The sequence below is a fragment of the Streptomyces sp. NPDC020807 genome, from assembly GCF_040641575.1.
Classification (GTDB): domain Bacteria; phylum Actinomycetota; class Actinomycetes; order Streptomycetales; family Streptomycetaceae; genus Streptomyces.
The window spans coordinates 1-46,988 of record NZ_JBFADU010000039.1 but is presented as its reverse complement, the minus strand read 5'-3'; the positions used below and the strand labels follow the sequence as shown (position 1 = coordinate 46,988).

Here is a 46,988-nt window from a genome sequence, read left to right as displayed (position 1 = left end):
CCCCGCCTCCGCCCCTCCGCCCCGCCCGCGCGCGCCCGGGACGCCGCGCACCCGCCCCCCCGCGCCCCCCCCGCCCCCCCGCCCCCCCGCCCCCCCGTCCGTCCCGCGGCCCCCGGCCCCGTCGGCGCACCGGCGCCTAGCGGAAGCGCCGTACCCCCGGCACGAGCACCGTCGCCAGGCAGCAACCGCCGACGGCCACCGCCGCCGCGAGCAGCGGCACTCCGGGCCCCCAGGCGGCCGCCGCCAGTGGGGCCAGGGCGTAGCCCACGGGCATGGCCGCCAGCGAGAGCAGCCAGTCGTACGAGGTGACCCGCGCCAGCGCGTGCCCGGGCACCGCCCGCTGGACGGCCGTCTGCCAGACGGGCGACAGGAACCCGAGCCCCGCCTGTGCGAGCCCGTAGGCCGCGACGGTCAGTGGCGCGGGTGCGGCGACCGCCAGCAGCGCCAGCGGCAGCGCGTACGTCGCGAGCCCCAGGTTCGCCGTCAGGACGGGTCGCCGGGGCCGGGCCCGGTCGGCGAGCAGCGCCCCGAGCAGGTAGCCGACCGCGCCGACCTGGAGCAGGACGACCCAGGTCCCGCCCCCGCCGAGCCGCTCCACGGCGACCGCGGGTCCCAGTGTCATCAGGACCGCCGCGGCCCCGTTCCAGGCGCTGTGGCCGATCAGGCTCGTCCAGTACCAGTCGCGGGAGCGGACCTCCCGCCAGCCCTCCACGAGATCGGCCCGGAGGGAGCGGTGCGGGATGGGCACCCGCGCCACCCGCACCGCCGCGAGGAGGGCGGCGCTCACCGCGAACGTGACCGCGTCGAGCACGAACGCCCACCCCGGCCCCACCGTCAGCACCAGTGACCCCGCGAGCGCCGGCCCGGCGAGCCGCCCGGCACTCGACGCCACCCCCATCGCCGCGTTGGCGCGGTCCAGGGCCTCGGTCGCGACCACGCCCTTCACCAGCGGCGACCCGGTCGGCATCGCGAAGGCACCGGCCGCGCCGCCGACCGCCGAGGCCGCCGCGAGCACGACCAGGCTCGGGCTGCCGCCGAGCAGCTGCACGGCGACGAGCAACTGCGTGGCGCACCGCACGAGGTCGGTGGTGAGGGCGACGGCGCGGGCGTCGAACCGGTCGCCCACGACCCCGCCCAGCGGCAGCAGGAGCAGTTTGGGCACCATCGCGCAGCCGAGGACCAGGGCGAGCGCCCCGCTGGAGCCGGTGGCCGCGAGGACGGCGAGGGCGAGCGCGGCCGGGATCGCCGCGTCGCCCACGAGGGAGAGGGCCTGGCCCGCGAAGAGCAGCCGGAAGGCGCGGGTGCGCAGGGGGTGGGGGACGGGGCTGGGCGCGGGAGCCTCGTGCGTGGGGGCGGGGGATCGCATGGACCGCAGGGTATTTCGGCATCGAATAATTCGTCAACGAAATACTTTCGGGGGGCGCGCCGGGGCTCCCGACGTACGATCAGCTCATGGCGCACCCCGAGGACCCGCAGGCCCCCCGCGACTGGACCGACGACCACGTCGCCCGCTGGCAGCCCGTCCTGCCCGACCTCGACCCCGTCATCGAGGGCGCCGTCACCCGGATGAAGAAGCTCTCCGTCCACCTCCGTCGCGTCAGGGAGCAGTCCCTCCTCGACTTCGACCTCGAACGCCACGAGTTCGACACCCTCCACAAGCTCGCCGGCCGCGGCGGCAGCGCCGCGCCCTCCGAGCTCGCCGAGGACCTCGACCTCGCCCCCGCCTCCGTCTCCGGCCGCCTCGACGCCCTGGAGAAGCGCGGCTTCGTCCGCCGCACCCCCTCCACGACCGACCGGCGCCGGGTCGTCGTCGAACTCACCGAGGCCGGTCACCAGACCTGGCTCGGCGCCATGGACGTCCTCGGCCACGAGGAGTACCGCCTCCTCGGCGTCCTCGCCCCCGAGGAGCGGAACCTGCTCAACGACCTGCTCCGCCGGATCATGATCCGGGCGGAGTCGACGGAGGACCCCGTCAGCTCCCCCGGACACCCCTGAAGGCCGCGCCCGCCATCGCCTTCACCCGGGCCGTCTCCCCGTCCGCGTCCCGCCCCGTCGTCAGCGTCGAGTAGACGAGGACCCGCCCCAGGCCGCGCGTGGCGAACACGCCGCTCGTCCAGCCGCGGTTCGACCCCGTCTTGCCCCAGAGCACCGGCCCGCCGTCGGGCAGCGCGAACCGCATCAGCCCCCCGTAGCTGAAGTCGGCCCCCGGTATCCCGGGCGTCGTGAACAGCAGCTCCCGCTCGGCCGGCCGCAGCAGCCCGCCCCGCGTCAGCGCGGTGAAGAACCGCTCCAGGTCGGACGCGCGGGACACGATCCCGCCCTCCGCCCACGCCCAGTCGTCCGCCGGCAGCGAGGTGTGGCGCAGCCCCAGCGGCCGCACGACCCGGTCGCGGAGCTCCTCCCCGTACGACCGCCCGGTCACCTTCTCGATCACGAGCCCGGCGAGGAAGTAGTTGATCCCGTTGTAGCGCACGGCCGTGCCCGGAGCCGTCGGCGTCCCGCAGGAGACCGCCGAGGTGACGACCTCCACCGGAGTGCCCGGACGGGCGCAACGGGGCTTCTGGAGGCCACTGGAGTGGCTCAGGAGCTGCCCGACGGTGATCGGCTCGTACGCGTCGGGGAGCAACCCCGGGAGGAGGTCCTGGACCGTGTCGTCCAGGGAGAGCCGGCCCTCGCCGACGAGCTGGAGCGCTATCGCTCCCGTGAACAGCTTCGTGACGCTCCCGGCGGCGAACTCCGCGTCCACCGGCGCCGTCCACTCCCCGGCGGTCCCGCTCCACCGCCCCTCTCTGCCCGTGATCCGCACCATCGCGCCCCGCACGGCGTCGTCCGGCATCCCGGCCAGCGCCTCACCCAGCGCGGCGGTGTCGACCCGCCCGTTCTGCGCGGCGGCCACGGCGCTCCCCGCGGGGGCGGGGGCGGGCGCCGAGGCCATCACCGGGGCGACCGCCACACCCGTCACCAACAGGGCCGCCGCCGCGGTGGAAGCCGTCCAACGTGCCGTACGCGTCCAGGAGTTCGTCTTCGTCGTCGTCATGGATCAAGGTTCCCGCCCACCCGACCCTCCCGACCATCGGGGACGACCCTGGACGAACCCCGGCCCGCCCCCGCCCGCGCCCCCTAGGGGGTGTCCTGCCGATCAGGCCGGGCTCGCGGGCCGCGGAAACGCGGAAGGGCCCCGCCTCCCCAGGGGGAGACGGGGCCCTTCCGGGCCGGGAAGAGGATCAGAAGCGACGCGTGATCAGCGCGCGCTTCACTTCCTGGATCGCCTTCGTGACCTCGATGCCACGCGGGCACGCGTCCGTGCAGTTGAACGTCGTGCGGCAACGCCACACGCCGTCCTTGTCGTTCAGGATCTCCAGGCGCTGCTCGCCCGCCTCGTCACGCGAGTCGAAGATGAAGCGGTGCGCGTTGACGATCGCGGCCGGACCGAAGTACTGGCCGTCGTTCCAGAAGACCGGGCAGGACGACGTGCACGCGGCGCACAGGATGCACTTGGTGGTGTCGTCGAACCGCTCGCGGTCCTCGGCGGACTGCAGACGCTCGCGCGTCGGCTCGTTGCCCTTGGTGACCAGGAACGGCATGACGTCCCGGTACGCCTGGAAGAAGGGCTCCATGTCGACCACGAGGTCCTTGAGCACCGTCAGGCCCTTGATGGCCTCGACCGTGATCGGCTTCTCGGGGTTGATGTCCTTGATCAGCGTCTTGCAGGCGAGCCTGTTCTTGCCGTTGATCCGCATCGCGTCCGAGCCGCAGATGCCGTGCGCGCACGAGCGACGGAAGGTCAGCGTGCCGTCGACGTCCCACTTGATCTTGTGGAGGGCGTCGAGGACGCGCTCCTTCGGGTCGATCTCGATCTGGAAGTCCTCCCAGACCGAGGCGTCCGAGATCTCGGGGTTGAAGCGCCGGATGCGCATCGTGACCGTGATGTAGGGGGAGGCGGCGGACTCCGCCTCGACCTTGTCCAGTACGGGGGTAGCCATCAGTACTTACGCTCCATCGGCTGGTAGCGGGTCTGGACGACCGGCTTGTAGTCGAGACGGACGGTCTCGGAGCCGTCCTCGCCGACCTCGCGGTACGCCATGGTGTGGCGCATGAAGTTGACGTCGTCGCGGTTCGGGTAGTCCTCGCGGTAGTGACCGCCGCGGGACTCCTTGCGCGCCAGGGCAGAGACGGCCATGACCTCGGCGAGCTCGAGCAGGTTGCCCAGCTCGATGGCCTCCAGGAGGTCGGTGTTGAAGCGCTTGCCCTTGTCCTGGATGGACACGTTCTCGTAGCGCTCGCGCAGCTCGGCGATCTTCTCGACGGCCGTCTTGATCGTCTGCTCCGTGCGGAACACCATCACGTTGGCGTCCATCGTCTCCTGGAGCTCGCGGCGCAGGTCGGCGACCCGCTCGCTGCCCGTGGAGTTGCGGAGCTTCTCGATCTGGGCGACGACCATCGACTCCGGGTTCTCCGGGAGCTCGACGAAGTCGGACTTGGCGGAGTACTCGGCGGCGGCGATGCCGGAGCGCTTGCCGAAGACGTTGATGTCGAGCAGCGAGTTGGTGCCGAGGCGGTTGGCGCCGTGCACCGACACGCAGGCGACCTCGCCGGCCGCGTACAGGCCCGGGACGACGGTGGTGTTGTCCGAGAGGACCTCACCCTCGACGTTCGTCGGGATGCCGCCCATGGCGTAGTGCGCGGTGGGCTGGATCGGGATCGGGTCCGTGTACGGCTCGATGCCGAGGTACGTACGGGCGAACTCGGTGATGTCCGGGAGCTTGGCGTCGAGCTGCTCCGGCGGGAGGTGCGTCAGGTCCAGGTAGACGTGGTCGCCCTCGGGACCGCAGCCGCGGCCCTCGCGGATCTCCGTGTAGATGGAGCGGGACACGACGTCACGGGACGCGAGGTCCTTCATGACCGGCGCGTACTTCTCCATGAAGCGCTCGCCGTCCTTGTTGCGGAGGATGCCGCCCTCACCGCGGGCGCCCTCCGTCAGCAGGATGCCCATGCGCCAGATGCCCGTCGGGTGGAACTGGAAGAACTCCATGTCCTCCAGCGGCAGACCGCGGCGGTAGCACGCGGCCTGGCCGTCACCGGTCAGGGTGTGGGCGTTGGAGGTCACCTTGAAGAACTTGCCGGTGCCGCCGGACGCGTAGATGACGGCCTTGGCCTGGAAGACGTGGATCTCGCCGGTGGCCAGCTCGTAGGCGACGACGCCCGCGGAGTGCTTCACACCGTCGATCTCGGTGATCAGCTGGTCCAGGACGTAGAACTCGTTGAAGAACTCCACGCCCTCCTTGACGCAGTTCTGGTACAGCGTCTGGAGGATCATGTGGCCGGTGCGGTCCGCGGCGTAGCAGGACCGGCGGACCGGGGCCTCGCCGTGGTTGCGGGAGTGACCGCCGAAGCGGCGCTGGTCGATGGTGCCGTTCGGCGTCCGGTTGAACGGCAGGCCCATCTTCTCCAGGTCGAGGACGGCGTCGATGGCCTCCTTCGCCAGGATCTCGGCGGCGTCCTGGTCGACCAGGTAGTCACCGCCCTTGACCGTGTCGAAGGTGTGCCACTCCCAGTTGTCCTCCTCCACGTTCGCCAGCGCGGCGGCCATGCCGCCCTGCGCCGCGCCCGTGTGGGAGCGGGTGGGGTAGAGCTTCGTCAGGACGGCGGTGCGGCTGCGCTTCGTCGCCTCGATGGCGGCGCGCATGCCGGCGCCACCGGCGCCGACGATGACGGTGTCGTACTTGTGGATCTTCATGACGTGGATTACCTCAGCCCCGTGCCTAGCGGATGTTCGGGTCGAAGGTGAAGATCACCAGCGTGCCCAGAAGGATGGTGAACACCGTGGCGGTGTACAGCAGGCCCTTGAGCCACAGGCGCGTGTTGGCCCGCTCCGCGTAGTCGTTGATGACGGTACGGAGGCCGTTGGCGCCGTGCAGCATGGCGAGCCAGAGCATCAGGAGGTCCCAGACCTGCCAGAACGGGGACGCCCAGCGGCCGGCCACGAAGGCGAAGCCGATCTTGGAGACGCCGCCGTCCAGGAAGAGCTGGATCAGCAGGTGGCCGAGGACCAGGACGACGAGGACCACACCCGAGAGGCGCATGAAGAGCCACGCGGCCATCTCGAAGTTGCCGCGCGTGGCGCGCGGGGTCTTGCCGGTGCGCTTGCGCGGGGCCTCGATGTACGGCGCGGGGTTGTCCACGTCGTAGTGGGCGCCGCCCTCGACGGGGCCGATCGCGGCGGAGGTCGTGTCAGCAGACATGAGTGGCGTCAGCTCCCGAACAGTTCACGTGCGGCGTGGCCGAGGACGGGGTACAGCGAGCCCGCCATCAGCACGACCCAGATGCCCACGACGGTCCAGAGCATCTGCTTCTGGTAGCGCGGGCCCTTGGACCAGAAGTCCACGGCGATGACCCGGAGGCCGTTCAGCGCGTGGAAGAGGATGGCGGCGACGAGGCCGTACTCCAGAAGAGCGACGATCGGCGTCTTGTAGGTCGCGACGACCTCGTCGTACGCCTCGGGGGAGACGCGGACGAGAGCGGTGTCCAGCACGTGTACGAACAGGAAGAAGAAGATGAGGACGCCGGTGACTCGATGAGCCACCCAGCTCCACATTCCTTCCCGGCCGCGGTACAGCGTTCCAGCCGGCACGGAAAAACCCTCCGGGAGCGGGGATCAGGGCCGGCCGGCTTCTCTGTCGGTCTGGCCCGGCCGGGTACGGTCCACCGGCCCCGGTCATCGTAGCGACGACTTGTCGGTTCGCTCGCGCGGGGTCCATAGGTGTGATCAAACAGGCACGGACGGACTATCGCACGACAGTGGACCGCCCCGAAATCGCCCCATTCCGGTCGTAATCACGCCTCGGAGTGTCCTCTTGTGAGCCCTTTCGGTCCTCCGGGGAGTCCTTCCGACAGCCGGAAGGCGAGTCGGGCGCGGGCCAGACGGCGGAGTTCGTCGGCCGCGACGACCCTCTCCTCCTCCGGTTCGTTGCCGAGACGTGACCGGATTCCGACCAGGACCCGGTCGAGACGCTCCCCGGGGCGCACGCCGTCGAGGCTGATCACGAAGGCGTGGCCGAAACTGCTCTCGTACGCGGCGTGGGCGGCCCGCAGCGCCGTCCGGGCGGCCGGTGGGGCGCCGGGCAGCGGCGGGGCCGAGGACTCGGCGGCGAGCGCCTCGTCGAGTTCGGCGCGGGACAGGTCGTATCCGGCCTCGTCGGCGGCGGCGAGCAGGGCGTCCAGGGTCGGGTACGGCCGGTGCGCGGCCACCCGTTCGGCCCAGCGGAGGCTGCGGCAGCAGGACAGGAGCAGGGCCTCGGCCTCGGCGGCGGAGGCCGCGTTGAAGTCGACGAGGCCGTCCAGGTGCCGGGGAGGCGTGTGCTGGGCGGGTATCGCAGGCGTGTCCGTGGAGCCCGGCTTCCGGCAGGGGGCGTGGGTGTCGCGGGTCAGCGTGGGCTCCGGTACTGCGCGGGACGGGCGGTGTGGACGTGACGCAACGTTATCGACGGGATGAGGGAAGTGTCCGACGGATGCGCGATTTTCACCCGGAAGGGAGAGTTTCGGAACAAGTGATGGACGATCCGGTTCCGCGTGGCTGACTGGCCGAGGCGGTGTCCTTGAGGAAGGATTCGGAGTGATGCGTTACTCCATACGGGTCACCCGCCGGGGCCCGGCACTCGTGGCGACCGCGGTGGCACTGGCCACCGTGGCGGCCTGCTCCGGCGGATCCCCGAACGGATCCCCGAACGGATCGCCGACGCCGTTCGGAGCCGTGTCGTCCGGTACGTCGTCGTCCTCCTCCGGTACGTCCACGGGCGCCGCCCCCACGAGCGCGCCGAGTCCGACCCCGACGCCCACCCCGAGCCCCACCCGGACGTACCCGCTCTCCACCGCCCCCCGCACCATCCCCGCCGTCCGCGACCACGAGCCCGCCCGCGGCCCCGGCTGGAAGCCCGCGCCCGCCGCGGGCGTCGTCCTCGCCGCGAACAGCGCGGGCCTCGCCGACGAGGGGCGGCTGCTCGCGGGGGAGCTCGGCATCGCCTACCGGGGCGCCGTCGCGGCCGGCCCCGGGGACGTCGAACTCGCGCTGGGCCGGGCCGGCGCCCCCGAGTCGTACACCCTGACCGTCAAGGACGGCCGGGTCCGGATCGCGGGCCCCGACGAGGCCGGGGTCTTCTACGGCACCCGCACGCTCAAGCAGTCGGTGAACGCCACGGGCGCGATGCCCGAGGGCACCGTCACGGACCGCCCGGCGAAGCCGCAGCGCGGCCTCATGGTCGACATCGCGCGCAAGCACTTCACGGCGGCCTGGCTGGAGGACCGCGTCCGCGAGATGGGCGACCTCAAGCTCAACCAGCTCGGGCTGCACTTCTCCGACGACCAGGGCTTCCGGATCGAGTCCGACAGCCACCCCGAGGTCGTCTCCGCCCAGCACCTCACCAAGGCCGAGGTCCGGCGGATCATCGCGCTCGCCGCGAGCCGCCACATCACCGTCGTCCCGGAGATCGACTCGCCGGGACACCTCGGCGCCGTCATCGCCGCCCACCCCGACCTCCAGCTCGTCAGCGCGGGCGGCCGGGCCCCGCGCGGGGCCGTCGACATCTCCGACCCCGACTCCGCCCGGATCGTCGACGACCTGCTGCGCGAGTACACGGCGCTCTTCCCCGGGGCGTACTGGCACCTCGGCGCCGACGAGTACGTGGCCCTGATGGTGAAGAACCCCGAGGCGACCTACCCGCAGCTGGCCCGCGCCGCGACGGCGAAGTACGGACCGTCGGCGCGCGTCCAGGACCTGGCGACCGGCTGGCTCAACGACCGGGCGGCCGTCGTCCGGCCCACCGGCAAGACCCTCAAGGCGTGGAACGACGGGTTCTTCCCCGGTGGCGTGGTCAGCGCCGCGAAGGACATCGAGGTCGAGTACTGGACGGGCAAGGAGATCGGCGCGCGGCAGCCCGTCGCGTACCTGAGCGCGGGCCGGAAGCTGGTCAACCTCAACGACCTGTACCTCTACTACGTGCTCGGCCAGCCCAACCAGTTCACGTACCCGACCGGCCGCCGGATCTACCAGGAGTGGACCCCGCTCGTCGTCCGGGGCACGAACCCGGTGCCCGCGCGGTACGACTCCCAGATCCTGGGCGCGCGGTTCGCGGTCTGGTGCGACCTGTCGAAGGCCCAGACGCAGGCGCAGGTCGCGGACGGCATCCGGATGCCGCTGACGGCCCTCGCGCAGAAGGTCTGGAACCCGGAGAAACCGCCCCTGACCTGGGAACAGTTCAAGGCGCTCGCGGCGAAGGTGCGCTGACGCAACTTGACGTACGCCGTGGACGCGGGCCGTCCGCGTCCCGTACGTTCCCCCGGCGGCGGCCGCCCGGCCCCGCGTGCTCCTGGGGGACCGCACACCATGCTCCGCAATCCGAACGACATCGCGTTCGCCGTCATGTTCCTGCTCGTCGCCACGATCGGCGCCGACCTCTACGCCCTGTACGCCGACTACGAGCTCCTCGTGGCCGCTCGGGACCACGCCGGGGACGCGTCCTGGCTCGAATTCGCCGTGGCGAACATGACCGCGGCCGGAGGCATCCAGCTGCTCGCGCTCCTTTCGACGGGGGTCACCTTCCTCGTCTGGTTCCGCCGCTGCCGCGCGAACGCGGAGGTCTGGGCGGGAGACCTTCAGCGCCGCTCGCCCGGCTGGGCCCTCGGTGGCTGGTTCATCCCGGTCGGCAACCTCTGGATTCCGCGCGGCATCGCGGTCGACATCTGGCGGGCCAGCCGCCGCGATCCTTCCAGCGCCGACCGCCCGTTCGAGTTCCTGCTGCTCAACGTCTGGTGGACGTTCTTCCTCGTGGACACGACCATGTCGCAGCTGGTGGCGAACGACATCCGCGTCGCCGACACCTCCGCCCAGTGGGCCTCCGTGGCCAAGTCGCTGCTCATCAGCGACGGCCTCGACGTCGTCGCCGCCGTCCTCGCGATCCTCTTCGTCCGAAGGCTGACCGCGATGCAAAACGCCAAGGCCACCGGCGTCATGGTTCCGGCCGCCCAGTGACGAAAAACCGCCCCCCGGCGCAGTAAGGGAAAACTGCGTCCATTCGGGTGACGAGGAGGCGTCCATGACGTCGACGGCCGCGCTGAGCGCGTCGGGCAGGAGTCTGCGGGAACTGGTCGACGCGGCCGACGAGCGCGGGCTCGCCGCCGCCGGGCTCGCCTGCCTGGACCGGTGCCTCCCGCTCCTCGCCCCGGACGGCGGCGACGCCCTGCGGCCCGTGTGGGCCGCCGTCGCGCGCGGGGACGCCGGAGCCTGGGGCGAGGCCGTCGCCAAGGCGCGCGTGGAACTCGGTGCGGAGGCCGGTGCCGGTACGGGGGAGGCCGCCGGAGCCGTACGGGAGATGCTGGCGCAGGCCCCGGCCGACTGGACCGCCGAGGCCCTGCGGACCTGGGCCGCCGGCTGCTCGGCCCGCGCCCTCGCCCTGCACGGCGGCTTCGACGCCGCCGGCGTCGCCGACGGGCTGGTCGAACGCTGCCTGGCCGGGGACGCGGCCGGCGCGGGACCGCTGCTCGCCGGGGAGCTCCGGCGGCAGCACGCCGTCCTCGAAGCGGCCGCCCACGGACCGACCGGTCTGCGCCGGGCCCGCGAGCTCTCCGTCGAGGGTGGCCGGGTCCTGCGCGCGGTCGTCTCGCGCAGGGCCCGTACCGCCTGAACCCCTATTCCGCTTCGGGTTCCTGGACCATGACCGACGCGACCGCCGCCGCGATCTCCTGCTCCGCCGTCGCCTTGTCGAGGCCGAGGCCGCTGAGCACGCCCTCGCCGTCCTCGTGCTCCAGGAGCGCGAGCAGGATGTGCTCGGTGCCGACGTAGTTGTGCCCGAGGCGCAGGGCCTCGCGGAACGTCAGCTCCAGGACCTTCTTCGCCGCCGCGTCGTACGGGACGAGCGTGGGCGGCTCCTCGACTGCCGGCGGCAGGGTCGCCGCGACCGCTTCGCGGATCTGTTCGAGCGTCACGCCCCGCGAGGTGATCCACATCGCCGCGAGCCCCTCGGGCTCCGCGAGCAGGCCGAGGGCGAGGTGCGCGGGGACGGTCTCGCCGTTGCGAGCGGCGGTGGCCTCGTTCTGAGCGGCCATGATCACGTTCCGGGCCCGCGGGGTGAAGCGGCTGAACCCCGCGTTCGGGTCCATCTTCTCCGCGTCCGGCTCCTTGGGGACGAAACGCTTCTGTGCCGCCTGGCGGGTGACGCCCATGCTGCGGCCGATGTCGGTCCAGGACGCGCCGGAGCGACGGGCCTGGTCCACGAAGTGGCCGATGAGGTGGTCGGCGACGTCGCCGAGGTGGTCGGCGGCGAGGACCGCGCCGGAGAGCTGCTCCAGGGCGTCGGGGTGGACCTTCTTGATCGCTTCGATGAGTTCGTCGAGACGGACGGGGATCTTCGGAACGATGGGATTCGTCATGAGGCAACCGTAGGTTGACAGTCGATGACTGTCAACGGTCGGTTGACAGTGAAACGGGCATGACGGATCCCGGGTCGAGGAGAGGGAGAAGGAGGAGGGAGGGGGCGGGGAGAGGGAGGAAGAGGGGGAAAGGGAGACGACCGGGGTCGCCACCCCCCACAGGAGAGACCCCGGTCGTCGTCCACGGAACCGCAGCACGGCTCCGTACCTGTTACTGCGCCACAGTCGCGGTTTCTGTCACACCGACATGCGGACAGCCGGAGGTTGCAGGTTGTACAAAGTCCCCCGTAGTACGTGGACGTACCACCGGACCACCACGTAGCGTGCAGCTTCGCGACGGGCGAGGCGGCGATGACCAGCCGACACGCCGTGACGACGCGACCGACGAACAGGGTTTGGGGAGTGCTGGGGGACGACGCGGAGCTGACGGCCGCGGTGCTCGCTGCACAGGACGGGGACGAGGACGCCTTCCGTACTGTGTACCGCGCCGTGCAACCTCGATTGCTCGGCTACATACGCACACTGGTCGGCGACGGCGACGCGGAGGACGTCGCCTCGGAGTCCTGGCTCCAGATCGCGCGCGACCTCGACCGGTTCGACGGCGACGCGGACCGCTTCCGCGGCTGGGCCGCCAGGATCGCGCGCAACCGCGCGCTCGACCACATCCGGATGCGCGGCCGCAGGCCCGCCGCGGGGGCCGACGAGACCGAGCTCGCCGACAAGCCCGCCGAGTCCGACACCGTGGCCGAGGCGATGGAAGCCCTGTCCACCAGCGACACCATGCACCTCATCTCCCGGCTCCCGCAGGACCAGGCCGAGGCCGTCGTCCTGCGCGTGGTCGTCGGTCTGGACGCCAAGAGCGCCGCCGACACCCTGGGCAAGCGCCCCGGAGCCGTACGGACCGCCGCGCACCGGGGGCTGAAGAAGCTCGCCGAACTGCTCGGCGCGGACGGGCCGCCGGCGGACGGCCAAGGGCTCGTCCCCCTGGACGGAGTCCCTCCGCAACGCGGGCGCGGGCCGGGCTCCCCGGACCCCGGCGGTGTGACGCATTCACGTTCGCGTACGCAGAAGGACATGTGATGGCCGACGAGCGCTACCAGTGGCTCGACCAGGAGGCCGCGGAGCGGCTGCTCCGCGGCGAACCGGTCGACGCCCTCGACGAACCCGCGCGATCCGAGGCCCGGCGCCTCGCGGAGGCCCTCGGCTCGGCCCGTGACGCGGTCCGTCCGCCTGCCCTCGCCGACGCGCGCGCCGAGCTGCCCGGCGAGGCGGCCGCGCTCGCCGCGTTCCGCGAGGCCACCGCGGCCCGCGCCGCTGCCGCCGGTCCCGCTGCCGGTGCCCCGGCCGCCCCGGTCGCCGCCCCGGCCGAGATCAGCCCGGTCGTACGGCTCGCCGCCCCCGTCGCCGCACCCGTACGCCGCTGGGGACGCTCCGTCCGGTTCGGGCTGGCCGCCGCGGTGGCCGCCGTCACGGTCGGCGGCGTCGCCGTCGCCGCGGGCACCGGCGTCCTGCCGCTCATCGGCCCCGAGCCCGCCGCCTCCGTCACGGCGGTCGAGACCCCGGAGCCGGTCGTCTCGACCTCCCGGGGCCTCCGCGAGAACCCCGGCACGCCCTCGCCGGTCCCGGACGGGACCGGGCACGCGCACGGCTCGTCGCCCCCGCCCGCCACGGCCGGAACCGGTTCGACCCCTTCGGACGGACCTCCTTCGGACGGCTCTCCGGGCGGATCCACCTCCGGCGGCTCCTCGTCGGGCGGTTCCTCGGCCACCGCCCCGCCCCGGACCCGCACCACCCCGGGCCCCGGCGCGACGGCGACGGGCGCGAAGGACCCGAAGGAGGCGAAGGACGCGGGGGAGAGGGCCCTCCAGGCCTGCCGCGACTACCTGGCCGGCCGGCTCGACGAGTCCGGCCGGCGCGAGCTCACGGATCTGCTGCGCGCCGACGAGACCCTGAGCCGGTTCTGCGAGGCCGCCGTCTCGGGTGCCGGGGGCGGAGCGTCCCCCGCACCCTCGCTCACCCCCACGCCCGCGTCCCCGGAGAAGGACAAGGACGGCGGTGACCACCGCGACGACGACGGGCCCAGGCGGGACGGGAAGAACGGCGGCGCCGAGGCGGACAGCCTGGCCGTCGCCCCGCGTGACGCCGGGAGCGACAGCGGGAGCAAGGGCGGGAGCGACGACGGGAGCGACAGCGGCGGCGCCGTCGGTGACGGCGCGCGCGGCGGTGCGCAGAAGAAGGACAAGGCGCGCCGCTGAACCCGCTCCACCCCAGGTGTGACACTTTTCGACCCGTCGGCGCAGTACAGAGTGAGCCGACTGGTCATCGGCCGCGCGTGAGCCGGGGTTCCCCCCGTACCTACGGCTCCGCGCACCCGGCGCGGGTGGGACACGTTCCCCCGGTCCCACCCGCGCCCTCTCTCCCACTCACCAGTGGACGACGACCTTGTCGCCGACCTTCACCTGGTCGAAGAGGGCCGCGAGCTTCGCCCGGTCCCGGACGTTGACGCAGCCGTGCGAGGCGCCGTTGTAGCCGCGGGCCGCGAAGTCCGCCGAGTAGTGCACGGCCTGGCCCCGGCTGAAGAACATCGAGTACGGCATGGGCGTGTGGTACAGCGTCGACACCCAGTCCCTGGCCTTCCGGTCCACCTTGAAGAGGCCCTCGCGGGTCGGCGTGTTCTCCGAGCCGAAGCGGACGTCGAAGGACGAGACGACCTTGCCGTCGATCATCCAGGCGAGCGTCCGGCTCTCCTTGCTGATGCACAGCACCCGGCCGGTCATGCAGCGCGGATCGGGCGTGTCCAGCTTGTTCGTGGTCGAGGGCTTGAGCTCGTCGGCGGTCGGCTTCCGCGTCATCCCCAGCAGCCGCTGCCAGGTCGTCTCGTCCACCGAACCCGTCTGCGGCAGCCCCCGCTTCGTCTGGAAGGCCGTGACCGCGCCCGCCGTCATCTTCCCGTAGAAGCCGGTCGGCGCCCGGTCGAAGTAGCCGGCCTGGCGCAGCCGCGCCTGGAGCTCGCGCACCTGCTCGTTCTCGTCGCCGTCGCCCATGAGGGGTTTGGCGCCCGGGGTGGCGGACGAGGCAGGGGACGTGGAGGCGGACGGGGCGGCGGACGAGGACGGGGACGGCGGCTTGCCGTCCGTCGCCGAAGGCGCGGGATCCGAGGAACCAGAGGAACCAGAGGAACCAGAGGAACCAGAGGAACCAGAGGAACCAGAGGAACCAGAGGAAGCGGAGGGAGTGGAGGCGGCCGACGTCGTCGGTGCCGGCTTCGTCCCCACCGGAGTCTTCGGCGCCTGCGCCGTACACCCCGCCGCGAGCGCCACCGCCGCCCCCGCCAGTACCGCTCTCCGTATGACGGACGTGGTCCGCTTCATGGTGTCCCCCGAGTGGAATCGTGCGTATGTACCCGTAGGGATGCTTCCCAGCCCCACACGGTTGCGCACGCTGTGAGGAAGGTCCCAGCGTGCTGCCCTCCACCGGCCGCACGCCCGCCGCTACAGTCCGTCGCGAGGGTCGGTACCGCCGAGTCGGTGCCGCTGAGCAGCAGGTCTGCAGGGTCTATCGGGAGGCACAACACATGGCGCGCGAGACGGAGTCGGGTCTCCCGATCGAACCGGTCTACGGACCGGAGTCCCAGGAGGGCTGGGACCCGGCGGAGAAGCTGGGCGAGCCCGGCAAGTACCCGTTCACGCGGGGCGTGTACCCGTCGATGTACACGGGTCGTCCGTGGACGATGCGGCAGTACGCCGGTTTCGGTACGGCGACGGAGTCGAACGCCCGCTACAAGCAGCTCATCGCCAACGGCACGATGGGCCTCTCCGTGGCCTTCGACCTGCCGACGCAGATGGGCCACGACAGCGACGCCCCGATCTCGTCCGGCGAGGTCGGCAAGGTCGGCGTGGCGATCGACTCGATCGACGACATGCGGGTCCTGTTCGACGGGATCCCGCTGGACAAGGTCTCGACGTCGATGACGATCAACGCCCCCGGTTCCCTCCTGCTCCTCCTCTACCAGCTCGTCGGCGAGGAGCAGGGCGTCCCGGCGGACCAGCTCACGGGCACGATCCAGAACGACGTCCTGAAGGAGTACATCGCGCGGGGCACGTACATCTTCCCGCCGAAGCCCTCCCTGCGCCTGATCGCGGACATCTTCAAGTACTGCAAGGCCGAGATCCCGAAGTGGAACACGATCTCGATCTCCGGCTACCACATGGCCGAGGCGGGGGCGTCGCCCGCGCAGGAGATCGCGTTCACGCTCGCGGACGGCATCGAGTACGTCCGCACGGCCGTCGCCGCCGGCATGGACGTCGACGACTTCGCCCCGCGCCTGTCGTTCTTCTTCGTCGCCCGCACGACGATCCTGGAGGAGGTCGCCAAGTTCCGCGCGGCCCGCCGGATCTGGGCGCGGGTGATGAAGGAGGAGTTCGGCGCGAAGAACCCCAAGTCGCTGATGCTCCGGTTCCACACGCAGACCGCCGGCGTGCAGCTGACGGCCCAGCAGCCCGAGGTCAACCTCGTCCGCGTCGCCGTCCAGGGCCTCGCCGCCGTCCTCGGCGGCACGCAGTCGCTCCACACCAACTCCTTCGACGAGGCCATCGCCCTGCCGACGGACAAGTCGGCCCGCCTCGCCCTCCGTACGCAGCAGGTCCTCGCGTACGAGACGGACGTGACGGCCACCGTCGACCCCTTCGCGGGCTCCTACGTCGTCGAGAAGATGACGGACGACGTGGAGGCGGCGGCCCTGGAGCTCATGGCCAAGGTCGAGGAGATGGGCGGCGCGGTCTCGGCCATCGAGCGCGGCTTCCAGAAGGGCGAGATCGAGCGGAGCGCGTACCGCATCGCGCAGGAGACCGACAGCGGCGAGCGGGTCGTCGTCGGCGTCAACCGCTACACGATCGACGTCGAGGAGCCGTACGAGCCGCTGCGCGTCGACCCGGCGATCGAGGCCCAGCAGGCCGAGCGCCTCGCCAAGCTGCGCGCCGAGCGCGACCAGGCGGCGGTGGACGCGGCGCTCGTCGAGCTCAAGAAGGCGGCCGAGGGCACGGACAACGTCCTGTACCCGATGAAGGACGCCCTCCGCGCCCGTGCGACGGTCGGCGAGGTCTGCAACGCGCTGCGAGAGGTCTGGGGCACGTACGTCCCGACCGACGCGTTCTAAGGGCAGGCGAGGCTAAGACCCAGCTCACAGCGGAGTGTCGTACCCATGTGCGACACTCCGCTCCATGCTGGGTGTCATCGATCTGCCGACGTACCTCGCGGGACTCGTCCTCATCATCCTCCTCCCGGGGCCGAACTCGCTCTACGTGCTGTCCGTCGCCGCCCGCAAGGGCACGCGCACCGGATACCGGGCCGCCGCCGGGGTCTTCACCGGCGACGCCGTCCTCATGACGCTCGCCGCCCTCGGCGCCGCCTCGCTGCTCCAGACCACCCCGGTCCTCTTCATGATCGTGAAGTACGCGGGCGCCGGCTACCTGGCCTGGATGGCGTACGGGATGCTGCGCTCCGCCCTCGCGATGTGGCGGAGCCGGGGCGCGGTCGCGGCCGACGACGAGATCCCGGCGCAGGAGACCGGCCAGGTGGAGCGGCCGTACCGGCGCGCCCTGCTGATCAGCCTGTTCAACCCGAAGGCGATCCTCTTCCTGATCTCCTTCTTCGTGCAGTTCGTGGACCCCTCGTACGCCTACCCGGCGCTCTCCTTCCTGGTCCTCGGCAGCCTGCTCCAGCTCGGCAGCTTCCTCTACCTGACGACCCTGATATTCGGCGGGACGCGGCTCGCCGCCGCGTTCCGCAGCCGCCGACGGCTCTCGGCCGGCGCCACCTCGGCCGCGGGCGCCCTCTTCCTCGGCTTCGCGGTGAAGCTCTCCCTCAGCAGCGCGGCCTGACGCCCCCTCCCCACCCCCGCCGCGTGATCGTTTGACCCTGACACCGTGTGAGGCTGTTCCGTAAGGGGCGTCATGTTCATCATCGGAGACTTCGCCCGGCACGGGCGGGTGTCGGTCCGCATGCTGCGTCACTACGACGCCATCGGACTGCTGCGCCCGGCCCGGGTCGACCCGCACACGGGATACCGCTACTACGCGGCCGACCAGCTCGCCCGGCTCAACCGCGTCATCGCGCTCAAGGACCTCGGCTTCACCCTCGAACAGGTGGGGGAGATGCTCGACGAGCGGGTCGACGCGGACGAGCTGCGCGGGATGCTGCGGCTGCGCCAGGCCGAGCTGGAAGAGGCCCTGGAAGCGGCGCGCTCGCGGCTCGCCCAGGTCGGCGAGAGGCTCCGGGCCATCGAAACGGAGGGACGCATGTCCACCCAGGACGTCGTCGTCAAGAAGATCCCCGCCGTGCGCGTGGCCGAGCTGAGCGCGGTCGCCGCGAGCTTCGGCCCCCAGGACATCTCCCCCGTCATCGGACCGCTCTACGACGAGCTGTGCGACCGCCTGGCGGCGGCGGGCGTCACGGGCTTCGGCCCGGGCGTCGCGTACTACGAGGACGCGGGCCGGGGCGACGGCTCGGTCGTCGTGCACGCGGCCATGACCGTCCCCGAGGGGACGGCCGTGGAGGGCGTCGACGTCCGCGTCCTGCCGGGCGTCGAGGAGGCCGCGACCATCGTCCACCGCGGCTCCATGGACGACGTCCTGCCGACCGCGCAGGCGCTGGCCCACTGGATCGGCACCAACGGCTACACCACCAAGGGGTACGCCCGGGAGCTGTACCTGGAGTGCCCGGACGACCGGTCCCGGTGGGTGACGGAGCTCCAGGAGACGATCGAGCGCGTCTGACCTCCCCGGAGACGGGCGTACGGAAGGCCCGGGACCCCCGCACGGGTCCCGGGCCGTGGTCTCAGGGGTGGCCCCTACTTGCGGGCCGCGGCCCGCTTCCTGAGCTCCTTCCGCAGCCGCAGCGCGCGCCGCGCCAGGCCCCGCACCTTCGGGTGCCGGGGCACGGGCAGGCCGCCAGGGAGGCTCAGATAGGTCAGGCGGCGGCGGGTGAAGTGGACCCGGGTGAGCTCGGCGTACGGCCCCGACAGGTGCCGCGCCGCCGCCGGCCGCAGGTCGGCCCGTATCTTCGGCTGCATCGCGAAGCCGACGGCCGCCACCAGGTCGTTGAGGCCCGCCGCGTCCGGCGCCGGTCCGCCGGTCCCGTCCTCCTCCAGGGGCGGGACCACCGCGTCGACGACGGTCAGCGGGATCCGGTTGCTGTTCGGGAACGGGGTCAGCCGCTCCAGGAGCGTGCCGGTGCCGACCCGGGCGGTGGGCAGCCCGTAGAAGGAGTGCGCCGTGAGCAGCGCCGTGGAGAAGCAGCCGACGACGAGCGCGGGCCGGGTCTCGCGGTAGAGCACCTCGGCGAGGACGGGCCGGTCCTCGACGGTCAGCTCGGCGCCGAGCCGCTCCGCCTCCTCGGCGAGCGAGCCCGTCCAGCTGTCGGGGGCGGTCGGGTGCGGCTTGAAGACGAGCCTCCGGTGGCCGCGGGCGACGGCGCCCCTGACCATCCGCAGGTGGAGTTCCTCCTCCTCGGCGGCGGTGAGCAGCTTCAGGGCGGCGAGGTACTGCCCGAGGAGCAGCGCGGGGCCGGTCTCCGCGGCCTCGGGTGACGGCCCGGACAGCTCCGCGACGACCTTCGTGAACGCCTCGGCCGGTACGGTCTCGGGCGCGGCCCCGAACTCGCCGAGGAGCAGCGGCCTGAGCCCCGGGACGAGGTCCAGGTGGAGCAGGCGCCGGACCCGCCCGCCGATCATGGTGTCGATCTTGTTCCGGGTCGGCCCGTAGCTCATGAGCCCGTCGGCGTAGACCGTGATCGAGGCCTCGGGCAGCAGCTGGGCGATGGCGAGCGCGGGGGTCACCTGGATCGACTCCAGGGCGAGTTCGACCCGGTCGTCGCCGAGCCGCCACAGGGTGCGCAGGTACCGCTGGAGCATCGGCAGGTCGCTGCCCCGGGGCGTCCAGCCGGCCGGGTGGAGCGGGGAGATCGTCTCGTTCCAGGAGATGACCTCGTCGAAGCGGGCGCGGATCAGGTCGAAGCCGTCGGCCTCGTCGAGCGCCGGCGTCGTCTCGGGCACGGGCGCGTTGTTGGTGACGAGGAGGATCCGCCGGTCCGCCCGGCCGAAGGAGCCGCTGTCGAGCGCGGCGGCCAGGGTGGCCGCCCCGTAGAGGGTGGAGGCGGCGAAGATCTGCGTGGTCCGGCGGGCGCTCATGCCGCCACCTCCGGGGCACCGGCGGCGGAGCCGACGACGGGGGAGGAGGGCCGGGTCACCGTCACGGCGACCGGCGCCGGGTCCGGCGCGGGCGGCGGCGGGGCGGGCCGCTGCTTGCGCAGCTTCCGCAGCATCACCGCGCGCTCCCCGCCCATCGCGGTCAGCGCGCCGTCGAGGACCTTCTGCGGCATGCGGCGCAGCGCGCCCGCGCTCATCGCCGTCAACCGCTCCGCCACCTCGGGCTCGAATCGCTTGATTCCGGCGACGTGATGGGAAATCAGCGCGCAATAGGTGCGCACGGCCTTGGGGAGGAGAAGGTCCGCGTCCCGGTCCGCCGCGGTCTCCTCGATCACCTGGTCGAATGCGCGGATGAAATCCAATTGCCGGACATCGCCGATCTGGGTGAGCGAGGTCGCGACCCCGCGGCGGTAGAACACGCCGAGTTCCCCGATCGCCGCGAACGATTCCGCCTCGCGGTGCAGCCTCCAGATCCAGGGCCGGTCCTCGGCCGTCCGCAGCCCGTGCGGGAAGTGCAGGAGGCCGCGCTCCAGGAGGCGGCGGTGGTAGATCCCGGCCCACGCGTACGGGTAGTCGACGGCGGTCGTGCGGTGGGCGGGCAGTATGGCCTCGCGCGGGTCGAGGACCTCGTCGCGGCGGGGGACCGGCACCCGGCGGACGGAGCGGGCCCGGCCCGTCACGGAGACGTGGTCGGTACGGAGGAAGTCGACGCCCGTCCGGTCCATCGCGGCGACGAGGCGCGCGTAGTAGCCGGCGGCGAGCCAGTCGTCGCCGTCCAGGAAGGTGACGTACTCGCCCCTGGCCCGGTCCAGGCCGGTGTTCCGCGCGGTGGCGAGTCCCTGGTTGGCGGCGTGCCGGAGCAGGACGGCGCCCGGGACGTCGCGCACGGCCCGTTCGAGGATCTCCGGTGTGCCGTCCGACGAGCAGTCGTCGACGAGCAGGAACTCGAAGTCCTCGCGGGCGTTGGCGCGCAGGCTTGTGAGGGTGTCGGAGGCGTATGTCTGCACGTTGAAGAACGGCACGACGACGGAGAGCTTGACCACGCGGCCGACGCTAGGGCCCGACCCGGCATTCCCCCCGACCGGTGGGGGGACGTTTGGTGAACACCAAGCGGCGAGCCGCTTAACCGCCTTTCACAGAAGGGAAATCCAGCCCTCTCCCGGCCGGATTCCGGGTGTTCCCGGGGCCGCTTCAGAATGCGGAGGCGCTCTGTTCACCCGTTGTTGTGGCCCAGTTGGGCCGAAAAGCGGAAGGCCCTTCTAGCGTCCTCGACGTGCCAGCAAGTAGCAGCGAAGCGGTACGGACCGCCGTACTCGCCGATTCCGACACCCGGTGGAAATGGGGCGCCCTCACGGCGCGCCGCATCACCGCGGCGACAGCCGAGCCCACCGGTTTCGTCCTGCGCGGCAGGGCCACTCCCACCGCACGCCAGCTCGCCGAGACCGGGGTCTCCCGGGTCGCCCCGCGCGAGGTGACGGGCGCGGAGTTCCTGCGCGAGGTGCGGGACGCGGAGGAGCGCGGCGAGGGGTACGACGTCCTCGTCCTCGCCCTCGTCGGCGGAACCGTCCGCGCGGTCCTCCAGGGCATCGCCGACCTCGGCCTCGAGCGCCGCCCGGTGATCGTCACCGGATACGTCGGTGTCGTGTACGAGAAGCTCGCCGACGGCCTCCTCCTGCGCCACGGCGCCGACGTCGTCCTCGCCAACTCCCGCCACGACGCCGAGCGTTTCCGCGCGGTGTACGAGGGTGTCGGCGCGGACTCCGAGGGCGTGGGCGCCGAGGCGGACCCGGAGGTGCCCGTCGGCCTCGCCGACCCCGTCGTCGAGGCCGCGCTCCCCTTCCTCGGCGGAGCCCCGTACGCCCCCCTGGCGGGCCGCGACACCCTCGTCTTCGCCGCACAGCCCTCCGTGCCCGTCAGCCGGGCCGAACGCGCTTACCTGCTGCGCCGGTTGACCGAGCACGCCCGGCTCCACCCCGGCCGCGAGGTCCTCCTCAAGCTCCGCTCGAAGCCGGGCGAACACACCACGCACCTGGAGGAGTTCCCGTACCAGAAGCTGGTCCGCGAGCTCGACGCGCCCGCCAACTTCCGCCTCGTGTACGGAAACATGGGCGAGGTCCTGGACCGCACCGACCTCCTGGTCACCGTCTCCTCCACGGCCGCCCTCGAAGCGCTCCACCGCCGGATCCCCACCGCGGTCCTCACCGACTTCGGCATCCGCGAGGCCCTCGGCAACCACCACTTCGTCGGCTCCGGCCTCCTGACCTCCTTCGACCGGCTCGACAAGGGACGCGTCCCCGTGCCGGACGAGGAGTGGCTCGCCCGGCAGGGCGTCGCCTCCGACAGCCCGTACGAGTCGGCCTTCGACGCGGCCCGCGACCGCGTCGCCGCGCTCCTCGCACTCCCCGCCCTGCCCCCGCTCCGCCCCTACTACACCGCGGAGACGGCCCCCGGCTACCTGCCGGGGATCCTCGCCCGCCACCGCCTGGACGTCACCGCGCCGGAGCCCCGTGAGAGCGGCCTGCGCCGGGTCGTGCGGGAGGCCGCGCGGGGCGCGTACCGCCACGGCGTGCAGCGCGTGGCCCCCGTCATCCGCCGCCTGGGAGACCTGTGATGCCGACGAACGAGCACGAGAGCACGACGCCCACGGTCCTCGCCGTGATCCCCGCCCGGGGCGGCTCCAAGGGCGTCCCCGCCAAGAACCTCGCCCCCGTCGCAGGGGTCCCGCTGGTGGCCCGCGCCGTCCACGCCTGCCTCGGCGCCCGCACGGTGACGCACGTCGTCGTCTCCACCGACGACGAGGCCATCGCGGCGGCGGCCCGTACCGCCGGAGCCGAGGTCGTGCGCCGCCCCGCCGACATCGCCGGGGACACCGCGAGCAGCGAGGCCGCCGTCCTGCACGCCGTGGACGCCTTCGAGGCGGTCCACGGCCGCACGGCAGACGTCGTCCTCCTCGTCCAGTGCACGAGCCCCTTCCTCACCTCCGCCGAGGTCGCCGAGACCGCCGACCGGGTCGCGTCCGGCGCCGCCGACACCGCCTTCACGGCCGCCCCCAGCCACGGCTTCCTGTGGCGCGATTCCGGCGCGGGCGGCGCCGAGGGCGTCAACCACGACAAGGCCCACCGCCCCCGCCGCCAGGACCGCGAGCCCGAGTACCTGGAGACCGGCGCCGTCTACGCGATGGACGCACCCGGCTTCCGTACCCACGGACACCGCTTCTTCGGCCGCACCTCGATCGTCGTCACCGACCCCGCCCGGGTCCTGGAGATCGACGACCCGCACGACCTCGCCCGCGCGAAGGCCCTCGCACCGCTCCTCGGCGCGCCCGCCACCCCCGGCTTCGCCGACGTGGACGCGGTCGTCCTCGACTTCGACGGCACCCAGACCGACGACCGGGTCCACCTCGACGCCGAGGGACGCGAGTTCGTCTCCGCCCACCGCGGCGACGGCCTCGGCATCGCGGCCCTGCGCCGCGCCGGACTGCCCGTCCTCATCCTCTCCACCGAACAGAACGCCGTCGTCGCCGCCCGCGCCCGCAAGCTCAAGATCCCCGTCCTGCACGGCATCGACCGCAAGGACCGGGCCCTCAAGGAGTGGTGCGACGCCGAGGGCATCGACCCGCAGCGCGTCCTCTACGCCGGCAACGACGTCAACGACCTGCCCTGCTTCCACCTCGTCGGCTGGCCCGTCGCGGTGAGCAGCGCCCACGACTCCGTCCGGGCCGCGGCCCGCGCGGTCACCACCACCCCCGGTGGTTTCGGCGCGATCCGCGAGATCGCCGCCTGGCTCCTCGGGCCCGAACTCACCCCGCCCTCCCCCCGCGTCACCAACTCCTAAGGAACAGCACCATGAGCACCCGTCTGCGCACCTTCGGCTCCAAGACCGCCGGCCCCGGCCGCCCCGTCTACATCACCGGCGAGATCGGCATCAACCACAACGGCGAGCTCGAGAACGCCCTCGCGCTCATCGACGTCGCCGCCGAGGCCGGCTGCGACGCCGTGAAGTTCCAGAAGCGCACCCCGGAGATCTGCACCCCGCGCGACCAGTGGGACATCGAGCGCGACACCCCCTGGGGCCGCATGACGTACATCGACTACCGCCACCGCGTGGAGTTCGGCGAGGACGAGTACCGCGCCATCGACGAGCACTGCAGGAAGCGCGGCATCGACTGGTTCGCCTCCCCGTGGGACACCGAGGCCGTCGCCTTCCTGGAGAAGTTCGACGTCCCGGCCCACAAGGTCGCGTCCGCCTCCCTCACCGACGACGAGCTCCTCCGCGAGCTGCGCGCCACCGGCCGCACGGTCATCCTCTCCACCGGCATGTCGACGCCGAAGCAGATCCGGCACGCCGTCGAGGTCCTCGGCTCGGACAACATCCTGCTCTGCCACGCCACCTCGACCTACCCGGCCAAGGCCGAGGAGCTCAACCTCCGCGTGATCAACACGCTGAAGGAGGAGTACCCGAACGTCCCGATCGGCTACTCCGGCCACGAGACCGGCCTCCAGACCACCCTCGCCGCCGTCGCCCTCGGCGCCACCTTCGTCGAGCGCCACATCACCCTCGACCGCGCCATGTGGGGCTCCGACCAGGCCGCCTCCGTCGAACCGCAGGGCCTCCAGCGCCTCGTCCGCGACATCCGCACCATCGAGACCGCCCTCGGTGACGGGGTCAAGAAGGTGTACGAGTCGGAGCTCGGCCCGATGAAGAAGCTCCGCCGGGTCCAGGGGCTCGTCGCCGCATGACCGGGCAGCTGGCGTTCGTCGAGAGCCCGGTCCAGCTCCTCAACGTCCTGGAATGGGCGCACACGCAGGCGCCCGACCGGGCCCCCGGCGAGCCGCCCGCGCCCGCCCTCACGGTCGTCGTCCTGTCGCCGACCGACCCCATGTCGCGGGGCCAGCTGCGCCGCATGGCCCAGCTGGCCCGCGACGACGGGCTCACCGTCCTCTGGCAGGAGGCCCGCGCCGGCCGCGGCGCCCTCGCCCGCACCCTGCGGGGGCTCGCCGGGCCGCTGCGCTCGGCCGAGCGGGTCGTCATCGGCGACCCGTTCTCCCGCTACGTCCAGCTCCTCCTGACGCTCTTCGCCCCGCGCCGCCTCACCGTGGTCGACGACGGGACGGCGACGATGGAGTTCGCCGCCCAGCTCGGCCGCGGCGAGCGCCTGGTCCGCTGGCACCGCAAGGGCAGCCTCGGCCCGCGCGAGCTGGTCCTCGCCCCCGTCACCTCGATGGCCAGGCGGCGCCTCGCCCCCGCCCGCGGCCGTACGGTCGAGATCTTCACCTCCCTGCCCGTCGAGGCGCCGGAGGGCGTGGAGGTCACGAGGAACGCCTACGCCTGGACCCGGGACCGCTTCGGGCCCCCGTCCCTCACCGGCGGCGCGGACCTGGTGGGCACCTCGCTCGTCGAGACCGGGGTCGTCGACTCCGCCCACTACCTGCGGGTCGTCGGCGAGCTGGCCCGCACGCACGGGGCGACCCGCTACTTCGCGCACCGGCGGGAGAGCTCCGAGAAGCTGCACGCCGTCGCCGTCGAGACCGGTCTCCAGATCGTCCGGCCCGACCTGCCCCTGGAGCTCATCGCCCGCCGCGGACCCATCGGCCGCACGGTCGTGAGCTTCCCGTCCACGGTCGTCCACACCCTGCCGCTGGCCCTCGTCGGTACGGGCGTGAAGGTCGCCGTCGTCGAGGTCGCGCCCGAGTGGCTCCGGGCCACCGCCTCGCCGCGGGCCCAGGGCTTCCTGTCCGGGATCGCGGGCACGGCGGCCCACGAGGTCGACCGGCTCACCCACCCGACCCGACTCGAGTTCGGCTAGAGAATCAGGCGACCGTACCCACATCGAGGGGCCTTCATGCACGGCAAACCGAGATTCTTTCCCCTATCGGGCTGAACTTTTCGTGATCAACGGGCAGTTGATCTCCGAAGGGGCCTACCCTTCAAAAGGTGAACCAGTTGAAGTCCCGTGAGCCAGGCTCCACCACCCTGCCCGGAACGCTGTCCGCACCCCTGCGAGCCGAACTGATCGCCTTCCGCAGGGACTTGCACATGCACCCGGAGCTGGGCAACCAGGAGTTCCGTACGACCGCCGCGCTCAAGGCCCGCCTGGAGGCGGCCGGCCTCGCGCCGAAGGTCCTTCCTGGTGGCACGGGACTCATCTGTGACATCGGGACTCCGGACCGCAAGCGGCCGATGCTCGCCGTGAGGGCCGACCTCGACGGGCTGCCCATCCCGGACGTGAAGACCGTCGCGTACCGCTCCACCGTGGCCAACCGCGCCCACGCCTGCGGACACGACGTCCACACCACCACGGTCCTCGGCGCCGGACTCGTCCTCGCCGAGCTCGCCCGTCAGGGCCGCCTGCCCGCCCCCGTCCGGCTCCTCTTCCAGCCCGCGGAGGAGGTCCTGCCGGGCGGCGCCGCCGACGCCGTCCAGGCCGGGGTGCTCGACGGCGTCGGCCGGATCATCGCCGTCCACTGCGACCCCAAGGTCGACGTCGGGAAGATCGGGCTGCGGGTCGGCCCCATCACCTCCGCCTGCGACCGGCTCGAAGTCACCCTCGACGGCCCCGGCGGCCACACCGCGCGCCCGCACCTGACGACCGACCTCGTCACCGCCGCCGCCCGCGTCGCCACCGACGTCCCCGCCGTCCTCGCCCGCCGCGTCGACGCCCGCTCGGGCCTCTCCGTCACCTGGGGCCGCATCGAGTCCGGGCACGCGCCCAACGTCATCCCGCAGCACGCCGAGCTCTCCGGCACCGTCCGCTGCCTCGACCTGCCCACCTGGCGCGCCGCGCCCGACCTGGTCCACGCGGCCGTCGACGAGATCGCGACCCTGCACCGGGCCAAGTCGACGGTGAACTACGTCCGGGGCGTCCCCCCGGTCGTCAACGACGCGGCCGTCGCCGAGCTCCTCGCCGACGCCATGACCGCCCGCAGGGGCGCGCACGCCATCGAGGACACCGAGCAGAGCCTCGGCGGCGAGGACTTCTCCTGGTACCTGGAGCACGTCCCCGGCGCCATGGCCCGCCTCGGCGTCCGCACCCCCGGCGACGCGCGGGTCCGCGACCTCCACGCGGGCGACTTCGACGTCGACGAGCGCTGCGTCGAGTCGGCGGTCGAACTCTTCACCGCCGCCGCCCTGATCGACGCGGACGTACGCCGCTGACCCCCTCGACGGCACCCGGAAACGGGGAGGGGTGATCAATCCCACGCAGGCCCGCTCAGATGAGCGCGAAAGGTCCTCCTCAGCCGTCCGGCCCACCGCCCGGCGTGTCCCAATTCGCGCTCTGGCCAAGGCTCGTACCTGCCTGTATAACCGGCGGTACCTGGTCGAACGCTGCCCGTGGCCCCCTCCCGGGGCCTTGCGACGATCCGATAACGACTCATGAACGGGTCTTTAACTGACATCTACGCGCGTTACGATCGCCGCGAAACCAGCGCCGGAAGAGGCGCTTTCGGTCAGTCTTGAAGGGACCCTCCTCTTGCGCCGGATCACCAGGATCACGACCGTGGGCATCGCCTCCGCGGCGCTCGCGCTGTCCGCCACCGCCTGTGGCAAGTCGTCCAACGACTCGGGCAGCAGCACCGACTCGAAGGCCGGCAAGGCCGCCATCGCGTACGACATCGGTGGCCGCGGCGACCAGTCGTTCAACGACGCCGCCTACGCGGGCCTGAAGAAGGCCGAGGACGAGCTCGGCGTCAAGGGCGCCGAGGCCGAGCCGTCGGCCGGCGAGGGCGACGCCGACAAGGTGCAGCGCCTCACCGCGCTCGCCCGCGCCGGCAACAACCCGGTCATCGGTGTCGGCTTCGCCTACGCCCCGGCGATCGAGAAGGTCGCGAAGGCGTACCCGAAGACCACCTTCGGCATCATCGACGACACCTCGAAGACCGGCGCCAACATCGCCAACCTGGTCTTCAACGAGGAGCAGGGCTCCTACCTGGCCGGCGTCGCCGCCGCCAAGGCGTCCAAGTCCGGCACGGTCGGCTTCATCGGCGGTGTCGAGGTTCCGCTGATCAAGAAGTTCGAGGCGGGCTTCGCGCAGGGCGTCAAGGACACCAACCCCAAGGCGAAGGTGCTCGTCCAGTACCTGACCCAGCCGCCGAACTTCGACGGTTTCGCCAAGCCCGACCTGGGCAAGGCCGCCGCGCAGGGCCAGCTCGACAAGGGCGCCGACGTGATCTACGCCGCCGCCGGTCTCGCCGGCTCCGGCGCGATCGAGGCCGCCTCCACCGCGGGCAAGTGGGCCATCGGCGTCGACTCCGACCAGTACAACCAGGCGGGTCTGGCCAAGTACAAGAACCAGATCCTGACCTCGGTCACCAAGGACGTCTCGGACTCCGTCTTCAACCTGATCAAGTCGGTCAAGGACGGCAAGCCGCAGTCCGGTGAGGTCCGCTACGGCCTCGCGACCGACGGCGTCGGCCTGGCCGAGTCGAACCCGGCCTACACCAAGATGACCGACGTCACCGAGGCTGTCGCCAAGGCGAAGAAGGACATCGTCGACGGCAAGATCACGGTCAAGACCGCTCCGTAAGGACGCAGGTCACGACCTGATTCCCGGGCCCGGCGTCCGGTGGCACCGCCCACCGGACCCGGGCCTGGGTCCCATTCCCGTACGGGTTTTCATTTTTCGGCAGCGCTACGCGTGTAGATGTCTCACTGGCACGATAACTTCGCCCCGCCCTGCCTCCCCGCTCCCACTCCTTCCGGCCAAGGAGAGTGCGTCATCAACGCGTCCAGCCCCCCTGCCGTAGAACTTCACGGCATCACCAAGCGGTTCCCCGGCGTCGTCGCCAACAAGGACATCGCGATCACGGTCCGCAAGGGCACCGTGCACGCCCTCATCGGCGAGAACGGTGCCGGCAAGTCGACCCTCATGAAGATCCTCTACGGCATGCAGAAGCCGGACGAGGGCACCATCGCCATCGACGGTGAGCAGGTCACCTTCTCCAGCCCCGGTGACGCCATCGCGCGCGGCATCGGCATGGTGCACCAGCACTTCATGCTCGCCGACAACCTCACCGTCCTGGAGAACGTCGTCCTCGGCGGCGAGAAGCTCTACGGCATCGGCGCCAAGGCGCGGAAGAAGATCCTGGAGATCTCCGACCAGTACGGCCTCGGGGTCCGCCCCGACGCCCTCGTCGAGGACCTCGGTGTCGCCGACCGCCAGCGCGTGGAGATCCTCAAGGTCCTCTACCGCGGCGCCCGCATCCTCATCCTCGACGAGCCGACCGCGGTCCTCGTCCCGCAGGAGGTCGACGCGCTCTTCGGCAACCTGCGCGAGCTCAAGTCCGAGGGCCTGACCGTCATCTTCATCTCGCACAAGCTGGGCGAGGTCCTGAAGGTCGCCGACGACATCACCGTCATCCGCCGAGGCACCACCGTCGGCACCGCCGACCCGAAGACCGCCACCACCAAGCAGCTCGCCGAGCTGATGGTCGGCAGCGAGCTGCCCTCGCCGGAGACCCGCGAGTCGACCGTCACCGACGTGCCGATGCTCCAGGTCACGAACCTGACCCTGGTCGAGAGCGGCGCCGGCGGCACCCCGCTGACCACGGCCGCCCCCGCCGACCCGTCGAAGGCCGTCACGGTCCACGAGGAGGTCGCGGTCGGCCGCAAGCTCCTCGACGACATCTCGCTCACCATCCACAAGGGCGAGATCCTCGGCATCGCCGGCGTCGAGGGCAACGGCCAGACCGAGCTCATCGAGGCCCTCATGGGCATGTGCTCGCCCGACGCGGGCGTCATCAGCCTCGACGGCGTCGACATCTCCAAGGTCTCGGTGCGCAAGCGCCGCGAGGGCGGCATCGGCTACATCCCCGAGGACCGCCACCGCCACGGCCTGCTCCTCGAAGCCCCGCTCTGGGAGAACCGCATCCTCGGTCACGTCACCGAGGAGCCCAACTCCAAGCGCGGCATCCTCGACCCGAAGGCCGCCCGCAAGGACACCGAGCGGATCGTCCGCGAGTACGACGTCCGGACCCCCGGCATCGACGTCACCGCGGCCTCCCTCTCCGGCGGCAACCAGCAGAAGCTGATCGTCGGCCGCGAGATGAGCCACGCCCCGAAGTTCCTGATCGCCGCCCACCCCACCCGTGGTGTGGACGTCGGCGCGCAGGCGCAGATCTGGGACGCCATCCGCGACGCCCGCCGCGAGGGCCTGGCGGTCCTGCTGATCTCCGCCGACCTCGACGAGCTGATCGGCCTCTCCGACACCCTCCGGGTCATGTACCGCGGCCAGCTCGTCGCGGACGCCGACCCCGCCACCATCACGCCCGAGGAGCTGGGCTCCGCCATGACCGGCGCGGCCACCGGCCACCTCGAAGGCACCGAGCAGTCCGAAGACGGTGACGCCCGATGATGAAATTCGACAAGGACAAGCTGATCATCGGGGCCGCGGGCCCGGTGCTCGCGCTCGTCACCTCGTTCGTCCTCACCGTCCTGGTGCTGCTCGCGACGGGTCTCGACCCGATCGAGCCGATCCGGCTGATGATCGAGAACGCCGAGTACACGGACATCCAGGTACTGATCGTCAACCAGACGGGCATCTACTACCTGGCCGCCCTGGCCGTCGCCATCGGCTTCCGGATGAACCTCTTCAACATCGGCGTCGACGGCCAGTACCGCCTCGCGGCGATGGTCTCGGCCCTCGTCGGCGCCTCCGTCGAGCTCCCCGGCCCGCTGCACATCCTGCTCATCGTGCTCGTCGCGATGCTCACCGGTGCCTTCTGGTCCGGCATCGCCGGTCTCCTCAAGACCACCCGCGGCGTCTCCGAGGTCGTCTCGACGATCATGCTGAACGCCATCGCGACCTCCCTGGTCGCCTGGCTGATCCTGCCCAAGAACTTCGGCGTCCAGCCCGAGGGCTCGAACAACCTCACCACCGGTGAGATCTCCGAGTCCGGCTGGTTCCCCGGCATCGACATGGGCGAGGGCAACGGGGTCATCTACGGCTTCACGTTCGTCGCGCTCGCCCTCGGCGTCGTCTACTGGTTCGTCCTCAACCGCACCCGGTTCGGCTTCGACCTGCGCGCCACCGGCGCCAGCGAGTCCGCCGCCCAGGCCAGTGGCGTCGACGCCAAGAAGATGATCCTCACCTCGATGCTGCTCTCGGGCGCCCTGGCCGGCCTCTCCGGCATGCCGACGCTGCTCGGCGAGTCCCACACGTACAGCCTCGACTTCCCGGTCGGCGTCGGCTTCACCGCCATCACGATCGCCCTCCTCGGCCGCAACCACCCGGTCGGCATCCTCTTCGCGGCCCTGCTCTTCGCGTTCCTCGACAAGGCGTCCTCGTCGCTGGACACCGCCGGGTACCCGAAGGAAATCACCCAGATCATGCAGGGCATCATCGTGATCGCGGTCGTCGTCTCGTACGAGCTCGTCCGCCGTTACGGCCTCCGCCGCCAGCAGCAGAAGGTCGGCGAGGAGCTCGCCGCCGGCGGCGCCATCAAGACCGAAGCCGACAAGGAGGTCTCGGCATGAGCACCGGCACTGTCACCAAGCCGAGCGCCGCGCCCAAGGGCGGCGGACGCCAGAAGCTCACCCTGCCGTGGATCATGCTGATCGTCGCGGCCGGTCTCGTCCTCTTCTCGCTGGTCCGGGTCGTCTCCGGCGCCAACGACCTCACCTCCGTCGGCCAGGTCTCCGGCGCGCTCCAGCTCGCCGTCCCGATCGGCCTCGCCGGTCTCGGCGGCCTGTGGGCCGAGCGCGCGGGCGTCGTCAACATCGGCCTCGAAGGCATGATGATCCTCGGCACCTGGTTCGGCGCCTGGGCCGGCTACCAGTGGGGCCCCTGGGTGGGCGTCCTGTTCGGCCTGCTCGGCGGCGCGCTCGGCGGCCTGCTGCACGCGATCATCACCGTCACGTTCAACGTGAACCACATCGTCTCCGGTGTGGCGGTCAACATCCTCGCGGTCGGCTTCACGCAGTACCTGTCGAACTTCACCTTCGCCGAGGCCGAGGGCGGCTCCTCGAAGCAGTCCCCGCGCATCGAGGAGATCACCACGATCACGATCCCAGGGCTGTCCGACTGGCTCCAGGACCTCCAGCAGAAGCACTGGTTCCTGATCTCCGACATCGCCGGCATCCTCGGCGGTCTGGTCACCAACCTGTCGCTGCTGACCGTCGTCGCCATCCTGCTCATCCCGGCGACCTGGTGGCTCCTCTGGCGCACCTCCTTCGGTCTGCGCCTGCGCTCCTGCGGTGAGAACCCGGTCGCGGCCGAGTCCCTCGGCGTGAACGTCTACAAGTACAAGTACATCGCCGTCGCCACCTCCGGCGCCCTCGCGGGCCTCGGCGGCGCGTTCCTCGCGATCGTCTCCACCGGCATCTACCAGGAGGGGCAGACCGGCGGCCGCGGCTACATCGGTCTCGCCGCGATGATCTTCGGCAACTGGATGCCCGGCGGCATGGCGCTCGGCGCCGGCCTCTTCGGCTTCACCGACAGCCTCAAGCTGCGCGGCGGCGCCGAGAACGTCCACGCGCTGCTGCTGCTCGTCGCGGTGCTCCTGGTGATCGCCGCCGTCTGGCAGCTGTACAGGAAGAAGTACGTCCCCGGTGTCGTCGCCGCCGCCTTCTCGGCCGTCTTCTTCCTCTGGTACGCCCTGACGGACGAGGTCCCGAGCCAGTTCGTCGACGCGGCCCCGTACATCACCACCCTGCTGGTGCTCGCGCTCTCGGCGCAGCGCCTGCGGATGCCCAAGGCGGACGGCCTGCCGTACCGGAAGGGCCAGGGCAAGTGACGCGGGACTTCCCGGAGGCGTCCCTCCCGGAGTCCGGCTGGGAAGCCCTCCGTACGGAGGCCCGCGCGGCGATGGGCCGCGCGTACGCCCCCTACTCCGGCTTCCCGGTCGGGGCGGCGGCCCTCGTCGACGACGGCCGCACGGTCTCCGGGTGCAACGTCGAGAACGCGTCCTTCGGGCTCGGCCTGTGCGCCGAGTGCGGGCTCGTCTCGCAGCTCCAGGCGACCGGCGGCGGCCGTCTGACGCACTTCGTGTGCGTGGACGGCCGGGGCGAGTCCCTCGTCCCGTGCGGCCGCTGCCGGCAGCTCCTGTACGAGTTCGGCGGCGCCGAGCTCGTCCTGGAGACGCCCGCCGGGTTCCTGACCCTGGGGGAGATGCTCCCGCAGGCGTTCGGCCCCGAGCACCTCGCCAAGTAAGGCCCCGGAGCGACCCTTCGTGCACGATGGAAGGGTCGCTCCCCCCTTTCCCTCCCCTCTATGCGCGTAGAAGTAGAAAGAGGAACCATCACCATGGACGTCATTTCCGTCATCCGTACGAAGCGGGACAAGGGCGAGCTGAGCCCGGAGCAGATCGACTGGGTCATCGACGCCTACACCCGTGGTGCGGTCGCCGACGAGCAGATGTCCTCGCTGGCCATGGCGATCCTGCTCAACGGCATGAACCGCACCGAGATCGCCCGCTGGACCGCCGCGATGATCGCGTCCGGCGAGCGCATGAACTTCGACGCGCTCTCCCGCCCGACCGCCGACAAGCACTCCACCGGCGGCGTCGGCGACAAGATCACCCTGCCGCTCGCCCCGCTCGTCGCCGCCTGCGGCGCGGCCGTCCCGCAGCTCTCCGGCCGCGGCCTCGGCCACACCGGCGGCACGCTCGACAAGCTGGAGTCCATCCCCGGCTGGCGCGCGCTCCTCTCCAACGAGGAGATGCTGCACGTCCTCGACACCACCGGCGCGGTCATCTGCGCGGCGGGCGACGGCCTGGCCCCGGCGGACAAGAAGCTGTACGCGCTCCGCGACGTGACCGGCACCGTCGAGGCGATCCCGCTGATCGCCTCCTCGATCATGTCCAAGAAGATCGCCGAGGGCACCGGCTCCCTGGTCCTGGACGTCAAGGTCGGCACCGGTGCGTTCATGAAGACCATCGAGGACGCCCGCGAGCTCGCCTCCACGATGGTCCAGCTCGGCACCGACAGCGGCGTGAAGACGGTCGCGCTCCTCACCGACATGTCGACCCCGCTCGGCCTCACCGCGGGCAACGCGCTCGAGGTCCGCGAGTCCGTCGAGGTCCTCGCCGGCGGCGGCCCCCAGGACGTCGTCGACCTGACCCTCGCCCTCGCCCGCGAGATGCTCGACGCGGCCGGCGTCAAGGACGCCGACCCGGCGAAGGCCCTCAAGGACGGCTCGGCCATGGACGTCTGGCGCCGGATGATCGCGGCCCAGGGCGGCGACCCGGACGCGACCCTCCCGGTCGCCCGCGAGCAGCACGTCGTCACGGCCCCGTCCTCGGGCGTCCTGACCCGCCTCGACGCCTACGACGTCGGCATCGCCGCCTGGCGCCTGGGCGCGGGCCGCGCCCGCAAGGAGGACCCGGTGCAGGCGGGCGCGGGCGTCGAACTCCACGCCAAGCCCGGCGACACGGTCACCGCGGGCCAGCCCCTGATGACCCTCCACACGGACACCCCGGAGAAGTTCGACTACGCCCTGGGCTCGCTGGAAGGCGCCTGGGACATCGCGGCGGAGGGCACGTCCTTCACGGCGAACCCGATCGTCCTGGACCGCATCGCCTGAGGCCTGAGCCGAGGCATATCCCCCTGACGCCCTCAGGTGAACGGGACCGGTGGACCTCCACCGGTCCCGTTCGGCCCAGTAACGCGAACCACGACAGGGTCCCCGCCCCCTTCGACCTCACCCTGGACACCGCCGAGTTCCCCGTCAGCTGAACAGCAGCCCCGGGAGCTCCCGCATCGCGTCGAAGACCACCGTCCGCGGGCCCATGAGCCGGTCCGCGCGGGTCAGCCCGCCGGCGTAGCCGAAGGCGCGCATCCCGGCCGCACGGGCGGCCTCGACGCCGTACGGGCTGTCCTCGACGACCGCGCAGCGCTCGGGCGGCACGCCCATCGTGGCCGCCGCGTGGAGGAAGAGGTCCGGGGCCGGCTTCGCCCGGGGGACGTCGTGGGCGCTGAACCTGCGGCCCTCGAAGCGGCTCAGGAGTCCCGCCCGGTCCAGGTTCCGGGCCACGGTCGCATGGCTGCCGTTGGACGCCAGGCAGTAGGGGACGGCCAGCGCGTCCAGGACCTCGGTGACGCCCTCCACGGCCGTGAGCTCCGCGTCGAGCGCGTCCTCGTACCGCTGCTTGTACGGGGTCTGCCAGTCCGGCTCCAGCGGCTTGCCCCGGCGCTCCTCGACCAGCGCGGTGAGCATCGCCTTCGAGGAGCCGATGAAGAGCTCGGCCATCTCGGCCTCGGTGAACTCCGCTCCGACGTCGGCGAACACCTCCCGGTCCACCCGGCAGTAGATCCGCTCGCTGTCCACCAGGACACCGTCGCAGTCGAATATCACCAGTTCGACGGGCTCATGAGTCATGATCGCGAGCCTAGCGATGAGTTACGGGCGCGGCGAGGGTCTCCCCTCGCGTGGACCCCTGCCGAGCGCCCCTCGTCCTGACCCTGCCCGCCCGCCCCGCCCGGGACGAGATGGCGGGCCTCTGCGCGCGCCTCGCGCACGCCCCTCCCGGGGACGTGGTCTGTCAGGTGGGGGCCCTGGGCGGCGCCGACCTCGTCGCCGTCGACGCCCTCGCACGCCTCGGACTCGCCGCGAAGCGACACGGCCACCGCATCCGCTTCGAGGGAGCGGGGCCCGAGCTGCGGGCCCTGCTCCTCCTCACCGGACTCGCCGAGACGCTGGAACTCTAGGCCTCCAGCCGCGCCGGCAGCTCGAAGAGCGGGAACCAGCGCTCGGTGTCCAGGAAGAAGTCCATCCCGGCCACCTTCCCGTCCCGCAGCTCCAGGACGATCAGCGCCCACGGGCTGAAGCCGCCCGCCGGGTCCGGGTGGTACTGGGCGAAGGCCGGCGAGCCGTTCGCCACGGTCGGGACCAGCCTGGAGCCCGAGCAGACCTCGCCGACCCCGAGCATCCAGCCCACGATGTCGTCGTGGCCCTGGAGCCAGAGGTCGTACGGCGGCATGGACATCGTCGCGTCCTCGTGGAGCAGCGCCGTCAGCGCCTTCATGTCGTAGCCCTCGAAGGCCACCACGTACCGCTCCAGGAGCGCCTTCTGCTCCTCGTCCAGCGGGTCCGCCGCGTCGGACGCGGCCGGCGCCTGCTCGGCGAGGGTCGCGCGGGCCCGCTGGAGCGCGCTGTTGACCGAGGCGACCGAGGTGTCGAGGAGCTCGGCGACCTCGCTCGCCTTCCAGGCGAGCACCTCGCGCAGGATGAGCACCGCCCGCTGCTTCGGCGGCAGGTGCTGGAGCGCGGCCATGAACGCGAGCCGCACCGACTCCCGGGACAGCGCCGTCTCCGCCGGGTCGCCCGCCGAGGGCAGCACCCGCCCGTCCGGCATCGGCTCCAGCCAGGTGATCTCCGGCTGCTTCACGAGCTGCGCCTGCGCGACGGGGGTCGGGGAGGTCAGGTCCATGGGCCGCGCGCGCTTGTTGCCCGCGCTCAGCGCGTCCAGGCAGACGTTGGTGGCGATCCGGTACAGCCACGACCGCACCGAGGACCGCCCCTCGAAGCTCGCGCTCGCCTTCCAGGCGCGCACCATCGTGTCCTGCACCGCGTCCTCCGCCTCGAAGGAGGATCCGAGCATCCGGTAGCAGTAACCGGTCAGTTCCCTGCGGTAGCTGTCGAGTTCGTCGGTCGTCACGGTCGCGTTCGTCGTGGTCACGCGACCGAAGCTAGCGCAGGGCACTGACAGAGCGGGTCAGGTTCCCGGCTTCCGCCCGTAGACGAAGACGTCGTCGCCGTTGCGCAGCAGGTTCCAGTAAGCCTTCGCGTCCGCCGACCGCATGTTCACGCAGCCGCCCGAACCCGGCGGGTTCCACATGGACTTGGTCGTCGAGTGGAACGCCTGCCCGCCGTCGAAGAACTGCGCGTACGGCATGGAGACGTTGTACAGGGTCGACCAGTGGTTGATGTTCCGCCAGTAGATCTTCTTCGAGCCGGTCCGCGTCTCGGTGCCGTCCTTGCCCGTACGGACCGGCACGGGGCCGTACTTGAGCCGCGAGCCGTCCTGGATCCAGCTCAGCTGACGGGTCAGGTCGACGCAGGCGATCCGGCCCCGGTTGGTCGGGCAGGTGCCCGCGCGGTTCGGGGTGGTGCCGGCGGCCCGCTGCTGGAGCATCGTGTTCATCGTGCGCCAGGTGACCGGGCCCGCGTACCCCATCGTCGGGGTGATGCCGTGCTTGGCCTGGAACGCCTGGATGGCCCGGCAGTCGCCGAGCGACTGCCGCCCGTCGACGGTCCGCCCGAGGAACTTCTCCACCTGCTTCTGGTACGGCCCCGTCGTGACGTTGCAGGACGCGGCCTGTGCCGGGGCCGTGCCCAGCGCGATCGTCATCGGTACGACGAGGGACGTGAGGCCGGCCGTGATGCCCGCTCTCTTCCCCCAACGAGCCATGATTCGGTTCATGATCGTCAACTCCCCCTAGAGTCCTGTCACTTAGGACGCCGGGGGGAGAGGAGCGGTTTCAGGCCGCCGTCACCAGCTGCGGCCGCCGCGCCGCCACCCGCGCGCTGTGGGAGCCGTACAGCGTCACCGACACCACGCCGAGGACCGCGACCAGCCCGATCGCGACCGTGCCCGCCCAGCCGCCCGCGTGGAAGGCGACCGCGCCGAGCGTGCCGCCCGCGCTGCTGCCCAGGTAGTACGCGGACTGGTAGAGCGCCGAGGCCTGCGCGCGGCCCGTCTTCGCCGTGCGGCTCACCGAGGACGAGGCGACCGCGTGGCCCGCGAAGAAGCCGGCCGTGATCAGGACCAGGCCCGCGAGGACCGCCGCGAGGGAGTCGGAGAGGGAGAGGAGGAGGCCCGCCGCCGTCGTCGAGACCGCCAGGTACAGCGCCCCGCGCCGGCCGAGCCGCCCGACGAGCCTTCCGGCGGCGGCGGAGGAGACCGTGCCGACCAGGTAGACGAGGAAGATCGAGCCGATGACGCCCTGGGGGAGGGAGAAGGGCGCCTCGGCGAGCCGGTAGCCGATCACGGTGTAGACCGCGCCGAAGACCGTCATGAACAGCGCGCCGATCACGTACAGGCGGACGAGCAGGGGGTCCGACAGGTGCGTCCTGACGGTCCTCGCGAGCGCCTTCGGGTTCAGCGTGCCCGCAGCGAAGTGCCGCGCCTTCGGGAGCAGTGCGCGGAAGGCGAGCGCGCAGAGCAGCGAGGTCAGGCCGACGGCGGCCAGACCCGCGCGCCAGCCCCACATCTGCGCGACCCAGCCGGTGACCAGGCGGCCGCTCATGCCGCCGATCGAGTTGCCCGCGACGAAGAGGCCGATCGCGGCGATCAGCGCCTTCGGCCTGACCTCCTCGGCGAGGTACGCCATCGCGGAGGCGGGGAGTCCGGCGAGCGCGGCGCCCTGGAGGGCGCGCAGCGCGATCAGGGTCTCCAGGTTCGGCGCGAAGGGCACGAGGAGCGCGACGGCGACGGCGACCGTGAGGGAGGCGGTCATCATCGCGCGCCGGCCGAAGCGCTCCGAGAGGGCGCTGAGCGGGAGGACGCAGAGGGCGAGGGCGCCGGTGGCGGCGGAGACCGTCCACGAGGCGGCGGACGCGGTGGCGCCGAACTCGGCCGAGATGGCCGGGAGGAGGGCCTGCGTGGAGTAGAGGAGGGCGAAGGTGGCCAGGCCGGCGGCGAAGAGCGCGAGGCTCGTCCGGCGGTAGCCGGGGACTCCGGGAGCGAGGCGGGTGTCGGCGGACGCGCTGGTGGCGCCCGCCTTGGTACTGGCGGGAGGCATGTCACGAACGTAGGACGCCCTGTTTCATGCGTCCAATGCACGGAACTGATGTAATCGTTCCCATGGTGCATGAGTACAGGTCACAGCCTCGCCTGTCACCGAACAGTAACGAAGAAGACATGGGCCCGGTACTCGCTCCGCGCCTCGCGTACTTCGCCGCGGTGGCCCGCCACGAGCACGTGACGCGCGCCGCGGCCGAGATGGGCGTCCCGCAGTCGACGCTCTCGCGGGCGATGGTCCGGCTGGAACAGGACCTCGGCGTCTCGCTCTTCGCCCGGCGCGGCCGGACGGTCTCCCTCACCCCGGCGGGCCGCCGCTTCCTCACGGCCGCGGAGAAGGCGCTCGCGGAGGTCGAGCGGGCCGCCGACACCGTACGGGCCGACGCCGACCCGACGGCCGGCCGGGTCGCCTTCGGCTTCCTGCACACCATGGGCTCGGAGACCGTCCCCGCGCTCATCCGGGCCTTCCGCGTCGACCACCCGCGCGTCCGCTTCACCCTCGTCCAGAACTACGGCGAGGCGATGATCGAGCGCCTGCGCGTCGGCGACCTGGACCTCTGCCTGACCTCCCCGGTCCCGGACGCCCCCGACCTCGTCGCCCGGCGCCTCGACGAGCAGCGGCTGCGGCTCGTCGTCCCCGACGACCACCGCCTCGCGGGCCGCCGCCGCGTCCGCCTCGCGGAGGCCGCCGACGAGACCTTCGTGACCCTCGAACCGGGTTACGGGCTCCGCCGCATCACCGACGACCTGTGCGCGCAGGCCGGCTTCACGCCGCGCGTCGCCTTCGAGGGCGAGGAGGCCGAGACCCTGCGCGGCCTGGTCGCCGCCGGCCTCGGCGTGGCCCTGCTGCCGCCGCCCGCGGTCCCGCGCCCCGGCGTCGTCGAGCTGAGCGTCACCGCGCCGCGGGCGGTCCGCGAGATCGGGGTGGCCTGGCTCGACGGGCACCCGGACACGGCCCCGGTGGCCGCCTTCAAGAAGTTCCTCCTGAGCCGGCGCGGCCACCTCCTCCCGGAGCTGCCCACGACGGGCTCGTGAACCCCGCCGCGAGCGGCATCCGCAGCCCCAGCGGCGGGGGAGCGGCCATGGCGTCGGTCACCGGCCGGGCGACGGGCCGGGCGAAGAGGGCGCCGAGGGCGAAGTCGGCGGCGAGGTCGCGGACCTCGTGCGCGTACTGGCGCAGCGCGTGCCCGTCCGAGTGCACCTCGAACCGGCAGGTCTCGCGGTTCGTCTTCTTGGCCCGCTCGGCGAACCGGAACGACAACTCCGGGTCCGTCCGGGCGTCGTTGGTGCCGTGCACGATGAGCACCCGGCGCCCGAGGAGCTGCCGTACGGGCTCAGGTTCGGCGGCCACGTCGTCCTCGGGCAGCCACGGCGCGAGGGCGACGACCGCCCCGACCGCCTCGTGCCCGCCGGCCCGCAGCGCGGCCCGCGCCCCCATCCCATGCCCGACGAGGCAGACCGGCACGTCCCCGTACCGCCGCACGGCCTCGCCGACCGCCCAGGAGGCGTCGGCGGCCTGCTCGGCGTCGGCCCCGTTCCAGCCGCGTCCCCGGTACCGCACGACGTGCGCGACGAGCCCCTCGCTCCGGCCGCCGCGCACGAGCCGCCGCCCGAGCGGCAGCACGGCGGCGTGCGCCCGTGCGGAGGGCCGCCGCCGCGAGGCCTCGTCCCCGTCCGGCAGCAGCAGCACGACACCGCCCACCGCCGGGGGCCGGTTTCCTCCAACGGGCCGACCGAGCCGGGGTCGCCGAGCTCCGGACGGCCCCACGAGTGCGAAGAGCGCCATGACAGAACAGTCTCAGAAGCGGAGGTGTACGCCAGCGGTACGCGCGATCACTGTTACGTATCGAGCCTCGAATGAACGCCCCCATCCCATAAGTCCGTTCGGGTTGCGGTCGCGGGCGGCCGGAGGCGGGCGAGGGAGTTTTCGGCGCGAGAGGGCGCGCTCTACGCGCGTAGGGGCTACAGTGCGGAAATGACGAGCCAGACCCCCCAAGTCCCCACCGCGGACCAGATCCGCCGTGCTCCGAAGGTGCTCCTCCACGACCACCTCGACGGCGGACTGCGCCCCGGCACGATCATCGAACTCGCCCGGGAGCAGGGCTACGGGCAGCTTCCCGAGACCGAGCCCGACAAGCTCGGCATCTGGTTCCGCGAGGCCGCCGACTCCGGTTCCCTGGAACGCTACCTGGAGACCTTCGCGCACACCTGTGCCGTCATGCAGACCCGTGACGCCCTGGTCAGGGTCGCCGCCGAGTGCGCGGTCGACCTCGCCGAGGACGGGGTCGTGTACGCGGAGGTGCGCTACGCCCCCGAGCAGCACCTGGAGGGCGGCCTGACCCTCGAAGAGGTGGTCGAGGCCGTCAACGAGGGCTTCCGCGAGGGCGAGCGGCAGGCCAGGGCCAACGGGCACCGCATCCGCGTCGGCGCGCTGCTCACCGCCATGCGGCACGCCGCCCGCTCCCTGGAGATCGCCGAACTCGCCAACCGCTACCGCGACACCGGCGTCGTCGGCTTCGACATCGCGGGCGCGGAGGCCGGCTTCCCGCCCACCCGCCACCTCGACGCCTTCGAGTACCTGAAGCGGGAGAACAACCACTTCACGATCCACGCGGGCGAGGCCTTCGGTCTGCCCTCCATCTGGCAGGCGCTCCAGTGGTGCGGCGCCGACCGTCTCGGTCACGGCGTCCGGATCATCGACGACATCGAGGTCGACGAGGACGGCTCGGTCCGCCTCGGCCGCCTCGCCGCCTACGTCCGCGACAAGCGGATCCCCCTGGAGATGTGCCCCACCTCCAACCTCCAGACCGGCGCCGCCGCCTCGTACGCCGAGCACCCGATCGGCCTGCTCCGCAAGCTGCATTTCCGTGCCACCGTCAACACGGACAATCGCCTGATGAGCGGAACGAGCATGAGCCGCGAATTCGAGCTGCTGACCGAAGCTTTCGGATACACGCTCGACGACATGGGCTGGTTCACTGTCAATGCGATGAAATCAGCGTTCATTCCTTTCGATGAACGACTCGCCATGATCAATGACGTGATCAAGCCCGGCTATGCCGAGCTCAAGTCCGAATGGCTGTTCCAGCAGACCGCCACGACCAGCGACTCTTCCCGTACGGAAGGCTGATCGCACCCTCGCAAAGGGATTCGAAGCGGCCGGGTGGGCACGACACCCGGCCGCTTTCCGGTGTTTGCGGTGGAGGCGTCCGGTGGTTAGGTTGCAGAGCCGCTCTGCATTCCCGTGTTCCCAGGATTTCCCCCAGCGGCTTTTCCCCGAAGCCCCGGATTCCCCAAGGAAGATTTTCAGATGAAGCAGTCTGCCGCCAAGAAGCTCGGTGTCGCCGCCCTCGGTGCCGCTTTCGCCGTCACCGCCGCCGGCACGGCCTCCGCGTCCGCCCTGCCGCTCGACGCCGACGCGCTGGGCACGGTGACCAGCGCCGTCCCGCTGGGCAGCGACCTCACGGAGCTCCCCGACGGCGCCGGCGAGTCCCTCGGTGCCGGACAGGGCGCCCTCGCCCAGGGCGTCGACCAGGGCGTGAAGACCCTCCCGGCCGCCGCGGGCCCGGCCACCCAGAACCTCCCGCTCGACGCCGCCGCGGGCGGCCTCGGCGCCACCCCGCTCGGCGGCCTCCTCGGCGGCCTGCCGATCGGCGGCCTCACGGGCGGCGGCCTGCCGATCGGCTGACCCGAGCACGGGCCGTGACCCGAGCCCGTACCCGTACACGCCCGAGGGGCGCGCACCCGGAGACCCGGATGCGCGCCCCTCGGGCGTTCCCCCGTGACTACCAGGCGGTCGTCGAGCCCGCGGCCTTCTCGCCCGGCAGGAATATCCACAGACCCAGGTAGATCAGGAACTGCGGCCCCGGCAGCAGGCACGAGACCAGGAAGATCAGGCGCATCGTCGTCGCGGAGGTACCGAAGCGCCGCGCCAGCGCCGCGCACACTCCGCCGATCATGCGTCCGTTACGGGGGCGGACAAGTGCGGCCATGGTGGGCTCCTTCGAAAGCGTCTGCCGGGAGCCGCTCCGTCGGGCTCCCGATGACTCCATGCTGCCCCCGCCACCCGCGTCCGGGCGTCGGCCTACGGGGCGATCGGGACCCTGGAAATCGTCGGGGTCGAACCCTGAGCCTTCTCGTCCTTCGGCAGGGGGGAACCCTGATCCCGCTCCGACCTGCGGCGCAGCCGCGCCCGCCCGGCCGGCACGAACAGGAGGTGCGCGAGCGCCACCCCTGCCGTGTTGAGGAGGACGGAGTCCACGTCGACGACCTGCCCCGGCACGGCGGTCTGGAGCAGTTCGAGGGCGAGCGAGACCAGCGCACCGGCGGCGACCGTCCGGACGAACGAACCCCAGCGGGAGACGCGGAGCCGGCCGTCGGCCATCGGCAGCAGCACCCCGAGCGGGGCCAGGAGCAGCAGCCCCTCGGCGATCAGCCGGGCGGCCTCGGCGCGGCCGAGCGCGAGATCGGCCCGGATGCCGGCGAAGGGGACGGTGTTGGGTGCGGTCACCCAGGCCACGTCCCGCGGGCGGAGGCCGAACCAGGCGACGAGCAGCAGATACGCGAGGAGGAGAGCGAACCCCGCCCCACGGACGACCACGGCGGTGCTTCCGCCCGAACCTTGACGCTGCACGCCTCCCAAGACGCGCGACGCGGCGGAATCGGTTCCGCCGGTACGGAGAAGCCTCAGGTGGCGGGAGTGGACTGCGTCACGCCGGGCGTCACGCCGGGCGTCACTCCGGGCGTCACTCCGGGCGTCGCCCCCGGTGCCGTCGTGGGCGTCGTGGGCGTCGTCCCCGGATCCGTCGCCGGTGCCGGGGCCGTCGGCGGGTTCGACTCAGGGCGCTCCCGCAGGTCCGTCGTGCACTGGTAGCGCTTCGGCTCGTACCAGCCGGGACCGCCCAGCAGCACCGTGTGGTCGCCCGCGCCCGCCGAGCTCTCCGCGAAGGTGCAGACGATCTGCGAGAGCGCGACCGGCGTCAGGTCCTCCGGCTGGCGGCTCAGCCGCAGGGTGCCCGCCGGGTCGCCCGCGCGTCCGCCCTTGACCGCGAGCGGACCCCGTACCGCCGTCGAGAAACCGGCCTGCCGCTCGTCCTCCGACGGCTCGGCGAGCAGCTGCGCCAGCAGCCCGGACGCCGTCCGCACCGGGTCGCCGCCCGCCTTCTCCTCCGGCAGCGGCGAGCGGCGGTCGACGGCCTCCAGCTGCGAGCCGCACACCAGGAAGACCCGGACCGGCACGCCCTGCGCGGCCGTCGCCGACGCCTTCTCCTCGGTGACGCTGCACGGGACCCGGGACGGGGCCGCGCCCGCGTCCACGGGCACGGACGTCGTCCTGATCCCGCACCCGGTCAGCACCAGCGCGACGAGCCCCGCGGCGGCGGCCAGCGCGTACGTACGGCGTCTCACTCGTCCTCCACCTCGCCCCGGCCGCTCCTCGTCCGCACCTCGCGCGTGATCCCCGAGGCGTCCAGCGGCAGCCGCAGCACGAACACCGCGCCGTCCACCGCCCCGTCCTCGCCGACCGAGTTGGAGGCGGTGATGGAGCCGCCGTGGATCAGCGCGTTCTCCATGGCGATCGACAGGCCGAGGCCGCTGCCGTCCGACCGGGGCCGGGAGGCACTCGCCTTGTAGAAGCGGTCGAAGACGTGCGGGAGCACGTCCTCCGGGATGCCCGGGCCGTGGTCGCGGACCGCGATGACGAGTTCCTCCCGCTCCGTCCGCACCGACACCCGCACCGGCGAGCCGCCGTGCTTGAGCGCGTTGCCGATGAGGTTGGCGAGGATGACGTCGAGGCGGCGCGGGTCGAGCGGCACCATGATCCCGCGCTCGGCGTCCAGATCGACCGCGTCGAGCCAGGCCCGGGCGTCGATGCACGCGGTGATCTGGTCGGCGATGTCCACCTCGTCGACGACGAGCCGGGCGGTGCCCGCGTCGAAGCGGGTCACCTCCATCAGGTTCTCCACCAGGTCGTTGAGGCGCCGGGTCTCGCTCACGACGAGCGCGACCGCCGGGGCGATCATCGGGTCGAGCGCGTCCTGCTCGTCCTCCAGGACCTCCGTGACGGCGGTCAGCGCGGTCAGCGGCGTCCGCAGCTCGTGCGACATGTCGGCCACGAACCGCCGCGAGGACTCCTCGCGCGCGCTCATGTCCGCGACCTTCTTCTGGAGGGACTCGGCCGCGCTGTTGAACGTCCTGGTCAGGTCGGCGAGTTCGTCGGCGCCGGTGACCCGCAGACGGGTGTCGAGCTTCCCCTCGCCGAGCTGCTTGGCCGCCTCGCCGAGCCGGTGCACGGGCCGCAGCACGGTCGTCGCCGCGACCTGCGCGAGCAGCACCGAACCGGCCACCGCGAGCGCGGTCGCGATCCCCAGCGACCAGGCCAGCGAGTTGAGGTCGGCCTTCTCCGCCGCCAGCGACTTGAACATGTAGCCGGCCGGACCACCGCCGTCGATCCGCGTCCCGCCGACCAGGTACGGCGTCCCGTTCCGCTCCGTCCGCTGCCAGAACAGGTGGTACGGGTACGGGTTCGCGTCCGTCACCGGACGCCGCGTGTCCACGGCCTCCCGCAGCGACCGCGGCACGTCGGCCAGCGTGAAGTCGTCAGGGTCCGACGCCCCGACGATCGGCTTGCCCGCAGCCCGCTCACCGAGCAGCAGCACCTGGTAGTTGGCGGCGCTGCCGGCGGCCATCTGCTCGGCGGTCCGCCGCAGGTCCTCCTCGGTGGGCCGCAGCGGCAGCGTCGCCGCCCGGTTCTGCATCTCCTGCCGGAAGTCGTTGAGCGCCCCGTCCTGGGTACGGGTCAGGACCGCCTCGCGGTTCAGCCAGTACGCGATGCCGGAGGCCGAGACGGCCGCGGTGAGGGCGACCAGGGCGAAGACGACGACGAGGCGCAGCCGCAGGCTGGAGAGCCGCAGCCGTGCGAGGAATCCTTTGCTCACGCAGGAACGTCCAGGCGGTAGCCGACCCCGCGGACCGTACGGATCAGAGTCGGCGAGGACGGCACGTCCTCCACCTTCGCGCGCAGCCGCTGCACACAGGCGTCGACGAGCCGCGAGTCGCCCAGGTAGTCGTGCTCCCACACGAGCCGCAGCAACTGCTGCCGGGACAGCGCCTGTCCGGGCCGCCGGCTCAGCTCCAGGAGCAGCCGCAGCTCGGTCGGCGTGAGCTGGAGGTCCTCGCCGTTCTTCGTCACGGTCATCGCCGACCGGTCGATGACGACCGAGCCGTACGTCGCCGAGTCCGTCGACTCGCGCTCGCCGCGCCGCAGTACGGCCCGGATGCGCGCGTCGAGCACCCGGCCCTGCACCGGCTTCACCACGTAGTCGTCGGCACCGGACTCCAGGCCCACGACGACGTCGATGTCGTCGCTGCGCGCCGTGAGCAGGATGATCGGCAGCTGGTCGGTGCGGCGGATGCGCCGGCACACCTCGAAGCCGTCGATCCCGGGCAGCATGACGTCGAGCACGACCAGGTCGGGCCGCTGCTCGCGCAGCAACTGCAGGCCGTCCTCACCGGTCGCGGCGGTGGCCACCCGATGGCCCTGCCGTGACAGGGAGAGTTCGAGGGCCGTGCGGATGGCGTCGTCGTCCTCGATCAGCAACAGAAAAGGCACGCCGTCATTCTGTCCCATGCGGCCGTCCGGGGACGACCGCTTACCGGGGTGCTCGTCGTACCGCTCGTGTCCCGTCCCCTGTGACACGCCTGTGACAGTCGGCGGACACCGCCATGATGTCCGCCGGGCAGGCTTCTTGGCACACGGACCGAATCAACTCCGAACGACGGGGGGCGCGAGATGAACGCACTGCACAGCACCACCTCAAGCGCAGTTGTCACGCGCCTCCACGACGTCGGCCGGAGCACCGAGAAGTCCGGCGCGGTGAACGGGCGGGGGTGCGTTCGCGGCGTCGGGCGCCAGCGCAAGGCGCCTTACATGGTGGCCGTCGCTGACGCGGGAGCGGTGTACGGGGAGGGCACGGGGGAACGCGCCGGCTGTTCGGAGGCCGAGTTCACGGCCTACGTCCAGGAGCGTCGTGCCTCCCTGTACGCCACCGCCTACCACCTGACCGGTGACCGCTTCGAGGCCGAGGACCTGCTCCAGAGCGCGCTGTTCTCCACGTACCGCGCCTGGGACCGGATCAGCGACAAGGCCGCCGTCGGCGGATACCTCCGTCGCACCATGACGAACCTGCACATCAGCGCGTGGCGTCGCCGCAAGCTCAACGAGTACCCCACCGAGGAGCTGCCGGAGACGGTCGGCGAGACGGACGCGATGCGGGGCACGGAGCTGCGCGCGGTCCTGTGGCAGGCCCTGGCCCGGCTGCCCGAGCTCCAGCGGACGATGCTGGTGCTGCGCTACTACGAGGGCCGTACCGATCCGGAGATCGCGGAGATCCTGGACATCAGTGTCGGCACGGTGAAGTCGAGCATCTGGCGTTCGCTGCGGCGCATGCGCGAGGACGAGGTGCTCAGCTTCGGCCGTGACGAGGAGGAGTCCTTCGGCGAGCTGGTGGCCTGAAGGTCGGGGGGAAACGGGGAAAACGGGGGGGCACGGGGGAAAGACCCGCGCGGGCTCACGGGGGAAACGGGAGCTCGCGGGGGAGTACGGGGGACACGGGGAAACGAGAAGCGGGTGGGGGGCGCCGGGGGGGGCGGGGGGCCCCCCGGGTCGCGGGGGGGGGGGGGGGGCGCGC

General features: G+C 72.0%; 46 protein-coding genes. 25 read left to right on the top strand and 21 right to left on the bottom strand.

The window, feature by feature from the left end:
• Positions 1 to 136: 136 nt before the first annotated feature.
• Positions 137 to 1,366 (bottom strand): MFS transporter, encoded by a 1,230-nt coding sequence (locus tag AB0G79_RS32255; RefSeq protein WP_360812833.1) that lies wholly within the window; start codon positions 1,364 to 1,366, stop codon positions 137 to 139.
• 86 nt (positions 1,367 to 1,452) lie between these two features.
• Here AB0G79_RS32255 and AB0G79_RS32250 point away from each other — a divergent pair, with 86 nt between their 5' ends.
• A complete protein-coding gene (locus AB0G79_RS32250) occupies positions 1,453 to 1,995 on the top strand; it encodes a MarR family transcriptional regulator (protein ID WP_360812831.1) in 543 nt (180 codons plus the stop codon).
• Here the strand turns inward: AB0G79_RS32250 and AB0G79_RS32245 are convergent.
• The 6 genes from AB0G79_RS32245 to AB0G79_RS32220 form a co-directional block, all read right to left on the bottom strand.
• Positions 1,973 to 3,037 (bottom strand): serine hydrolase domain-containing protein, encoded by a 1,065-nt coding sequence (locus tag AB0G79_RS32245; protein ID WP_360812829.1) that lies wholly within the window; start codon positions 3,035 to 3,037, stop codon positions 1,973 to 1,975. The genes AB0G79_RS32250 and AB0G79_RS32245 overlap by 23 nt on opposite strands.
• Positions 3,038 to 3,224: 187 nt before the next feature.
• On the bottom strand, positions 3,225 to 3,983 hold the full coding sequence (locus AB0G79_RS32240) for a succinate dehydrogenase iron-sulfur subunit (protein WP_187741978.1): 759 nt from the start codon (positions 3,981 to 3,983) through the stop codon (positions 3,225 to 3,227).
• Positions 3,983 to 5,737 carry a succinate dehydrogenase flavoprotein subunit gene (gene sdhA / locus AB0G79_RS32235; RefSeq protein WP_360812826.1) on the bottom strand — a complete coding sequence of 585 codons (1,755 nt, stop codon included), beginning with the start codon at positions 5,735 to 5,737 and terminating at the stop codon, positions 3,983 to 3,985. The genes AB0G79_RS32240 and sdhA overlap by 1 nt, the downstream gene beginning before the upstream one ends.
• A gap of 25 nt (positions 5,738 to 5,762) precedes the next feature.
• Complete coding sequence (locus AB0G79_RS32230; RefSeq protein WP_189800273.1) at positions 5,763 to 6,242, bottom strand: succinate dehydrogenase hydrophobic membrane anchor subunit; 480 nt, start codon at positions 6,240 to 6,242, stop codon at positions 5,763 to 5,765.
• An 8-nt stretch (positions 6,243 to 6,250) separates the two neighbouring features.
• Complete coding sequence (gene sdhC / locus AB0G79_RS32225) at positions 6,251 to 6,631, bottom strand: succinate dehydrogenase, cytochrome b556 subunit (protein WP_015035721.1); 381 nt, start codon at positions 6,629 to 6,631, stop codon at positions 6,251 to 6,253.
• 203 nt (positions 6,632 to 6,834) lie between these two features.
• Positions 6,835 to 7,341 (bottom strand): 2-oxo-4-hydroxy-4-carboxy-5-ureidoimidazoline decarboxylase, encoded by a 507-nt coding sequence (locus AB0G79_RS32220; RefSeq protein WP_360812835.1) that lies wholly within the window; start codon positions 7,339 to 7,341, stop codon positions 6,835 to 6,837.
• 271 nt (positions 7,342 to 7,612) lie between these two features.
• On the opposite strand from AB0G79_RS32220, the gene AB0G79_RS32215 reads away from it, so the two are divergent.
• From AB0G79_RS32215 to AB0G79_RS32205, 3 genes are all read left to right on the top strand, one after another.
• Positions 7,613 to 9,280, top strand: coding sequence for a glycoside hydrolase family 20 protein (locus AB0G79_RS32215; protein WP_360812823.1), 1,668 nt, complete (start codon positions 7,613 to 7,615; stop codon positions 9,278 to 9,280).
• Positions 9,281 to 9,379: 99 nt separating this feature from the next.
• Positions 9,380 to 10,024, top strand: coding sequence for a DUF4328 domain-containing protein (locus tag AB0G79_RS32210; protein ID WP_360812821.1), 645 nt, complete (start codon positions 9,380 to 9,382; stop codon positions 10,022 to 10,024).
• Positions 10,025 to 10,088: 64 nt separating this feature from the next.
• Positions 10,089 to 10,676 (top strand): hypothetical protein, encoded by a 588-nt coding sequence (locus tag AB0G79_RS32205; RefSeq protein WP_360812820.1) that lies wholly within the window; start codon positions 10,089 to 10,091, stop codon positions 10,674 to 10,676.
• Between the two features lie 4 nt (positions 10,677 to 10,680).
• Here the strand turns inward: AB0G79_RS32205 and AB0G79_RS32200 are convergent, their stop codons facing one another.
• Positions 10,681 to 11,421: a Clp protease N-terminal domain-containing protein gene (locus tag AB0G79_RS32200; RefSeq protein WP_360812819.1), complete on the bottom strand. Its 741-nt coding sequence runs from the start codon at positions 11,419 to 11,421 to the stop codon at positions 10,681 to 10,683.
• Positions 11,422 to 11,823: 402 nt separating this feature from the next.
• On the opposite strand from AB0G79_RS32200, the gene AB0G79_RS32195 reads away from it, so the two are divergent.
• Positions 11,824 to 12,501: an RNA polymerase sigma factor gene (locus AB0G79_RS32195; RefSeq protein ID WP_360812818.1), complete on the top strand. Its 678-nt coding sequence runs from the start codon at positions 11,824 to 11,826 to the stop codon at positions 12,499 to 12,501.
• The gene (locus tag AB0G79_RS32190) at positions 12,501 to 13,676 is read left to right on the top strand and encodes a hypothetical protein (protein WP_360812817.1); all 1,176 of its coding nucleotides are present in this window, start codon (positions 12,501 to 12,503) and stop codon (positions 13,674 to 13,676) included. The genes AB0G79_RS32195 and AB0G79_RS32190 overlap by 1 nt, the downstream gene beginning before the upstream one ends.
• 168 nt (positions 13,677 to 13,844) lie before the next feature.
• Here the strand turns inward: AB0G79_RS32190 and AB0G79_RS32185 are convergent, their stop codons facing one another.
• A complete protein-coding gene (locus AB0G79_RS32185; RefSeq protein ID WP_360812815.1) occupies positions 13,845 to 14,792 on the bottom strand; it encodes a L,D-transpeptidase family protein in 948 nt (315 codons plus the stop codon).
• A gap of 203 nt (positions 14,793 to 14,995) precedes the next feature.
• Between AB0G79_RS32185 and AB0G79_RS32180 the strand changes: the two genes are divergently transcribed.
• From AB0G79_RS32180 to AB0G79_RS32170, 3 genes are all read left to right on the top strand, one after another.
• A complete protein-coding gene (locus AB0G79_RS32180) occupies positions 14,996 to 16,576 on the top strand; it encodes a methylmalonyl-CoA mutase family protein (RefSeq protein WP_360812813.1) in 1,581 nt (526 codons plus the stop codon).
• Positions 16,577 to 16,640: 64 nt separating this feature from the next.
• A complete protein-coding gene (leuE, locus tag AB0G79_RS32175) occupies positions 16,641 to 17,300 on the top strand; it encodes a leucine efflux protein LeuE (protein WP_360812811.1) in 660 nt (219 codons plus the stop codon).
• Between the two features lie 72 nt (positions 17,301 to 17,372).
• Positions 17,373 to 18,194, top strand: a complete 822-nt coding sequence (locus tag AB0G79_RS32170; RefSeq protein ID WP_360812809.1) for a MerR family transcriptional regulator — start codon at positions 17,373 to 17,375, stop codon at positions 18,192 to 18,194.
• Between the two features lie 74 nt (positions 18,195 to 18,268).
• Here AB0G79_RS32170 and AB0G79_RS32165 read toward each other — a convergent pair whose 3' ends face one another.
• Together AB0G79_RS32165 and AB0G79_RS32160 are read right to left on the bottom strand one after the other, a co-directional pair.
• Positions 18,269 to 19,606 carry an alpha-2,8-polysialyltransferase family protein gene (locus AB0G79_RS32165; protein WP_360812807.1) on the bottom strand — a complete coding sequence of 446 codons (1,338 nt, stop codon included), beginning with the start codon at positions 19,604 to 19,606 and terminating at the stop codon, positions 18,269 to 18,271.
• The gene (locus tag AB0G79_RS32160) at positions 19,603 to 20,667 is read right to left on the bottom strand and encodes a glycosyltransferase family 2 protein (RefSeq protein WP_360812805.1); all 1,065 of its coding nucleotides are present in this window, start codon (positions 20,665 to 20,667) and stop codon (positions 19,603 to 19,605) included. Before AB0G79_RS32160 ends, AB0G79_RS32165 begins: the two co-directional genes overlap by 4 nt.
• 230 nt (positions 20,668 to 20,897) lie before the next feature.
• Between AB0G79_RS32160 and AB0G79_RS32155 the strand changes: the two genes are divergently transcribed.
• The 11 genes from AB0G79_RS32155 (at position 20,898) to AB0G79_RS32105 (ending at position 34,142) form a co-directional block, all read left to right on the top strand.
• The gene (locus AB0G79_RS32155; protein ID WP_360812803.1) at positions 20,898 to 22,235 is read left to right on the top strand and encodes a DUF6716 putative glycosyltransferase; all 1,338 of its coding nucleotides are present in this window, start codon (positions 20,898 to 20,900) and stop codon (positions 22,233 to 22,235) included.
• On the top strand, positions 22,235 to 23,458 hold the full coding sequence (locus AB0G79_RS32150) for an acylneuraminate cytidylyltransferase (RefSeq protein WP_360812801.1): 1,224 nt from the start codon (positions 22,235 to 22,237) through the stop codon (positions 23,456 to 23,458). The genes AB0G79_RS32155 and AB0G79_RS32150 overlap by 1 nt, the downstream gene beginning before the upstream one ends.
• An 11-nt stretch (positions 23,459 to 23,469) precedes the next feature.
• Positions 23,470 to 24,363 (top strand): N-acetylneuraminate synthase family protein, encoded by an 894-nt coding sequence (locus tag AB0G79_RS32145; RefSeq protein WP_360812799.1) that lies wholly within the window; start codon positions 23,470 to 23,472, stop codon positions 24,361 to 24,363.
• Positions 24,360 to 25,430, top strand: coding sequence for a hypothetical protein (locus tag AB0G79_RS32140; protein ID WP_360812797.1), 1,071 nt, complete (start codon positions 24,360 to 24,362; stop codon positions 25,428 to 25,430). Before AB0G79_RS32145 ends, AB0G79_RS32140 begins: the two co-directional genes overlap by 4 nt.
• Before the next feature lie 128 nt (positions 25,431 to 25,558).
• Positions 25,559 to 26,779, top strand: a complete 1,221-nt coding sequence (locus tag AB0G79_RS32135; RefSeq protein WP_360812795.1) for an amidohydrolase — start codon at positions 25,559 to 25,561, stop codon at positions 26,777 to 26,779.
• Between the two features lie 316 nt (positions 26,780 to 27,095).
• Complete coding sequence (locus AB0G79_RS32130) at positions 27,096 to 28,148, top strand: BMP family ABC transporter substrate-binding protein (protein ID WP_360812792.1); 1,053 nt, start codon at positions 27,096 to 27,098, stop codon at positions 28,146 to 28,148.
• A 117-nt stretch (positions 28,149 to 28,265) separates the two neighbouring features.
• On the top strand, positions 28,266 to 29,975 hold the full coding sequence (locus AB0G79_RS32125) for an ABC transporter ATP-binding protein (RefSeq protein ID WP_360812790.1): 1,710 nt from the start codon (positions 28,266 to 28,268) through the stop codon (positions 29,973 to 29,975).
• Complete coding sequence (locus AB0G79_RS32120; protein ID WP_360812788.1) at positions 29,972 to 31,096, top strand: ABC transporter permease; 1,125 nt, start codon at positions 29,972 to 29,974, stop codon at positions 31,094 to 31,096. Before AB0G79_RS32125 ends, AB0G79_RS32120 begins: the two co-directional genes overlap by 4 nt.
• Complete coding sequence (locus AB0G79_RS32115; RefSeq protein WP_360812786.1) at positions 31,093 to 32,355, top strand: ABC transporter permease; 1,263 nt, start codon at positions 31,093 to 31,095, stop codon at positions 32,353 to 32,355. The genes AB0G79_RS32120 and AB0G79_RS32115 overlap by 4 nt, the downstream gene beginning before the upstream one ends.
• Positions 32,352 to 32,771, top strand: coding sequence for a cytidine deaminase (locus AB0G79_RS32110; protein ID WP_360812784.1), 420 nt, complete (start codon positions 32,352 to 32,354; stop codon positions 32,769 to 32,771). Before AB0G79_RS32115 ends, AB0G79_RS32110 begins: the two co-directional genes overlap by 4 nt.
• Positions 32,772 to 32,864: 93 nt before the next feature.
• Complete coding sequence (locus AB0G79_RS32105; RefSeq protein WP_360812782.1) at positions 32,865 to 34,142, top strand: thymidine phosphorylase; 1,278 nt, start codon at positions 32,865 to 32,867, stop codon at positions 34,140 to 34,142.
• 144 nt (positions 34,143 to 34,286) lie between these two features.
• On the opposite strand, the gene AB0G79_RS32100 is transcribed toward AB0G79_RS32105, so the two are convergent.
• The gene (locus tag AB0G79_RS32100) at positions 34,287 to 34,937 is read right to left on the bottom strand and encodes an HAD family hydrolase (RefSeq protein WP_360812780.1); all 651 of its coding nucleotides are present in this window, start codon (positions 34,935 to 34,937) and stop codon (positions 34,287 to 34,289) included.
• Positions 34,938 to 34,987: 50 nt separating this feature from the next.
• On the opposite strand from AB0G79_RS32100, the gene AB0G79_RS32095 reads away from it, so the two are divergent.
• Entirely contained in the window at positions 34,988 to 35,266 is a 279-nt protein-coding gene (locus AB0G79_RS32095; protein ID WP_360812778.1) for an STAS domain-containing protein, read from the top strand.
• Here the strand turns inward: AB0G79_RS32095 and AB0G79_RS32090 are convergent.
• Genes AB0G79_RS32090 through AB0G79_RS32080 form a run of 3 tightly spaced genes read right to left on the bottom strand, consistent with a single transcriptional unit; the run spans position 35,263 to position 38,302 of the window.
• Positions 35,263 to 36,237 (bottom strand): sigma-70 family RNA polymerase sigma factor, encoded by a 975-nt coding sequence (locus tag AB0G79_RS32090; RefSeq protein WP_360812776.1) that lies wholly within the window; start codon positions 36,235 to 36,237, stop codon positions 35,263 to 35,265. The two genes, AB0G79_RS32095 and AB0G79_RS32090, sit on opposite strands and share 4 nt — an antisense overlap.
• A gap of 36 nt (positions 36,238 to 36,273) precedes the next feature.
• Positions 36,274 to 36,981 (bottom strand): L,D-transpeptidase, encoded by a 708-nt coding sequence (locus AB0G79_RS32085; RefSeq protein ID WP_360812774.1) that lies wholly within the window; start codon positions 36,979 to 36,981, stop codon positions 36,274 to 36,276.
• Between the two features lie 58 nt (positions 36,982 to 37,039).
• The gene (locus AB0G79_RS32080; protein WP_360812772.1) at positions 37,040 to 38,302 is read right to left on the bottom strand and encodes an MFS transporter; all 1,263 of its coding nucleotides are present in this window, start codon (positions 38,300 to 38,302) and stop codon (positions 37,040 to 37,042) included.
• A gap of 62 nt (positions 38,303 to 38,364) precedes the next feature.
• Here AB0G79_RS32080 and AB0G79_RS32075 point away from each other — a divergent pair, with 62 nt between their 5' ends.
• The gene (locus tag AB0G79_RS32075; protein WP_360812770.1) at positions 38,365 to 39,336 is read left to right on the top strand and encodes a LysR family transcriptional regulator; all 972 of its coding nucleotides are present in this window, start codon (positions 38,365 to 38,367) and stop codon (positions 39,334 to 39,336) included.
• Here AB0G79_RS32075 and AB0G79_RS32070 read toward each other — a convergent pair.
• Positions 39,272 to 40,087, bottom strand: a complete 816-nt coding sequence (locus tag AB0G79_RS32070; RefSeq protein WP_360812768.1) for an alpha/beta hydrolase — start codon at positions 40,085 to 40,087, stop codon at positions 39,272 to 39,274. The two genes, AB0G79_RS32075 and AB0G79_RS32070, sit on opposite strands and share 65 nt — an antisense overlap.
• A 189-nt stretch (positions 40,088 to 40,276) precedes the next feature.
• Here AB0G79_RS32070 and AB0G79_RS32065 point away from each other — a divergent pair, with 189 nt between their 5' ends.
• Together AB0G79_RS32065 and AB0G79_RS32060 are read left to right on the top strand one after the other, a co-directional pair.
• Positions 40,277 to 41,431 carry an adenosine deaminase gene (locus tag AB0G79_RS32065; RefSeq protein ID WP_360812766.1) on the top strand — a complete coding sequence of 385 codons (1,155 nt, stop codon included), beginning with the start codon at positions 40,277 to 40,279 and terminating at the stop codon, positions 41,429 to 41,431.
• Positions 41,432 to 41,611: 180 nt separating this feature from the next.
• Positions 41,612 to 41,989 (top strand): hypothetical protein, encoded by a 378-nt coding sequence (locus AB0G79_RS32060; protein ID WP_360812764.1) that lies wholly within the window; start codon positions 41,612 to 41,614, stop codon positions 41,987 to 41,989.
• Between the two features lie 97 nt (positions 41,990 to 42,086).
• Here the strand turns inward: AB0G79_RS32060 and AB0G79_RS32055 are convergent, their stop codons facing one another.
• The 5 genes from AB0G79_RS32055 to afsQ1 all read right to left on the bottom strand — a co-directional run bounded on the left by AB0G79_RS32055 (position 42,087) and on the right by afsQ1 (position 45,910).
• A complete protein-coding gene (locus AB0G79_RS32055) occupies positions 42,087 to 42,293 on the bottom strand; it encodes a PspC domain-containing protein (protein WP_360812762.1) in 207 nt (68 codons plus the stop codon).
• A 92-nt stretch (positions 42,294 to 42,385) separates the two neighbouring features.
• On the bottom strand, positions 42,386 to 42,934 hold the full coding sequence (locus AB0G79_RS32050; RefSeq protein WP_360812760.1) for a VanZ family protein: 549 nt from the start codon (positions 42,932 to 42,934) through the stop codon (positions 42,386 to 42,388).
• A 53-nt stretch (positions 42,935 to 42,987) separates the two neighbouring features.
• The gene (locus tag AB0G79_RS32045) at positions 42,988 to 43,707 is read right to left on the bottom strand and encodes a hypothetical protein (RefSeq protein ID WP_360812758.1); all 720 of its coding nucleotides are present in this window, start codon (positions 43,705 to 43,707) and stop codon (positions 42,988 to 42,990) included.
• Positions 43,704 to 45,236, bottom strand: coding sequence for a HAMP domain-containing sensor histidine kinase (locus AB0G79_RS32040; RefSeq protein ID WP_360812756.1), 1,533 nt, complete (start codon positions 45,234 to 45,236; stop codon positions 43,704 to 43,706). Before AB0G79_RS32040 ends, AB0G79_RS32045 begins: the two co-directional genes overlap by 4 nt.
• Positions 45,233 to 45,910, bottom strand: coding sequence for a two-component system response regulator AfsQ1 (gene afsQ1, locus AB0G79_RS32035; RefSeq protein WP_360812754.1), 678 nt, complete (start codon positions 45,908 to 45,910; stop codon positions 45,233 to 45,235). Before afsQ1 ends, AB0G79_RS32040 begins: the two co-directional genes overlap by 4 nt.
• A 180-nt stretch (positions 45,911 to 46,090) precedes the next feature.
• Here afsQ1 and AB0G79_RS32030 point away from each other — a divergent pair, with 180 nt between their 5' ends.
• Positions 46,091 to 46,813: a SigE family RNA polymerase sigma factor gene (locus AB0G79_RS32030; protein WP_360812752.1), complete on the top strand. Its 723-nt coding sequence runs from the start codon at positions 46,091 to 46,093 to the stop codon at positions 46,811 to 46,813.
• The last annotated feature ends 175 nt before the right edge of the window (positions 46,814 to 46,988 follow it).

Bases quoted from the DNA above. Each gene is read 5' to 3' on its own strand.
- AB0G79_RS32065 (WP_360812766.1), top strand. From the start codon at position 40,277: ATGACGAGCCAGACCCCCCAAGTCCCCACCGCGGACCAGATCCGCCGT.
- AB0G79_RS32200 (WP_360812819.1), bottom strand. From the start codon at position 11,421: ATGACGAATCCCATCGTTCCGAAGATCCCCGTCCGTCTCGACGAACTC.
- AB0G79_RS32060 (WP_360812764.1), top strand. From the start codon at position 41,612: ATGAAGCAGTCTGCCGCCAAGAAGCTCGGTGTCGCCGCCCTCGGTGCC.
- AB0G79_RS32105 (WP_360812782.1), top strand. From the start codon at position 32,865: ATGGACGTCATTTCCGTCATCCGTACGAAGCGGGACAAGGGCGAGCTG.
- AB0G79_RS32170 (WP_360812809.1), top strand. From the start codon at position 17,373: ATGTTCATCATCGGAGACTTCGCCCGGCACGGGCGGGTGTCGGTCCGC.
- AB0G79_RS32030 (WP_360812752.1), top strand. From the start codon at position 46,091: ATGAACGCACTGCACAGCACCACCTCAAGCGCAGTTGTCACGCGCCTC.
- AB0G79_RS32115 (WP_360812786.1), top strand. From the start codon at position 31,093: ATGAGCACCGGCACTGTCACCAAGCCGAGCGCCGCGCCCAAGGGCGGC.
- AB0G79_RS32230 (WP_189800273.1), bottom strand. From the start codon at position 6,242: ATGTCTGCTGACACGACCTCCGCCGCGATCGGCCCCGTCGAGGGCGGC.
- AB0G79_RS32125 (WP_360812790.1), top strand. From the start codon at position 28,266: ATGTCTCACTGGCACGATAACTTCGCCCCGCCCTGCCTCCCCGCTCCC.
- AB0G79_RS32085 (WP_360812774.1), bottom strand. From the start codon at position 36,981: ATGAACCGAATCATGGCTCGTTGGGGGAAGAGAGCGGGCATCACGGCC.
- AB0G79_RS32055 (WP_360812762.1), bottom strand. From the start codon at position 42,293: ATGGCCGCACTTGTCCGCCCCCGTAACGGACGCATGATCGGCGGAGTG.
- AB0G79_RS32240 (WP_187741978.1), bottom strand. From the start codon at position 3,983: ATGGCTACCCCCGTACTGGACAAGGTCGAGGCGGAGTCCGCCGCCTCC.
- AB0G79_RS32080 (WP_360812772.1), bottom strand. From the start codon at position 38,302: ATGCCTCCCGCCAGTACCAAGGCGGGCGCCACCAGCGCGTCCGCCGAC.
- AB0G79_RS32180 (WP_360812813.1), top strand. From the start codon at position 14,996: ATGGCGCGCGAGACGGAGTCGGGTCTCCCGATCGAACCGGTCTACGGA.
- AB0G79_RS32205 (WP_360812820.1), top strand. From the start codon at position 10,089: ATGACGTCGACGGCCGCGCTGAGCGCGTCGGGCAGGAGTCTGCGGGAA.
- AB0G79_RS32120 (WP_360812788.1), top strand. From the start codon at position 29,972: ATGATGAAATTCGACAAGGACAAGCTGATCATCGGGGCCGCGGGCCCG.
- AB0G79_RS32145 (WP_360812799.1), top strand. From the start codon at position 23,470: ATGAGCACCCGTCTGCGCACCTTCGGCTCCAAGACCGCCGGCCCCGGC.
- leuE (WP_360812811.1), top strand. From the start codon at position 16,641: ATGCTGGGTGTCATCGATCTGCCGACGTACCTCGCGGGACTCGTCCTC.
- AB0G79_RS32075 (WP_360812770.1), top strand. From the start codon at position 38,365: ATGGTGCATGAGTACAGGTCACAGCCTCGCCTGTCACCGAACAGTAAC.
- AB0G79_RS32100 (WP_360812780.1), bottom strand. From the start codon at position 34,937: ATGACTCATGAGCCCGTCGAACTGGTGATATTCGACTGCGACGGTGTC.
- sdhA (WP_360812826.1), bottom strand. From the start codon at position 5,737: ATGAAGATCCACAAGTACGACACCGTCATCGTCGGCGCCGGTGGCGCC.
- AB0G79_RS32140 (WP_360812797.1), top strand. From the start codon at position 24,360: ATGACCGGGCAGCTGGCGTTCGTCGAGAGCCCGGTCCAGCTCCTCAAC.
- AB0G79_RS32190 (WP_360812817.1), top strand. From the start codon at position 12,501: ATGGCCGACGAGCGCTACCAGTGGCTCGACCAGGAGGCCGCGGAGCGG.
- AB0G79_RS32245 (WP_360812829.1), bottom strand. From the start codon at position 3,037: ATGACGACGACGAAGACGAACTCCTGGACGCGTACGGCACGTTGGACG.
- AB0G79_RS32185 (WP_360812815.1), bottom strand. From the start codon at position 14,792: ATGAAGCGGACCACGTCCGTCATACGGAGAGCGGTACTGGCGGGGGCG.
- AB0G79_RS32165 (WP_360812807.1), bottom strand. From the start codon at position 19,606: ATGAGCGCCCGCCGGACCACGCAGATCTTCGCCGCCTCCACCCTCTAC.
- AB0G79_RS32250 (WP_360812831.1), top strand. From the start codon at position 1,453: ATGGCGCACCCCGAGGACCCGCAGGCCCCCCGCGACTGGACCGACGAC.
- AB0G79_RS32070 (WP_360812768.1), bottom strand. From the start codon at position 40,087: ATGGCGCTCTTCGCACTCGTGGGGCCGTCCGGAGCTCGGCGACCCCGG.
- AB0G79_RS32255 (WP_360812833.1), bottom strand. From the start codon at position 1,366: ATGCGATCCCCCGCCCCCACGCACGAGGCTCCCGCGCCCAGCCCCGTC.
- AB0G79_RS32210 (WP_360812821.1), top strand. From the start codon at position 9,380: ATGCTCCGCAATCCGAACGACATCGCGTTCGCCGTCATGTTCCTGCTC.
- AB0G79_RS32150 (WP_360812801.1), top strand. From the start codon at position 22,235: ATGCCGACGAACGAGCACGAGAGCACGACGCCCACGGTCCTCGCCGTG.